The sequence below is a fragment of the Terrabacter sp. Root181 genome (assembly GCF_001428505.1).
Taxonomy (GTDB): Bacteria; Actinomycetota; Actinomycetes; order Actinomycetales; family Dermatophilaceae; genus Terrabacter.
The window spans coordinates 339,216-394,698 of sequence record NZ_LMHU01000009.1 but is presented as its reverse complement, the minus strand read 5'-3'; the positions used below and the strand labels follow the sequence as shown (position 1 = coordinate 394,698).

The 55,483-nt window shown below is 68.8% G+C and carries 47 protein-coding genes and 1 pseudogene (1 of these 48 running past the window's edge); 17 read left to right on the top strand and 31 right to left on the bottom strand.

Annotated features, from left to right (window positions below; all coding sequences use genetic code 11):
- The 6 genes and pseudogenes from ASD90_RS24570 to nhaA all read right to left on the bottom strand — a co-directional run.
- A partial coding sequence (locus ASD90_RS24570) for an MBG domain-containing protein (protein WP_255358592.1) occupies positions 1-1,856 on the bottom strand: 1,856 nt, incomplete at its 3' end.
- A gap of 52 nt (positions 1,857-1,908) precedes the next feature.
- Positions 1,909-5,265 (bottom strand): annotated as a pseudogene (locus ASD90_RS20000) (Ig-like domain-containing protein); the annotation flags it as partial.
- A 310-nt stretch (positions 5,266-5,575) separates the two neighbouring features.
- Positions 5,576-6,403: a serine hydrolase gene (locus ASD90_RS19995; RefSeq protein WP_056760251.1), complete on the bottom strand. Its 828-nt coding sequence runs from the start codon at positions 6,401-6,403 to the stop codon at positions 5,576-5,578.
- A 1-nt stretch (position 6,404) separates the two neighbouring features.
- The gene (locus ASD90_RS19990; RefSeq protein ID WP_056760249.1) at positions 6,405-7,316 is read right to left on the bottom strand and encodes an alpha/beta fold hydrolase; all 912 of its coding nucleotides are present in this window, start codon (positions 7,314-7,316) and stop codon (positions 6,405-6,407) included.
- A 22-nt stretch (positions 7,317-7,338) separates the two neighbouring features.
- Complete coding sequence (locus ASD90_RS19985; protein WP_056760247.1) at positions 7,339-7,890, bottom strand: phage holin family protein; 552 nt, start codon at positions 7,888-7,890, stop codon at positions 7,339-7,341.
- Positions 7,891-7,989: 99 nt separating this feature from the next.
- Positions 7,990-9,363, bottom strand: a complete 1,374-nt coding sequence (nhaA, locus tag ASD90_RS19980) for a Na+/H+ antiporter NhaA (RefSeq protein WP_056760245.1) — start codon at positions 9,361-9,363, stop codon at positions 7,990-7,992.
- Between the two features lie 322 nt (positions 9,364-9,685).
- Between nhaA and ASD90_RS19975 the strand changes: the two genes are divergently transcribed.
- The gene (locus tag ASD90_RS19975) at positions 9,686-9,922 is read left to right on the top strand and encodes a hypothetical protein (protein ID WP_056760243.1); all 237 of its coding nucleotides are present in this window, start codon (positions 9,686-9,688) and stop codon (positions 9,920-9,922) included.
- 31 nt (positions 9,923-9,953) lie between these two features.
- Here the strand turns inward: ASD90_RS19975 and ASD90_RS23150 are convergent, their stop codons facing one another.
- The 7 genes from ASD90_RS23150 to ASD90_RS19945 all read right to left on the bottom strand — a co-directional run bounded on the left by ASD90_RS23150 (position 9,954) and on the right by ASD90_RS19945 (position 16,463).
- Complete coding sequence (locus ASD90_RS23150) at positions 9,954-10,670, bottom strand: class I SAM-dependent methyltransferase (protein ID WP_162260230.1); 717 nt, start codon at positions 10,668-10,670, stop codon at positions 9,954-9,956.
- 27 nt (positions 10,671-10,697) lie between these two features.
- Entirely contained in the window at positions 10,698-11,801 is a 1,104-nt protein-coding gene (locus tag ASD90_RS19970; RefSeq protein ID WP_056760241.1) for a DegT/DnrJ/EryC1/StrS aminotransferase family protein, read from the bottom strand.
- A gap of 22 nt (positions 11,802-11,823) precedes the next feature.
- Complete coding sequence (locus tag ASD90_RS19965) at positions 11,824-13,185, bottom strand: oligosaccharide flippase family protein (protein ID WP_056760239.1); 1,362 nt, start codon at positions 13,183-13,185, stop codon at positions 11,824-11,826.
- 80 nt (positions 13,186-13,265) lie between these two features.
- On the bottom strand, positions 13,266-13,640 hold the full coding sequence (locus tag ASD90_RS19960) for a DUF2304 domain-containing protein (protein WP_056760238.1): 375 nt from the start codon (positions 13,638-13,640) through the stop codon (positions 13,266-13,268).
- Positions 13,637-14,353 (bottom strand): glycosyltransferase family 2 protein, encoded by a 717-nt coding sequence (locus tag ASD90_RS19955; protein WP_056760236.1) that lies wholly within the window; start codon positions 14,351-14,353, stop codon positions 13,637-13,639. The genes ASD90_RS19960 and ASD90_RS19955 overlap by 4 nt, the downstream gene beginning before the upstream one ends.
- A gap of 119 nt (positions 14,354-14,472) precedes the next feature.
- Positions 14,473-15,411: a glycosyltransferase gene (locus ASD90_RS19950; RefSeq protein WP_235506826.1), complete on the bottom strand. Its 939-nt coding sequence runs from the start codon at positions 15,409-15,411 to the stop codon at positions 14,473-14,475.
- A 26-nt stretch (positions 15,412-15,437) separates the two neighbouring features.
- Entirely contained in the window at positions 15,438-16,463 is a 1,026-nt protein-coding gene (locus tag ASD90_RS19945) for a glycosyltransferase family 2 protein (RefSeq protein WP_056760232.1), read from the bottom strand.
- Between the two features lie 104 nt (positions 16,464-16,567).
- On the opposite strand from ASD90_RS19945, the gene ASD90_RS19940 reads away from it, so the two are divergent.
- Entirely contained in the window at positions 16,568-17,791 is a 1,224-nt protein-coding gene (locus ASD90_RS19940) for a hypothetical protein (protein WP_162260229.1), read from the top strand.
- 181 nt (positions 17,792-17,972) lie between these two features.
- Positions 17,973-19,106 (top strand): acyltransferase, encoded by a 1,134-nt coding sequence (locus tag ASD90_RS19935; RefSeq protein ID WP_162260228.1) that lies wholly within the window; start codon positions 17,973-17,975, stop codon positions 19,104-19,106.
- On the opposite strand, the gene ASD90_RS19930 is transcribed toward ASD90_RS19935, so the two are convergent.
- Complete coding sequence (locus ASD90_RS19930) at positions 19,098-20,492, bottom strand: hypothetical protein (RefSeq protein ID WP_056760227.1); 1,395 nt, start codon at positions 20,490-20,492, stop codon at positions 19,098-19,100. The genes ASD90_RS19935 and ASD90_RS19930 overlap by 9 nt on opposite strands.
- On the bottom strand, positions 20,489-21,577 hold the full coding sequence (locus ASD90_RS19925; protein WP_235506817.1) for a glycosyltransferase 87 family protein: 1,089 nt from the start codon (positions 21,575-21,577) through the stop codon (positions 20,489-20,491). Before ASD90_RS19925 ends, ASD90_RS19930 begins: the two co-directional genes overlap by 4 nt.
- 326 nt (positions 21,578-21,903) lie before the next feature.
- Between ASD90_RS19925 and ASD90_RS19920 the strand changes: the two genes are divergently transcribed.
- From ASD90_RS19920 to ASD90_RS19910, 3 genes are all read left to right on the top strand, one after another.
- The gene (locus ASD90_RS19920) at positions 21,904-22,074 is read left to right on the top strand and encodes a Flp family type IVb pilin (protein ID WP_056760223.1); all 171 of its coding nucleotides are present in this window, start codon (positions 21,904-21,906) and stop codon (positions 22,072-22,074) included.
- A 124-nt stretch (positions 22,075-22,198) separates the two neighbouring features.
- The gene (locus tag ASD90_RS19915) at positions 22,199-22,369 is read left to right on the top strand and encodes a Flp family type IVb pilin (RefSeq protein ID WP_056760221.1); all 171 of its coding nucleotides are present in this window, start codon (positions 22,199-22,201) and stop codon (positions 22,367-22,369) included.
- A 69-nt stretch (positions 22,370-22,438) separates the two neighbouring features.
- Positions 22,439-22,846: a TadE/TadG family type IV pilus assembly protein gene (locus ASD90_RS19910; protein WP_056760219.1), complete on the top strand. Its 408-nt coding sequence runs from the start codon at positions 22,439-22,441 to the stop codon at positions 22,844-22,846.
- Here the strand turns inward: ASD90_RS19910 and ASD90_RS19905 are convergent.
- Complete coding sequence (locus ASD90_RS19905; protein ID WP_056760216.1) at positions 22,827-23,180, bottom strand: hypothetical protein; 354 nt, start codon at positions 23,178-23,180, stop codon at positions 22,827-22,829. The two genes, ASD90_RS19910 and ASD90_RS19905, sit on opposite strands and share 20 nt — an antisense overlap.
- A 211-nt stretch (positions 23,181-23,391) precedes the next feature.
- Here ASD90_RS19905 and ASD90_RS19900 point away from each other — a divergent pair, with 211 nt between their 5' ends.
- The 9 genes from ASD90_RS19900 (at position 23,392) to ASD90_RS19860 (ending at position 33,880) form a co-directional block, all read left to right on the top strand.
- On the top strand, positions 23,392-24,051 hold the full coding sequence (locus ASD90_RS19900) for a hypothetical protein (protein ID WP_056760214.1): 660 nt from the start codon (positions 23,392-23,394) through the stop codon (positions 24,049-24,051).
- Between the two features lie 45 nt (positions 24,052-24,096).
- Positions 24,097-24,894 (top strand): Flp pilus assembly protein CpaB, encoded by a 798-nt coding sequence (locus ASD90_RS19895; protein WP_056760212.1) that lies wholly within the window; start codon positions 24,097-24,099, stop codon positions 24,892-24,894.
- Positions 24,891-26,063, top strand: coding sequence for an AAA family ATPase (locus tag ASD90_RS19890; protein WP_056760210.1), 1,173 nt, complete (start codon positions 24,891-24,893; stop codon positions 26,061-26,063). Before ASD90_RS19895 ends, ASD90_RS19890 begins: the two co-directional genes overlap by 4 nt.
- On the top strand, positions 26,060-27,457 hold the full coding sequence (locus tag ASD90_RS19885) for a CpaF family protein (protein ID WP_056760208.1): 1,398 nt from the start codon (positions 26,060-26,062) through the stop codon (positions 27,455-27,457). The genes ASD90_RS19890 and ASD90_RS19885 overlap by 4 nt, the downstream gene beginning before the upstream one ends.
- Complete coding sequence (locus ASD90_RS19880) at positions 27,454-29,436, top strand: type II secretion system F family protein (RefSeq protein ID WP_056760206.1); 1,983 nt, start codon at positions 27,454-27,456, stop codon at positions 29,434-29,436. The genes ASD90_RS19885 and ASD90_RS19880 overlap by 4 nt, the downstream gene beginning before the upstream one ends.
- A 1-nt stretch (position 29,437) precedes the next feature.
- Positions 29,438-30,355, top strand: a complete 918-nt coding sequence (locus ASD90_RS19875; RefSeq protein WP_056760204.1) for a type II secretion system F family protein — start codon at positions 29,438-29,440, stop codon at positions 30,353-30,355.
- 8 nt (positions 30,356-30,363) lie between these two features.
- The gene (locus tag ASD90_RS23850; RefSeq protein WP_056760202.1) at positions 30,364-31,794 is read left to right on the top strand and encodes a hypothetical protein; all 1,431 of its coding nucleotides are present in this window, start codon (positions 30,364-30,366) and stop codon (positions 31,792-31,794) included.
- Positions 31,791-32,690 (top strand): glycosyltransferase 87 family protein, encoded by a 900-nt coding sequence (locus ASD90_RS19865; RefSeq protein WP_162260227.1) that lies wholly within the window; start codon positions 31,791-31,793, stop codon positions 32,688-32,690. Before ASD90_RS23850 ends, ASD90_RS19865 begins: the two co-directional genes overlap by 4 nt.
- A 101-nt stretch (positions 32,691-32,791) precedes the next feature.
- On the top strand, positions 32,792-33,880 hold the full coding sequence (locus ASD90_RS19860; protein WP_056760198.1) for an acyltransferase: 1,089 nt from the start codon (positions 32,792-32,794) through the stop codon (positions 33,878-33,880).
- 26 nt (positions 33,881-33,906) lie between these two features.
- Here the strand turns inward: ASD90_RS19860 and ASD90_RS19855 are convergent, their stop codons facing one another.
- The 12 genes from ASD90_RS19855 to acs all read right to left on the bottom strand — a co-directional run bounded on the left by ASD90_RS19855 (position 33,907) and on the right by acs (position 49,598).
- The gene (locus ASD90_RS19855) at positions 33,907-35,412 is read right to left on the bottom strand and encodes a hypothetical protein (RefSeq protein WP_056760196.1); all 1,506 of its coding nucleotides are present in this window, start codon (positions 35,410-35,412) and stop codon (positions 33,907-33,909) included.
- A gap of 107 nt (positions 35,413-35,519) precedes the next feature.
- Positions 35,520-36,323 carry a LuxR C-terminal-related transcriptional regulator gene (locus ASD90_RS19850; RefSeq protein ID WP_200958660.1) on the bottom strand — a complete coding sequence of 268 codons (804 nt, stop codon included), beginning with the start codon at positions 36,321-36,323 and terminating at the stop codon, positions 35,520-35,522.
- Positions 36,324-36,628: 305 nt separating this feature from the next.
- Positions 36,629-38,359: a DEAD/DEAH box helicase gene (locus ASD90_RS19845; protein ID WP_056760325.1), complete on the bottom strand. Its 1,731-nt coding sequence runs from the start codon at positions 38,357-38,359 to the stop codon at positions 36,629-36,631.
- Between the two features lie 193 nt (positions 38,360-38,552).
- On the bottom strand, positions 38,553-39,383 hold the full coding sequence (locus tag ASD90_RS19840) for an NYN domain-containing protein (RefSeq protein ID WP_082588886.1): 831 nt from the start codon (positions 39,381-39,383) through the stop codon (positions 38,553-38,555).
- A gap of 119 nt (positions 39,384-39,502) precedes the next feature.
- A complete protein-coding gene (locus ASD90_RS19835) occupies positions 39,503-40,129 on the bottom strand; it encodes a hypothetical protein (protein WP_056760192.1) in 627 nt (208 codons plus the stop codon).
- A gap of 24 nt (positions 40,130-40,153) precedes the next feature.
- Positions 40,154-40,282, bottom strand: coding sequence for a hypothetical protein (locus ASD90_RS24565; RefSeq protein WP_255358591.1), 129 nt, complete (start codon positions 40,280-40,282; stop codon positions 40,154-40,156).
- Between the two features lie 343 nt (positions 40,283-40,625).
- A complete protein-coding gene (locus ASD90_RS19830; RefSeq protein ID WP_235506816.1) occupies positions 40,626-41,171 on the bottom strand; it encodes an NADPH-dependent FMN reductase in 546 nt (181 codons plus the stop codon).
- Between the two features lie 118 nt (positions 41,172-41,289).
- On the bottom strand, positions 41,290-41,907 hold the full coding sequence (locus ASD90_RS19825) for a hypothetical protein (RefSeq protein ID WP_056760188.1): 618 nt from the start codon (positions 41,905-41,907) through the stop codon (positions 41,290-41,292).
- Positions 41,904-45,059, bottom strand: coding sequence for an ATP-binding protein (locus ASD90_RS19820; RefSeq protein ID WP_056760186.1), 3,156 nt, complete (start codon positions 45,057-45,059; stop codon positions 41,904-41,906). The genes ASD90_RS19825 and ASD90_RS19820 overlap by 4 nt, the downstream gene beginning before the upstream one ends.
- Positions 45,056-46,204 (bottom strand): hypothetical protein, encoded by a 1,149-nt coding sequence (locus tag ASD90_RS19815; protein ID WP_056760184.1) that lies wholly within the window; start codon positions 46,202-46,204, stop codon positions 45,056-45,058. The genes ASD90_RS19820 and ASD90_RS19815 overlap by 4 nt, the downstream gene beginning before the upstream one ends.
- A complete protein-coding gene (locus ASD90_RS19810; protein ID WP_056760182.1) occupies positions 46,192-47,244 on the bottom strand; it encodes a trypsin-like peptidase domain-containing protein in 1,053 nt (350 codons plus the stop codon). The genes ASD90_RS19815 and ASD90_RS19810 overlap by 13 nt, the downstream gene beginning before the upstream one ends.
- A 359-nt stretch (positions 47,245-47,603) precedes the next feature.
- A complete protein-coding gene (gene acs / locus ASD90_RS19805; protein WP_082588884.1) occupies positions 47,604-49,598 on the bottom strand; it encodes an acetate--CoA ligase in 1,995 nt (664 codons plus the stop codon).
- A gap of 280 nt (positions 49,599-49,878) precedes the next feature.
- Here acs and ASD90_RS19800 point away from each other — a divergent pair, with 280 nt between their 5' ends.
- Entirely contained in the window at positions 49,879-51,540 is a 1,662-nt protein-coding gene (locus ASD90_RS19800; RefSeq protein WP_056760321.1) for an alkaline phosphatase, read from the top strand.
- Positions 51,541-51,687: 147 nt separating this feature from the next.
- On the opposite strand, the gene ASD90_RS19795 is transcribed toward ASD90_RS19800, so the two are convergent.
- The gene (locus ASD90_RS19795; protein ID WP_056760179.1) at positions 51,688-52,752 is read right to left on the bottom strand and encodes a hypothetical protein; all 1,065 of its coding nucleotides are present in this window, start codon (positions 52,750-52,752) and stop codon (positions 51,688-51,690) included.
- Between the two features lie 182 nt (positions 52,753-52,934).
- On the opposite strand from ASD90_RS19795, the gene ASD90_RS19790 reads away from it, so the two are divergent.
- Positions 52,935-53,801: a 1-acyl-sn-glycerol-3-phosphate acyltransferase gene (locus tag ASD90_RS19790; protein WP_200958659.1), complete on the top strand. Its 867-nt coding sequence runs from the start codon at positions 52,935-52,937 to the stop codon at positions 53,799-53,801.
- On the opposite strand, the gene ASD90_RS24035 is transcribed toward ASD90_RS19790, so the two are convergent.
- Complete coding sequence (locus ASD90_RS24035) at positions 53,762-54,367, bottom strand: nucleotidyltransferase domain-containing protein (protein WP_056760178.1); 606 nt, start codon at positions 54,365-54,367, stop codon at positions 53,762-53,764. The genes ASD90_RS19790 and ASD90_RS24035 overlap by 40 nt on opposite strands.
- 38 nt (positions 54,368-54,405) lie before the next feature.
- Positions 54,406-55,483, bottom strand: the 3' portion of a protein-coding gene (gene trpS / locus ASD90_RS19780; protein ID WP_200958658.1) for a tryptophan--tRNA ligase. Its footprint extends 77 nt past the window's final position; the window shows 1,078 of its 1,155 coding nt (coding positions 78-1,155); the start codon falls outside the window, past its right edge; the stop codon is at positions 54,406-54,408.

Genomic DNA, 55,483 nt, shown 5'->3' with positions numbered 1-55,483 from the left:
GGGTTGGCGTCGCCGTAGGTTCTGGTCTTGTCGTCGGCGGTGATGGTCAGGGGTGCTTTGGTGATGGTGAGCGAGCCGTTGACGAGGGTCACCTGGTAGTTGGCAAGGGTGGCTGGGGTGGAGTCGACGGCGGTGGGCACGATCGTGTAGGTGCCGACGTTGCTGGCGGCGGTGGCGGTCGTGGCGTAGGTCGCGGTGATCGCGTCGCCGTTCTGGGTGCCGGTGATGGTGCCGGTGAGGGTCGGGTTGGCGGAGCCGTACACCTTGGTCTTGTCCGCGGCGGTGATGCTCAGGGGTGCCTTGGTGATGGTGAGGGTGCCGTAGGCCGGGGTGAGGTCGTAGTTGGCTAGGGTGGCTGGGCTCGAGTCGACGGCGGTGGGCACGATCGTGTAGGTGCCGACGCCGGTGGCTGCGGTTGCGGCGGTGGCGTAGGTCGCGGTGATCGCGTCGCTGTTCTTGATGCCGGTGATGGTGCCGGTCAGGGTCGGGTTGGCCTCGCCGTAGGTGCGGCTCTTGTTGTCGGCGGTGATCGTCAGGGGTGCCTTGGTGACGGTGAGGGTGGCGGTGTTCTTGGTGACGGTGTAGTTGCCGAGCTTGGTGTCGGGGTCGGCCAGGGTGGCGGTGATGGGGTAGCCGCCGACCGGGCTGGAGGTGGTGGCGGTGGTGTCGTAGGTGGCGGTGATGTCGTCAGCGTTCTTGATGCCGGTGATGGTGCCGGTCAGGGTGGGGTTGGCGTCGCCGTAGACCTTGGTCTTGTTGGCCGGGGTGATGGTGAGCGGGGCCTTGGTGATGGTGAGGGTGCCGTTGTTCACCTGGGTGGTGTAGTTGCTGGTGTCGCCGTGCAGGGTCGGGATGATGGCGTAGGTGCTGACGGGGCTGGCCGGTGTGGCGGCTGTCGCGTAGGTGGCGGTGATGTCGTCGCCGTTGCGTACGCCGGTCAGGGTTCCGCCCAGGGCGGGGTTGGCGTCGCCGTAGGGGCGCGAGGCGTTGTCGGCGGTGACGATCAGCTGCGCCTGGGAGATGACCAGGGTGCCGGCGGTGTTGGTGACGGTGTAGTTGCCGAGCTTGGTGCTCGGGTCGTTCAGGGTCGCGGTGATCGGGTAGGAGCCGATGCTGCTGGTGACGGTGGCGGTGGTGGAGTACGACGCCGTGATGGGGTCGCTGTTCTTGATGCCGGTGATGGTGCCGGTCAGGGCGGGGTTGGCGTCGCCGTAGTTCTTGTTCTGGCTGTCGACCGTGACTGTGAGCGGGGCCTTGGTGATGGTGAGGGTGCCGGTGTTCGTGGTGACGCTGTAGTTGGCCAGCTTGGTGTCGGGGTCGTTCAGGGTCGCGGTGATCAGGTAGTCCCCGACCGGGCTGGTGGCCACGGCAGTGGTGGAGTAGCTGGCGGTGATGCCGTCGCCGGCGACGACGCCGGTCAGGGTGCCGGTCAGGGCAGGGTTGGCCTCGCCGTAGAGGCGGCTCTTGTTGGCGGGGGTGACGACGAGCGCGGCCTGGGTGACGGTGAGGGTGCCGGTGTTGTTCGTGACGGTGTAGTTGCCGAGCTTGGTGTCGGGGTCGAGCGGGGTCGCGGTGATGAGGTAGCCGCCGACGGGGCTGGAGGCTGTCGCGGTCGTGGCGTACGACGCGGTGATGTCGTCACCGTTCTTGATGCCGGTGATGGTGCCGGTCAGGGTGGGCAGGGCTGCGCCGTACACCTTGGTCTCGTTGGCCGGGGTGATCGTCAGCGGGGCCTTGGTGACGGTGAGGGTGCCGGGCGCGTAGGTGATGGCGTAGTTGCTGCTCGTCTGACCGGCCGCGGTGATCGCGTAGGTGCCGACGGCGCTGGCCGGGGTCGCCGCGGTCGTGACGGTCAACGTCCCGCCCAGCACCGAGGCGGTCTGGCCGAGGACGAAACCCGGTGTAGGAGACCGTCAGGGCCGGGTTCGCGTCCCCGTACGTCCTGGACTTGTGGTCCGCCGTGACCGTCAACGCCGCCTTCGTCACGGAGAGCGAACCGTTCACCAAGGTGACGGTGTAGTTCGACAGGGTCGACGGGGTGGAGTCGACGGCCGTGGGCACGATCGCGTACGAGCCGACGCCGCTGGCCGCGGTGGCCGTCGTGGCGTAGGTCGCGGTGATCGCGTCGCCGTTCTTGATGCCGGCGATGCTGCCGGTGAGGGACGGGTTGGTGGAGCCGTACACCTTGGCCTTGTCGTCCGCGGTGATCGACAGCGCCGCCTTGGTGATCGTGAGCGTGCCACTGGTGCTGCTGTCGCTGAAGCCGCCGCTCCCGGCGTAGTCGACGAGGACGGTGTAGCTGCCGATGGCCGTGCCGGCCGGGATCGCATATGTGACCGACGCCTGGCCGCTGCCGTTCACCGCCGCCGACGTGGCGGTACCGATCGTCGTTGCGCCGGACTTCACGGTGAAGGTGACGCTTCCGGCGGTAGCGGTGCCGGCGCCGGCGCTGACCGATGCCGTCAGCAGGACGGACGGGTCGCCGTAGGTGGCCGTCGCGGGGGCGCTGCTCGTGCTCGTTCCCCGAGCCGTGACCGTGATGGAGACTGTCGCCGGTGCTGACGTCCTGACGGCGGTGCACGTGTTGGCCACGACAGTGCCGCAGTTGTCGGGGTCGCCTCGGTCCGTGACCGTGTACGTGACAGAGTCGGCACCCGAGTATCCAGCGGCGGGGGTGTAGACCATCGACGTGCCACTGCCGCTGAGGGTGCCGTGACTCGGGCCGCCCGTGATGGCGTACGCGAGGTTGCCGGTCGTCGTCTCGACGTCGGTGCCCGACAGGCCAAGGACGTTGTTGCTGCTGCCGGACACCACGGAGACACTGCCGCTCGCCGCGACGGGGTCGTCGTTCACGGGCCTGACCGAGATGCTGACCGTGGCGACATTGGAGTCCGCGCTGCCGTCGTTCGCCTTGTACGTGAAGCTGTCGGGTCCGTTGTAGTTGGCGGTTGGGGTGTACGTGAACGTGCCATTGGTGTTGACCACGACGGTGCCGTGGCTCGGGTTCGTCACCTTCACGGCGGTCAGGGTGTTGCCGTCGGCATCGGTGTCGTTGGACAGGACCCCCGTGGCGGGAGTGGAGACCGTGAGAACCGAGTCCTCGTTGGTGACGTAGCTGTCCCCTGTGGCGACGGGGGCCCGGTTGAAGGAGATCGTGGTGGTCACTGACGACGAGTTGTCGAGCGGCGTCGCGTCGTTCTCCGCGCTCAGGATCTGGGCCGTGTCGGTGTAGGTCGCCCCGAAGGCGGCGTTTGCGGGGAACGTGACCTGCAGCGTCCGCGAGCCCGTGGCGCCGGTGGCGAGGGTCCCGAGATCCCAGCTGACGACGTTGCCGATGACCGTGCACGTGCCGCTGCAGCTGTTGGGGACGTATGCCGCCCCGGCGGGGAGCGTGTCGGTGAGCTGGACCCCGGTTGCGGACGTGGTAGCGCCGACCTTGTTCGAGTAGGCAAGGGTGTAGCTGGCGGTGGCTCCGGGCAACGCCGACGTCGGGCCCGTCTTGACCACTGTCAGATCGGGGTTTCCGACCTTGGCCGCCGGCTTGGCGATCTGGAGCTGTCCGCCCACACTGTTGTCGCCGATGGCCAGGGAACTGCCGGTGAAGTTGTGGGCCCCGGCGGCGAGCTTGGCCGACAGCGTGATGTCGGCCGTCGCCACGGTCGAGCTGACGGTCAGGTTGTAGGACCACTTGGTTGCGCCGGGGGGAGCGGACAAGGTCGGCCCGGCAGTGATGGACGAGCCCGGTCCGGGGACGAAGTTGAAGAGGTCCTGAACGCCCGGGACGCCTCCAGAGCTGGTGTGGTCGAACTGGATGGTGACGGCCTGGGTGCCTCCACCGTTCGTCAGGTGCAGTCGCAGCGGAATGGTCTCCAGCTCGCTCCAGCCGGCGAGGTTGCCGTTGATCCACGGGGTTGAGCCTGATGACTGGCCCTGGAGCGCGACGTCGAACTGCGCTGCTGAGACATACGGACCCACGAACGGGCCGCCGCTCAACGCCCCATTGGTCCCCACCGGAGTGACCTCTGACGAGTCGGTATCGCCCAGTGCGCGGGCCACGTTGACGCGACCGTTGCCGGTCTCGGTCACGGTGCCGGCCGGGTCCGCGTTGCGCGCGAGTCGACCCACGATCGTGCCAGGCGTCGCGCTTGCGTCGGCGCCCTTGAGGAGGGCAGCCGCGCCGGCAACGATGGCGGCAGAGGCGGAGGTGCCCGTCACGGAGGTGGTGCCGCCCCCGACGGCGTCGGCCGTGACGCCCACGCCGGGTGCCCCTAGGAACGTGTCCTCCCCGGAGTTCGAGCGGTTCCACATCGTGTCGTCGACGTCTGTCGCGGAGACGCCGACCACCTTGGCGGCGCCGGCTGGGTAGGTCGGGGTCGTGGAGCCGTCGTTACCAGTGGCCGCAACGACCACGGCACCCTTGGACCACGCGTAGTCGACGGCGTCCTGCAAGGTCTGGGAGTATGTCGGGTTGCTGAAAGCCATGAGGATGACGTCTGCGCCGTGGTCCGCCGCGAACGTGAGTCCGGCGATGACGTCGCTGTCCTGTCCCTGTCCGTCTTCCCCGAGGACCTGCACAGGCATGACCTTGGCGCCGGAGCCGGCCACGCCGGCGATTCCCACGCCGTTGTCCGTTGCCCCGGCGGCGATGCTGGCCACCCACGTTCCGTGACCACTGGGGTCCTGTGTCGGGTCTGCCGGCGATCCATCGGTGGCGGAGAACGCCGACCAGCCCGGGACGAGCCGCGCCGAGAGATCCCCGTCGGCTCCGTCGACACCGGTGTCGAGCACGGCGATCGTCGCGGACCCGCTGACGGCCGGAGCCGTGTCCCAGCCGATCTTAGGGAGCGCCCACTGACCGGGGTATGCCGGGTCGTTCGGGACTGCGGCTGCCTTCCGAGTGGTGTCGTCCTCGACCGAGACGACACCAGGCAGGTTCTTGTACCGCGCCTTGACGGAACTCGCCGAGGCCTCGGGGACCTCGACGACGAGAGCGCGCAATGCGGGGAGCGCGCGCTTCTGCGTCCCACCGCCGCGACCGACGAGAGATGCCGCGGTCGTCGCGTTCGGGGTGGTGGCCGTCCGCACGATGAGGCGGACGGTGCTCGGCCCGCTGGACGTGGAGGCGCTTGCCGGGAGCGTCGTGGCACCCAGCACGGCCACCGTGGCAGTGGCCGCCACGGCAGCGGTCACCCGGCGCAAAACATGGAGTGGACTGGACGTCGCTCTGCCTTCGGCGGTAGCGAACAAAGTACGACGTACAGACATGGCGGGTCCCCTTTGGCTGGCGCCGACAAACTCGCCCCCGGGACTCGACGTGCGCACAAACTAAGTCGATGCGAGGGCGCGTGTATGCGGAATCCACATTTCTGGGTTCCTTTGAGGCGCATGGGAATTCGCTGTGTCTGAAATAGGCTCTTTGTTCCCGCATGGGTGTGCCCTTCGCGACAAAGTTCGCGTCTCACGGACCACCGATCATTCAAGAGTGGGTGGCGTTCGGTGACGGACAAGTGCCTCACATCGGCGCAGCCTGTTGATGGTTGCTTCGGTTTGCGCGGGGATGCCGGTTCGGCATTCCTCAGAGCTGGGTGAGGACCTGTTCGCCGATGTGGCGCATTCCGCGGAGGACCGCCCAGACCGTGAGGTGGTCGAGCGTCGTGCCGGGGGAGGGGTCCCAGTTGGCCACGGCGGCCCAGGTGACCGTCCGGTCGCCCGCGGTCACGGCGCCGACGTCGGCCCGCACCCCGGCGTCGGTCCCGGTCTTGTTCCAGAACGTCGTCGGCAGGTCCAGCGACGCATGGTGGGCGATCGGGTCGAGGCCGCCCTGCTCGACGAGGGCCGAGCCGACCATCGACTGGTCGACGTTGGCCGAGAGCCACTGGCGCACGAGGCGATCCGCGTCCGGGCCGGCGGCGGTGCCCGACGCGAGTCGGGCCATGAGCTGGCTCAGCTCGGCGGCGGTACCGGTCGACAGGGTGGCCGGGTGGTCGGCGCCACGGACGTCGCGCACCCGGTCGTGGAGGGCAGTTGCACGCAGGCCGAGGGACGTGGCGCGGGCCGCGACCTCGGCGAGCCCGACCCGCCGGAGCAGGACGTTGGTCGCGAGGTTGTCGGAGACGGCGCCGACGAGGGCCGCGACGTCGATGAGGGGCAGGGTCTCGACCGACAGGGTGTGCCACAGGCCGGAGTCGCCGACCCAGAGGTCGACCGACCGGGTCAGCGGCTCGTCGGGGGAGAGCTCGCCGGCAGCGATGAGCCGGGCGGTCTCCACGAGGAGCAGGACCTTGCCGACGGAAGCCGTGCGCAAGGGTGCGTCGGCACCCGCGGAAGCCAACGGCATACCCAATCCGTCACGGACGCACACCGACCACGTGACTCCGCCGGCGTCGGGAAGCTCGAGATCCATGTCAGGCAAGGGAACCCAGCCAGGTGAGGAGGGCGGCGTTGACCTGGTCGGGGGCCTCCTCGGTGAGGAAGTGCCCGGCACCGGGGACCTTGACGTGGCGGTAGTCGCCGGGCACGAAGGCTCCCGACCCGTGGGTGGCGGGGGCGATGACGCATCCGTCGTCGGTGCCCTGCAGCTGGAGGACCGGGACGCGGACTGCGTGCCGGATGCGACGCATGAAGATCGGGCCGTCCGGGCGCACCGACGACCGGCCGAGCCAGCGGTAGTGCTCCGCGGCCGAGTGGGCGACGAAGGGGATCATCATCGCGTCGCCGTAGCGGGAGACGTCCTCGGCCGCGGGGAACGTGCCGAAGGGCGAGGCCCACGAGCGGAGGACGTCCTCGACGTAGGCGTGCGACTTCGCCATCTCGCGCTCGGGGGAGAAGGGCTTCTGCAGCCCGGCGATCCACGACGAGGCCCGGCGCTGCTTGGGGTTGGACCACGTCGCGTGCCGCATGATCCGCGGGTGCGGCATCGACAGGGACGCGATGGCGCGCGTCACGTCGGGTCGCAGGGTCGGCATGCACCACGCGATCCAGCCGCCGAGCCCCTGGCCCATGACGACGGCGTCCTTCTCACCGAGGGCGCGGATGACGCTCGCGGTGTCGAGGGTCGCCATGTACGTGTCGTAGCCGCGCGGTGGCTTGTCGGACCCGCCGTAGCCGCGGAGGTCCATCGCGGCGACGTGGTAGCCGGCGTCGGCCAGGGCGACCATCTGGTGGCGCCACGCGTACCAGAACTGCGGGAAGCCGTGGAGCATGAGCACCAGCGGTCCGTCGCCCATCTCGGCGACGTGGAAGCGCGCCCCGTTGGCGGAGACGTAGCGGTGCTCCCAGGGGCCGTCGATGTTGACGAAGGCAGCGTCGACGGACATGGGTGCGGTCAGGAGCCCCGGGTCAGGCGTCGCGAGACGGGTCGGGCGTGCCGGGAGCGGTCCCGTTGCTCGACGACGTGGGCGCAGCGGGGGTGGCCGGTGCGTCGGCGGGCACCGCGGCCGGAAGGCCCGGGCGGTCCCACTCGGGGCGCGGGGCCGGGACAGTGGTGCCCGGGTGCTCGACCGCCGACTTGATCGCCTCGATCGTCCCCTGCGCCTCGGCGATCGTCTTCGCCGGCGTCGGGTCGACGGTCTTCATCTTCCGCACGCCGAGGTAGCCGAGGACGGCGGCGACGAGCAGCATGAAGACGGTGACGATGAGAAAGCTGGCCCAGCGCGGCACGCCCGCCGCCTGGAGGCCTTCTGCGATCGTCGTGAAGAGGAAGTAGACGGAGTAGAAGACGATGACGGCCGCTCCGGCGAGCAGGCCACCGCCCACGCCGGCCTTCTTGACCTGCACCGAGACCTCAGCCTTGGCCAGGGCGATCTCGCTGCGAACCAGTGCCGAGATGTCCTGTGTGGCGGACGCGACCAGCTGGCCGAGTGTCCGCTCCTGCCGGGGATCCGTGCTCATCGGCTCACTTCCTCGGTGATCGTCGGTGACTGCGCGGTCGCGCCTACCAGATGCAACCCTACTGCGCAGTCCCTACCCGAACGTGCAGGGCAGGCACCATCACGCCGGATCGAGTCGTCCCTCGGTCTCGTAGACGTCCGGCACGCCGTCGTTGTCACGGTCCGCGGTCTCACGGACCTCGACGAGCCGGTAGTGCCGATTGCGCACCCGCAGCACGACGCTCGAGAGCACCGCGGCGATGAGACTGCCGCAGAGAACCGCGAGCTTCACGTGGTCGTCACGCTCCGAGCCGTTGCCGAATGCGAGTTCGCCGACAAGCAGGCTGACCGTGAAACCGACCCCCGAGAGCATGGAGAGGCCCAGGACGTCGGTCCAGGCCAGGTCCTCGTCGAGCTCGGCGCGCGTGAACCGGGCGACCGCCCACGTGCCCCCGAGGACGCCGACCGTCTTGCCCACGACGAGCCCGACGACGACGCCGACTGCGGCCGCGTCGCCGAGAGCTGAGCCGAACCCGCCGCCCACGACGGTGACGCCGGCAGCGAAGAACGCGAAGACGGGCACCGCGAAGCCCGCGGAGAACGGCCGGATCTTGTGCTCGATCCGCTCGGCCAGTGAGTGCCGGTCCGGGTCGTCCTCGACCTCGCGGTTGACGGGCACGAGCAGGCCGAGCAGGACGCCGGCCACCGTGGCGTGGACGCCGCTCGAGTGGACGAAGACCCACGCGAGCAGGGCCGGGATCGCGAGGACGAGCGGGTTGGTGATCTTGCGCTTGAGGAGCAGGCGCCAGGCGGCCAGGGGGACGACCGCGGCGAGAAGCCAGAGGAAGCTGACCGTGTCGGTGTAGAAGACGGCGATGATCGTGATGGCGATGAGGTCGTCGACGACCGCGAGCGTCAGCAGGAACGAGCGCAGGGCGCTCGGCAGGTGCGTGCCGATGACGGCGAGCACCGCCAGCGCGAACGCGATGTCGGTGGCCGTCGGGATGGCCCAGCCACGGAGTATGCCGCTGAGCTCGCTCGCGCTGTCGCCTCGGCTCATCAGCGTGGCCGTGACGACGAACAGGATCGCGGGCAGCGCGACACCGCAGACCGCTGCCGCGATCGGGAGGGCGGCCTTGCGACGGTCGGACAGGTCGCCGGCGACGAACTCACGCTTGAGCTCGATGCCCGCGACGAGGAAGAACACGGCGAGCAGGCCGTCGGCCGCCCACGTCCCCAGCGACAGGTCCAGGTGCAGGGCGTGCGGGCCGATGACGGTGTCGCGCAGGGCGGCGTAGCCGTCGCGCCACGGCGAGTTCGCCCACACGAGGGCAGCGACCGCAGCGGCCAAGAGGATCGCGCCGCCGACGGTCTCGGCCCGAAGCGCGTCGGCGACAAAGCGAGCTTCGTGCCAGCTGCCGCGGCCGAGGAGCTTGTTGCCGGTGCCGCCTCCGGCCGGCGTCGGGGGAGTCGCGGTAGGGTGCGGGTCGCTCACCTTGGGGGTCCCTTCAGGGGATGGGTCATGGGTCGCCGACCAGACTTCCCGGCACACCATGGCCACTCGCATCGTCGCCGTGAGCCGCTTCGATTCTAGCGAGAGGGCGCGAGCGGCCCGGGCCGTGTCCCGGGAGCCGGATGCCACATCGCGACAGGCGACCGTCGATAGGGGCCGCCCGAGCGGCTCTCACGATCGGAACACGCTGCGCCACGGTTAATCGGACTAATTAGACATCTGTGGTTTGCGACCGGTTGAGGCCCGTAGATTGTGCTTCGGGAGGGGGTTCCCGCACGGGTGAGTGATCTTTGGGGGTTTGGCGATGAGTGACAAGCCAGCAGGTTGGTACTACGTCGGCGACGGCACGCTGCGCTACCGCGACGACTACGGGTGGACCGAGTACTACATGGACACCAAGGACCCGCGCGCACAGGACTGGCCGCCGCCCAAGCCCAAGACGATGCTGCAGCAGCTGCGCGAGGATGAAGCCCGTCGAGCGTCCACCGCGTCACCTCGCAGGTCCTCATGGCTTCACCGGCGCCATCGATCGACGCACTGATCGATGCCTCGGCACGTATGTTGCAGGCCACTCATGATGGTGCCGGCGCATGATCTTGGAGGCCATTGTTGGGCTCGAGCAGCCATACCGTGCGATAGGTCCTGCCGCGGTTGAGACGAGCGGGTGTGCTGCCCCTGGTCGCTAGTCGTTGCTCAATCGCGGCGGCGAGGGTCGACAGGCCAGGGGCCATGTCCGCCAGTACGACGGCCTTTTGCAGCGTCGTGTTGCCCACAGCAATGGTCCGGCTGATCGACCAAGTAGTTGGAAGTGCTCGCAGCAGAGTCGTCTCATCTGGATACGCGTCCTGCGCTAGATGCTCGTCCAGCCAGTCCGGCAGCGGTCTTCGAGTCGCACGAACGATCCGCGCCAGGGTCTCGTCCACGCGACGCGCTTCCTCCCCCACTGGGTACCCGATCACTACCCCACGTCTGGCGACCCGTGTGAGTTCGTGGATCGACTCTGATCGGATTGACGAGGGGAGGTGTTCTACCATGTCCAAGCTGATGGCGAAGTCGAAGGCGTCGTCCTCAAATGGTAGGCAGTCGGCGGATGCGCGTACCAGCTCAGCGACTCCGCGCCGCTGCACCTTGTGGGGGGCGCCTCCGAACTGGATATCGGTCTGCACCGCTGGGTGTGGCCACCAGCGAGTGACCCCGTGCCACCCGGCGCCGACATCCAGGACTCCATCTGCGTTGAACTCATCCAGGATATTGATCGCGGGCTGATAGCGCAGCAACCAGTTCAGCACGTGTGCTCCAGTCGATTGGTGTATCGGTCAGCTGGCTAGGGAGCCGATGCGAGCCAGGACGCTCGCGTCCATCTGCGAGTAAACCGGAAGACAGATCACCCGTGACGCGAGTTCATGAGTGACTGGCAGAGGGACGCCCGTGCGTCCCGCTGTTGCAAACGCCGGCATTTGGTGCAGTGGGTCGGAGAAGTAGGTCCTCAGTTCAACGTGCCGACTTCGTGCCCGCGAAAGCAGGGCATTCCGGGCATTTGTGCTGCTGCTCAGCGCCGGGAGAAACTGGCGTGCGGAGGAGTCGGCTCCAGCTTGAAATGCGTAGCCCTGGGTCGCGAAGTCCCGAATGAGCGTGTCGGCGTATTCCCGACGACGCTTCAGTACGTCGAGGTAGGTCTCAAGGACCACCAGCCCCAAGGCAGCATGCAGTTCATCCATCTTCGCGTTCAGCCCGGGTTCTTCCTCCACGACGCGATCGGGGCCGAACCCGAAGTTTGAAAGACGGCGAACCCGGTCCGCTAGTTCCTCGTCCTTTGTAAGAACCGCTCCTCCCTCCCCAATGGCAAAAGGCTTCGTGGCGTGGAAAGAGAAGACCTCGGCGTCGCCGTTGCGGCCCAGCCTCACTCCTTCGCTATCCACCGAGCCGAACCCGGCCGCGGAGTCGACGATGAGAGGCAGACTGAACTCCTCGGCCAATGCAGCCCACTCGCGCACGACCTCCGGGGGAGGGGCTGAACCGTATGTCGAACAGGGCATGAGTGCGGCCACCTTCTGAGTGCCTTCCAGGGCTTCCCGCATGGAGTCTGGATCCGCATGCCAGTGTTCTCGGTCAACGTCGACGAAGACCGGCTCGTAACCAGCCCATTTCACAACAGTCCCCGTCGCTGCGAAGGTATAGCTGGGCAGGACGACAGCGTGTCCCGGAGGTGCCTGCGTCGAGGCTCGCAGCGCAAGGAGGAGCCCCATCGTGGCGTTGGCGACCGGGACGGCATGGATGTCTTCGCCGACGAACTGGCCGAGTTTCGATCCGAACTGGCGCACCAGCTGGCCGTCGTTGGAGAACCACTGCTCGCGCTCTGCGGACTGCCAGTAGCCCTGCGCTTCATGGAGAGAGGGGAGAATGGGGCGCTGAAATCGCACGGGGGCTAGTCCCCTGCCGTGGTCAGCCTGTGTGCGACCTGACATCTCGTTCCTTAAAGAGGCGGACTGCAGAGTAGATAGCGGCGACACCCGCCGCGATCAGTGCCAGTGGGGAGACGGACTCCGCCTCAGAGAAGATGGCTGCCGCTCCAAGGGCGCATCCTGTCGCGAGGACGGGAACAATTAGGTGCGTACTAGGACAATAGCGAGTGCGGATCGCGAGCTGCGCGAAGAACACGATGTTGGCCATCGCGTACGCCATGCCCGCCAAGTCCACGCCCAGCGGAACCAGCAACACGACCATCACGACGAAGGTGGCGCTCCAAGCGAGCTCGCTGAGGATGTAGGCGGTCTTCAACGCCCGAGCGAGCAAGACGTATGACAGAGGCCACGCCATGACTTTGAAAAGGTCACCGATCAGGAACCATCGCAGCATTGTGCCCCCGGAGGCGAAGTCCCCTGAGTAGAGCAGGGCGAGCACCCAGGGGGCACAGGCTGAGAGCGCAAGAATGAGGGGCGTCGTGACGATGAGCAGTCTCTCGATCTCCTTTGCTGCCGCCCTTGACTGTCGGGTTGCGCTCGAGCGCAGATGGGAAAGGCGTGGCAGGAAGTCGGCGTTGAGAGCGGCGAGTACAAATGCCAGGTACAGCGCGGCGATCGCCCACGTTCCTTGGAAGATCCCCGCCTCGGTTCCTCCTACCCGGGTCGCGATCCAGGCCGTAGCAAAAAACTGGCTGGAGTTCATGAGGACGGCCGAAACAGCGACCGCAGCGCCTAGGCCCAACATGCCCCGAAGCTCAGGTAGCCAGTTCGGGCCGACCGTGTCGTGACGCTCGCGAGCGCTTTGCATCGCATGTCGGGCCGCCGTGGCGCATATGACCAACAGAGAGACCGCGGGCGCGGATATCGCCACCTGAAGTACCCTTGCAGCAGATGCGTCGCGTGCGGACCACAAAAACAAAGTGGCGACCAAGCCGGCTCCGACTTGGGCCACAGCGAGCAAAACATACGAGGATGAGCCGCTGAGGATGGCCGTAAAGCGCGAGGCCAAGATCGTCGCGGCCACTGCCACAGCGAAGGCAAAGGCTATTTCGGTCTTGGTCGCCTCCATGAAGGTCGGCCCGAATGCCATCCAGCCGAGGTATGAGAGGGCTCCCCCGGCCAACGAAAGTACCCAGGTGCTCCAGCGGAGAGCAGAAAGTACGGATTGGTGGCGGGACGCGTCAGCCGCGCTCGAGGCCAGGGGCACAACCGCACCGGTTCCCAGGCCGAGCCCGAGCGTCGTGGCAACGGCCCCGACACCAGTCACGAGAAGCCCCAACTCGCCTAAGCCGGTTGCCCCGAGGTTGACGGCGACAATCTTCATCCTGGCGGCGCCGAGCACTAGGACGAGTCCAGTTCCAACGCCCATGCTGATGAGCGCGGGTGCACGTTGGTACGCCAACCGCAGGTTATGGATACCGGTCACTTTGCCGGCCCGTCACCATCCAGTGAGTTCGGCGAAAGCTCCTTCCGCTGCGCGTCCATGAGCGCGACCTGCTCTGCCAGTGCGCGAGTACGCTGCTCAAGTCTTCCGATTGCAGCGGTCAACTGAATGATGATGAGCATTAGTCCGAGAAAGCCTACAAAGAAGAGTAGATTGAGGGGGACTCGGACGCCGACGATGCCCGCCGCCCACTCGAGGAGGCCGGGAGCCACCGCAAGAATGATCGTTGCGCCCGCTACGACGAGCCAGACAATTGCAAACCGGCCTCGAACGTAGCGTCGTCGCAACATCTCGAAGATGACGCCGACAACCACGACAGCTCCGACAAGAGCGACGCCAAAGCCTTCAATCATGACGGGAGCTGTCCGGTCACGGGCCAACGGCGGACCACTCCGAGCGCCGTCGTTAAGAGCACCCGGGCCACGTATCGGGTTGACGACACGGATCCCTGGCTTGCCCGTCCAGTGACACGAGCACGCATGGTGACACTGACCTCGCTAACGGACAGCCCGGACTTACGTGCGATAGCCAGAGACTCGACGGTGTCCCCCAAATACTCGCAGGGATAGTGTTGTGCAAAGACGTGGATGGCTCGTCGAGAGTGTGCCCTGAAGCCGGAGGTGGCATCGGTCAATGGGGTCATGGCGACGCGGCTCACGACGGTGGCTAGCAGCCGCATTGCCGCCTTCCGGTGGCGTGGAACAAGGTAATCGGAATCCGGTCCAAACCGGGAGCCGATGACAACATCAGTCACGTCCAGTTGGGCAAGGAGAGCGGCTGCCTGGCGGGGGTCGTGCTGGCCATCGGCGTCAATCTGTACCACTGCGTCGTAGCCATGGAGAGCTGCGTACTTGAAGCCGGTTCGCATAGCGCCCCCGACCCCGAGGTTGAAGGGAAGCCTCGCCACGGTCGCGTGCTCGGCGGCGACCTGGGACGTTGTGTCCGTCGACCCATCATCAACAACCACGACGTCACAGTGAGGCAAGGCCGAGCGGATCTCCTGCAGGACGCCACCGATCGCGGCCTCTTCGTTGAAGGCAGGCACCACCACAAGAGTCCGGCGCATCCGGCCGGCGTACTCATGGTCTTGACGTTGGCTGATAACCACTGGATCCCCGGAGGTGATGGGTGCGGTTTGGTCCCTTGGCGCCGCTGCTTGCATGGTGCCGTCGTGTTGCGAACCTGTCAGCGGAACGGGAAAACTCGTGTAACCCAGGCGCAGATTGGTCTCCACCTGTCTGCTGCCGCTCCCAGCAGGAGCGCAGCCGCGACGCGAATCGGTGTGTCTCGTCGCACGAGGCGGGCAGTCACGGTCCTGAGCAGCGGGAGGGATAGGCCCCCGTGTCCGATCGACAGGAGGTCAGCAGAGCTGTGGGCATCGGGGACGCGGTCGAGAAGCGTTGCCGCCATGGCGACCCGCCAGCGCCAAGTGTCGACGACGAGACTGCGGACGATGCTCGAGTCGCGCACGGCCTTGCGTGTCGTGCCAATTAGCGGTGGCAGGGACGCTTCGCCGACCAAGTTGCCGGGGTGTTGCAGGTAGTCCTGAATTACTTCGTCGCTGAAGTTGATGTGACCCCATGTCGAGGCCCAAACGGCAAGCCAGTGATCGGGCAGCGCGCGTGGTATTTCTGGCGGGAACGGAACCGCAGTCCGGGCGACTTCGCCGCGCATGATCATTAGCCCGCCGCTTACCTGATTGAGAAGGAGTAGCGATATCAGGTCTCCGGGTCGACGACGAGTAACTCCGTAAACCCTGCCGTACGAGTCCTTAACCATCGCACGGCCGACGATTGCAGGCGCACCAGTATTCTCTAGCGAGCGAAGGAGGGTCTCAAGCTTGTTTGGATACCAATAGTCGTCCTGATCGGCGATTGCAACCCAAGTCTGTTCCTTGTCGACACCACCGATCAAATGCTCGTAGTTGAGGTAGGCGCCGAGGTTCTCCTCGCGTTTCACGATCACGAACCTGGCGTCCCCAGCGACGAACTGTTCCACCAAAGCCACGCTCTCAGGCAATGTGTCATCAACAGCGATCGTGCAGGTCCAATCCCACACGGATTGGCCTGCGATCGAGATGATTTGGCGCTCTAGCAGGGCGGGGTCCGGCCGGTAGACCCCCATAAGGATGGCGCCTTGACCGTGAAGTCTCATCGGGCGCTCGTTCGGGGCCGCATCAGACGCCAGTACGCGCTCATCCCGGCGTTGGCGACCTTCAGAAGCGGTGGGTGGTCGATCATCGCAGGCTCGATCCGCGAGGCCAGCAGCGGCGTGAGGGCATCGGGGTCGCGGACCCAGGTGTGTTGGACGGCGGCCCGGCGCCGCCGCAGGTCGCGGCGGTGCTCCCACAACCAGCGGTAGGCATCCGTCTTGTTCGCAAGCCATCCCTCTCGCGCCGCGACGGCCAGCAGGCCGAGCTCGGACAAAGCCAGAGCGGGCAGAACCCGGCGGCGAAGGCCGCTCGGATAGACGGTGAGCACGGTGATCAAGCGGTTGCGCTCCAGCAGGTACATCTTGCGCGCGTTGCGTGAGAAGTCGTAGTGATGCAGGGCCACGGCATCTGGGACGAAGACAACCTGGCCGCCCATGAGCCACACGCGTGCGCTCAGCTCCGCGTCCTCGTGATAGGCGAAATAGGCCTCGTTGAACCCCTGTAAGTCATCCCACGCCGTGCGGCGGATCGCCATGAATCCGCCGCTCGCGGTCGCCACATGTCGCCGCTCGGCGTGGCTCGACGCCGGTTCGCCGTAGCCACCAGCCCAGCACACCCCGGTGAAGTGCATCGGGTTGCCCGCGGAGTTCACCAGGTCCGGGGCTTCGGCCAGACGGAGACACCCCGTTGCGATCGTCGCCGGGGTCGCATCTGAAGCCGAGAGCAGCGCGTCGATCGCGCCTGCGCGGACGATCGCGTCCGAGTTGAGCAGGACCACGAACTCGCCGAAGCTCTCCGCAACGGCGTGGTTCACGCCACCAGCAAAGCCGAGGTTGGTGCCTGGTCGCAGGACCCGGATGCGATCCGGCCAGTCGACCCGGCGCTTGTCGGCGTGGTCAATGCCGTTGTCCACGAGCAGGATCTCGTCCTCGGAGGCGGCGACGCCTTGGGCGGCGTCCAGACAGTCCTCGAGGAACTCTTCGGCGCCGAAGCCCACAATGACGATGGACGCTCGGACGTTCATTCCACCCCGGGACTACTTCGACAAAAGCACGACATAACGCATTCCTGAGTGGCAGGGTAGCCCGAGCGGTCCGCACGCGAGAGGAAACGTCGACCATGGTCCAGGTGGGGAGCCGCCTTCAGGAGGCGGCGGCAAGGCACTTGGGGCGACGGTGGTTCCTCATCCCCCTGGCGATCTTCACCGCCTCCCGACTCGTCGACACCCTCTTCATCTTCCTGTCGGCGAGCCACCAAGTCGCCTTGTCGCAGGCCCGCGACGACTACTACGTCTACGAGCCGTCACCGGCCGACCCTGGCTACCTGGGTGTCGTCTCGAACTGGGACGGGCAGTGGTACCGGCAGATCGCCACGGACGGCTATCAGCACCCGTCGCCTGGAGCCAGTCCTCAGGAGGTGTGGGACACCCTGTGGGCGTGGGCCTTTCCGCCGGCGTACCCCATGATCGTTCGCCTGGTCATGATGATCACGTCACTGTCTTTCCCGGTGGCGGCGACCATCGTCAGCTGTCTCGCCGGCGCGGCAGCCATGGTGCTCATGTATCGGCTCGTGGCCCGGACAGGCGGTCAGTTCCTGGCGTCAGTGACGGTCCTCTTCTCGTCCTTCTGGGTGGCCGCCCCGCTCCTGCAGGTGGCCTACAGCGAGTCACTGGCGCTCTTCTTCCTGATGGCGGCCCTCAACCTTCTTGTCGATCGACGTTACGGATGGGCTGCTGTCGCAGTCTTGGCTCTCTCGATGACCCGGATCGTCACGCTGCCACTTCTGCTCGCCGTGGTCGTGCATGCATGGCTGCGCTATCGACGTGAGGGCCCCTTCTGGAAGACACGTCCAAAGGACGCCCTCGGCATTGCGGTCGTAGCCTTCTGCACAGTGTTCGGCGTCGTGGCATGGATGCTCCTGGCCTCCGTGTTCATCGGGCCACAGGCTGGGATGGAGCGGAGCTCGGGGCAGCGCAGCCTCTACCTCGGATGGTTCGAGGACACCTACCACCTGGTCGGCGTCGGCGGTCCCGTGTTCATCGCAGTCGTCGTCCTGCTGCTGACGGCGTTCATGCTGAGTCCCCGGGCTCGCGTCTGGGCACCTGAGCTGCGCGCCTGGTCGGTGGCCTATCCCGCCTATCTCTTCGCGCTGACCCCGTTCCTTCCCGCGGTCTTCCGCTACCTGCTGCTCACGCCGACCCTGCCCGTGATGATGGCCGGGACCCCACGCACCATGACGCGCCACACGCTCCTGTGGGTCGCTGCTTTGCTCGTGCTGCTCCTGCTGTGCCAGCGCTGGTACGTCAGCACCATGCTCGTCGTCTGGACCGACGACTCCCGGCCCGGGCCCTGACCTCACGCCCGGATGACTCACTCCGCTCACATGCACCTTATGGGCCTCTTTGTAGGTAATTGCGCCACGAGATTCATGCGAATCCCCTCCAATGCCAAGTTCTGGGATCTCCCGCCGCAGTACCTTGCCGCGCAGGCGGCGCCGTACCGGCGCACCTGATCAGGCACCGGGGGGGTGGGTTGTGTCGGTGGTGAAGCCGGTGCAGTTGAAGGCGCTCACAGGCCTGCGTTTCGTCGCGGCGGCTGTGGTCCTCCTTCACCATCTGCCTTTGGCCTTGCCGGGACTGCTGGGGATCGTGTATGTCGCCCAGGCCGGCTACGTCGGGGTCACCTTCTTCTTCGTCCTCAGCGGCTTCGTGCTCGCCTACGGATGGACCTCGACGTCACGCATATCCGAGTTCTATGGGCGCAGAGCGGCCAGGATCTACCCCCTACATGCGCTGACGGCGCTCGCAATGCTGCTGATGCTTCTGAGGTCAGGGCTGGACTGGTCGGCCCTTCCCTTCAACCTCGCCCTCGTCCAGGCCTGGTCTCCGGATGCGGCCGTCCACCTGTCGTTCGTCGGCGCCTCGTGGTCGCTCTCCTGCGAGGTCTTCTTCTATGCCTGCTTCCCCTTGCTGTTCGCCGTCCTGCAACGGGCCATGCACCCCATCAGGTGGGCGGTCGGCATCATTGCCTGCACCCTGGGCCTTGGCGTGCTGGCGAGCGGTCTGTGGCCGTCGTTGGGGGAGTACCTCTACCACGTACCGCTGTTCCGGCTCACTGACTTCGCGGTCGGCATCCTGATCGCCCTGGCTGTCCGACAGGGGTGGCGCGTGGGTGTGCGCCCCATCGCGGCGGCCGCTCTGGTCATCTCGACCTACCTCCTGGTCCTGGTTGTCCAGACAGCCGGCCGGACTGGTGCGCAACAGATGTGGCTGTTCTCGGCGATCATGGTCCTGCCGTTCGGCCTGCTCATCGCGGCGTTTGCAGGTCACGAACTCGACGGGGGACGGTCCCTCTTTGCGTCCCGTCGTGCAGTCGCCCTGGGGCAGTGGTCCTTTGCTCTGTACCTGGTTCACGGCGTGATCCTGGCGGCGCTTCATGATCACGTCCACGGGTTGCGTGGTGCACCAGCGTTCGTCGTCGGTGTCGCGGTCGTGGCCCTCATCATTACCAGCTCATGGCTGGTCTACTCGCTCTACGAGCGCCCCGTCGAGCTGTGGGCTCGGCGGCGCCTGGTCACGAGGGTTAGGCGGCCTGCAGCCAGCACTGCCAGCACGAGTTCGCACGGAAGCCGCGTCCCCCCGCTGTCCAGCTCGACACCCCTACCCTGAGCTGCGCCTGAACAGGGCGTAGGTCCCGACCTTGGTCCCCTGGGTCAGGCCAGTAGCCTGCGCGGCAGCGGCCTGCGCGGAGCCGGGCAACGCCACGACGACCTCCGCTTGGGCGAGCGCGCGTGCGGCACCTGCCGCGTCGCCGTTCATGAACGCGAGGTATGCCGTCTGGTCGGCGTGGTCGAACGCGTCGAGCGGGTTGCTCACCCACACGGTGGTGCCGGCTGCTGCCATCGACTCGGCAAGGGGCTCGGCGACCAGCACGACCTCCCCGCGCGTGGCATCGGCGAGCCGTGCTGCTTCTGCGTCGGCCGCGCGGAACGTGGGAGCCCGGACCCCGAGCAGGCAGGCTGCGACGACGACGCAGGCAACGATGGTGGCCGCACGCGCGAGTGTGGATGGGGCCTCCGATGCGGCTGCGTCGCCACGCGACGGCATGCTCAGCGCTGCAGGGACGAGCAGGATCAGCATCAGCCAGATGCCGTGGCGGGCAGCGAGGACCGTCGCTCCGGCGAGACCCAACGCCGCGGCATACTCCCAAAGGGGTCGGCGGCGACGAAATGCCATGTAGCCCAGGCAGATCGACGCGACAAGGAGCAGGACGTCGAAGATGTTCGACAGGCTCAGCCGGCTCCACATGCCTGAGTCGTCGCTGGTCGCAGCGCCGGTGAAGACACCGATGTAGTACCGCGGCGCTCGGAGGAGACCCGGGTTGAGGCACGCGGCAGCGAGTGCGGCGAATCCCACCCCGACGGCCGTCCAGGGGTCGCGGCGCAGCCGCGAGAAGGCCAGGTAGCAGCCGAGGACGGCGACACCGACCAGCACCGCACCGTGGAGGTTGCCCCACAGGGCGATGAGCGGAACGGCCATCCAGATCAACCGCGACGGGCGATCGTGCTCGCGGCGAACGAGCACGAGCAGGGCGGCGTAGGGCACGAGGGACAGAAGCTGCGCCCGCGCGATCAGCAGGGGCGCGGCGCCACCGACCAAGACGAGCAGCAGCGCCGACACGGTCCCGAGCGCCCGCGATCCGCGCTGCCCGGCCTCGGTGACGAGGAGCCACAAGGTCCAGGTGACCGCGACAACCTGAGCGGCGACGATGCCGATGCTGCCGCCGAGGTAGAGGACGGAGAAGACGAGCTGCCCGAGTGCCGTCGTGTTGACCCACTCGCCGGACGGCGCAGCCGCGAAGGGCACGCCCACGGGGATCTGGCGATCGGCGCGGATCGTGTCACCCAGGGCACTCAGCCACAGTGAGTCGGAGCCCACCACCGAAACCCAGGCGACGACGCACGCAGCAGTGCCGAGCGCGACCAGCACGGCGATCGGGATGGGTCCGGACTCGCCTGTGCTGGTCGTGCGCTCGCGTGTCTCGGCCTTGGTCATGATGCGCCGATCTCAGTCGGGTCCGAGCGTCGCCGGAGGGCCAGGGCGCTGGCGGCGGAGGCCGTCAGCAGAGCGATGGCGACCCAAAGGTAGGCGTAGGCGAGGAGCAGCTGGATCGCGGTCAGCGGTCCGGTCTCCGGGATCGCCCACATCGGGGCCACGTAGAACACCAGCGCCATGAAGCCTGCAGCGATGAGGTGCCGTGCGTGGACGAGGGCCACGAGCGTGGGCACGACCCAGACCCAGTGATGCGTCCAGGAGATGGGAGACAGGAGCAACGTCGCCCCCGCCAGGCTCAGCCCGACGCCTGCCCAATGGTCACGGCGCGCCTGGAGGACGGCTGCGGCCAGGGCAAGCACAGCGGCGGCGGCGATCGCGGCCCACATCACCGCGGGGGCAGCTTCTGGTGCAGCGCGCGAGACGAACGACCGCACCGACTGGTTCACCGGAGAGAACGCCAGATCGCCGAAGCGGTCGAACTTGTCGAAACCGCCCAGCCAGTAGCCCTGCGAAGAGGCAGGCGCTGCAAGCCAGCCGACGGCGACGGTCGCAGCGCCGGCCGCTGGCGCGATGGCTGCGGCACGCCAGTCACGCCGGAGGAGGAAGTAGACGACGAAGAGGGCAGGCGTGAGCTTGATCCCCGCCGCGATGCCCACGAGCAGGCCGCGGAAGCGCGCCGGCATCAGGAAGCAGTCCGCCAGGACGAGCGCCATGAGGATGACGCCGATCTGGCCGAGAACCAGCGTCCGGACAACGGGCTCGAGGGCAAGGCCGGCGGCCCCGAGCAGGATCGTGATGTCCCACCGGGCGCCGACGGCCTTCCTGACGGCGATGAGACACACGCTGTAGGCGATCAGGGTGGCCGCGGTGAAGGCGATCTTTGACGCCGACAGCCCGATGGCGGCCAGGGGGACGAATGCGACAGCGGCGAAGGGCGGGTAGTTGAAGGCCAGGACTCCGGGCCGCGAGGCGTAGATGTCCACACCGTCGAGAACGGAGACGCCGCCGTAGTAGAAGTCTGTGAGATCGACGAAATTCCATGTGACAGAGGCGTTCCAGCGAACACACAGCGCGGCCAGCACCACCATCCATGCGACCACGAGCGCGATGCCTGGCTGTCGACGCAGGCCTCTCGCGGGTGCGGCCACGCTGCCGTCGGTGGGCATCCATCTCCTTCGGGTGTCGCTTCTTGTGGTCCTGTCGCCGGTGTCCTCATCCGGTCTCCGGCCCGGAAGCCGGCCTGTGGACGACCGCTCCAACCGTGCCATCTGCGGGTGTCCGAAAGGCGCATTTTCAGAAGGCGTTGTGAACTTCAAGCATTTTCAGGACAGGCTTCGAACGCCCGCCTACTCTTCCGATCAGCGGGGGGCACATTCGGGTGGCCCTGCATCACTGGGAGGAACCCTTTACCATGACCAAGATTGCTGCCAAGGTCCAGACGCTGCTCAACAAGGAGCGCGGCGCGACCGCCGTCGAGTACGGCCTGATGGTCGCCCTGATCGCTGTCGTGATCATCGCCGCTGTCTCCCTTCTCGGCAACAACCTGTCGACGACGTTCAACAACGTCGCCACCAAGGTCTGAGCATCGACCACGGGTGCGCCGCCGGGGGGACGGCGTCGCACCCGTGACTCGCTCGTGGAGGGGTCCTACGAGCTCCAACTCCGTTAGTTCGGGCGTAGCGCCTCATCACCAGGGAGAGAAAGACATGACCAAGCTTGCTGCCAAGATCCAGAGCCGACTCGCCTCCGAGCGTGGCGCCACGGCTGTCGAGTACGGCCTGATGGTCGCCCTGATCGCTGTCGTGATCATCGCCGCCGTCTCACTGCTCGGGAACAACCTGTCGACGACGTTCAACAACGTCGCCACTCAGATCTGATACTTAGTACGACGTCCACGCCGGGGGGCCACGGACGGCACCACACAACTTTGGGGAGGGGGATCTGGCATGGCCAGAACTGAGCGCGGCGCGTCCGCGGTGGAGTTCGCGATCGTCCTGCCTGTGTTGTTCCTCGTCCTCGCCGGGATCGTCGACTTCGGTCGCGCCTATTTCGCACAGATCGAGCTGTCCAATGCCGCCCGAGAAGGTGCTCGGGCCGCGGTGGTGCTGCCGTTGGGTTCAACGCCCGCGCCGACGACCGAGGTCGCAGCTCGTGTAGCCGCGGCGCTTCCCGGGATCTCTGACGCAACGGTGACGCCCGTCTACTGCCCATCCGCCAACTCCACACTGCGAGCCACGGTGGCAGTTTCGCGGCCGTTCCAGTGGATCGTCCTGGGCCCCGCCATGCGCATCATCGGCGGCTCGCTTGCGGACGGCACCATCCGAGCGACGGGAGTCATGCAATGCGGTGGTTGAAACGAGTGCGGCGATCCATGCGTCCCGATCGGGGTGCGGCCGCCATCATCGTCACGGTCCTCGTCAGCTGCGGGGTGGTGATCGGGATGCTTGCCATCACCGCTGACCTCGGCTCGGTCGCGTCCCAGCGCCGTTCCGTGCAGAACTCCTCTGACGCCGCGGTGATGTCTCTGGCCGTCGCATGTGCCAAGAAGGACGCAACCATCTGCTCGACGGCCAACGCGACGACGGCGCTCGCGAGCTTGGCCGGTGCAAACTCGACCGGAGCTACGGTCGACTCTGCCTGTGCCTCGACAGTGGCCCAGGCGTCCCCCTTGCTGGTCCCGATCTCCACGACGTGTGCAGCCGGGGTCACGAGCGACCTCGGTGCGTGTCTGCCAGCCTCTACGGCGACCGCCCTGCTGCCCTATGTGGAGGTTCGCACCTCCAACTCGGCGAGCACGCCTTTCGGTGGCGCGATAGGGGCGGGCGCTTCCCGACCGGTGCCGGCCTGTGCCCGCGCTGCGTGGGGGTCGCCCGGCGACTACACAGCCCAGGTCCCCATCGTGGTGTCCGAGTGCGAGTGGAAGAACAACACCTCCGACGGCACGGTCTACCAGACCGGACCGGCCGGGCCCGCTCCCGGATATGGCACTGCCGCGGGACAGACCCCGTGGCCCGCGGCCTCGTCCGAGATCACGATCTACCTCAAGAGCACGACGACAGTCCCCTGCGCCATCAACGGCAAGGACACGGCTGGTGGGTTCGGCTACGTGGACGACTCGACCGGCAACTGTGCCGCCGTCGTCAGCATCAACGGATGGGCCTCGATCGACACGGGTAGCTCGCCACCGCCCAACTGTTACGCGGCCATCGCTGCTCTCCAGGGAAAGGTCGTCGAGCTCCCGATCTTCGACTGCCTCGTCAAGCAGCTGACCCAGCCCACGGGTCCGATCTCCGGCTACCCCGACTGCACCGGCGCGGGTGCTGGTGGCGCGAAGTCCTGGTACCACGTCGTCGGCTGGGCCAAGTTCTACCTCTCCGGCTACAAGGTCGGTGGCTCCCAGGAGGCGGCCAGCCTCCGCAGCGGCGTCGTCCCCTGCAGCGGCGGCGACCGCTGCCTCTCCGGCTGGTACGTCACCGGCACGCTCACCGGCTCCGGAACCATCGTCCCGCCAACGCCCGGCAACTCGTTCGGCGCGGTCCTCGTGGCACCCGCCGGCTGATCATCAACGCAACACCATGAACACCTTCTCTGGGGGCATCTCCGCATGAACCGTCGTATTCTCGCCATCGTCGTTGCACTCGCACTCGCCATCGGCGGCGGCTTGCTTGTCATCAGCTACGCCCGCAACGCCGACGCGCGGGCCATCGCGGAAGCGTCACCGGCGCCGGTGTGGGTGTCCCAGCAACCCGTTCCCGCCGGCACGACCCTCAAGGACGCCCAGCGGACCGGTCTCATCGCACAGACCTCCGTCAGCTCCAAGGCCGTGCCGGCCGGAGCGCTCCAGGAGATCAACGCGGACAACAACGCGCTCCTTGCCACGTCTGACATCCCGGCCGGGGAGTACCTCCTCGCCGCTCGCTTCGGCGCGACGCCACAGGGCACCAAGGCGATCGAGGTCCCGTCCGGGATGCTCGCCGTTTCTCTGTCCCTCACGGACCCCGCCCGGGTCGGCAAGTTCGTCACTCCGGGCTCACACATCGCGCTCTACCAGTCGTACAAGATCAAGGACCTCAAGGACACGCCCGAGGCGAAGATCCTCAACGAGAACGACATCCACGGAACGAGCCTGCTGCTGCCGGACGTGCTCGTCATCGCGATGGGTGACGCGCCCCTAGCCGGGCAGGCTGCGGCGCCGCCCGCCGAGGGGCAGCCGGCCACGGCGGCAGGTGCCAGCGGCAACTACCTCGTCACCGTTGCGATCAAGCCGGCCGATGCGCCGGTCCTGATCCACGGCATCAACAACCGCCAGCTCTACGGTGCCCTACGTGGCTCCGACGTGAAGGTCGATCCGAAGCTCGAGGTCACCGACCTCCAGCTACGAGACGCGGTGGCCGGCCCATGACCATCCTGTGGGACTACGACCCGGCCGCGGTCGACACCTACCGCTTCGCGCTCGGCGGTGACGCGGTCCACCTCAACTCGGCGCCCCGCGTCAGCCGCGCCCTCGAGGAGGACCGCAACCAGTCGCTCGTCGTCATCGGTCCCGACATCGACCTCGACTCGGCGTGCGAGCTCGCCGAGCGGGAGCGCATCGACCGGCCCGAGCTCGGCGTCATCCTGCTCCGTCACCGCCTCGACGTGACCGCCCTCGCCCAGGCCCTGCGCAGCGGCGTCCGCGAGGTGGTCCAGGCCGACGACCAGACGGCGCTGGCCGACGCGGTCCGCCGCTCGGTGGCGCTGACCCAGCAGCTGACCGGCCACGGCACCAACGTAGGTGGCCGTGACGGCAAGATCATCACCGTCTTCAGCGCCAAGGGCGGCGTCGGCAAGACGACGATGTCGACGAACCTCGCGGTCTACCTCGCCTCCGTGGGGGCCAAGACCCTGCTCGTCGACCTCGACCTGATGTTCGGCGACGTCGCGATCAGCCTCCAGCTCCAGCCGCACGGCTCGGTGCGCGACGTCGTCGCGATGAGCGGGCACCTCGACGACCAGGGCGTGCAGTCCGTCGTGACTCGTCACGAGGAGAGCGGTCTCGACGTCATCGCGGCGCCTGCCGACCCGGCCGACGCCGACCGCGTCCCGTCACACGTCGTCATCGAGCTGCTCCGCGTCGCCCGCGGACAGTACGACTACGTCATCGTGGACACGCCGCCGTCCTTCACCGAGCACGTACTCGCGGCCTTCGACGTCAGCGACCTCACCATCCTCATCGCGACACTCGACATCCCGGCCGTGAAGAACCTCCGGATCGCGATCAACACGCTCGACACGCTCGGCGCGTCGAGGGAGGCCCGGACCATCGTGCTCAACCGCTCCGACGCCAAGGTGGGGCTCAAGCCCGACGACGTCGAGGCCGCCCTGAAAGCGCCCATCTCGGCCAACGTCCCCAACAGCCTCACGGTGCCGGCGTCGGTCAACCGCGGCGTCGCGCTCGTCCTCGACGACCCGCGCAACCCGGTGTCGCTCGCGATCCGCGACCTCGCCGACCACGAGATCCGACGCCGATTCGGCGAGGACCTGCAGAACGGCGCCAAGCGCAGCTTCGGGCTGTTCGGAGGAAAGAAATGAGCAACCTCGCCGACCGCCTGGAACGGGCCCGTCAGTCCAGCCACATCAACGAGCCGGCACCGACCAACGGCAGCCAGATCCGCATCACCAACGGTGCGGTGCCCGTGCGTCGCCGCGGTGTCGACCCCTTCGCCGGCGTCAAGGAGCGCGTCCACCAGGCGCTCGTGGCGTCGTTGGGCCCTCGTCTCTATGACCCCAACCTCAGCGAGGGCGAGCTCGCCACGCAGGTGCGCACCACGCTGCAGGAGGTCATCGACTCCGAGCAGACCCCGCTCTCGCACGCCGACCGCACCCGCATCGCCCAGGACGTCTCCGACGACATCCTCGGCCACGGCCCCCTCGAGCCCTACCTGCGCGACGCAGAGGTCTCCGAGATCATGGTCAACGGCGCCGAGGACATCTACATCGAGCGCGCGGGCAAGATCTACCCCGTCGACGCGCGCTTCTCCGACGAGACCCACCTGCGCCGCACCATCGACAAGATCGTGGGTCGCGTCGGTCGTCGCGTCGACGAGTCCAGCCCGATGGTCGACGCGCGCCTGCCTGACGGCTCGCGTGTCAACGCGGTCGTGCCGCCGATCGCTCTCGACGGGTCGATGTTGACGATCCGCAAGTTCTCGGCCGACCCGTTCACCGACCGCGACCTCATCTCGTTCGGCACGATGACCGAGAACGTCCGTGACTTCCTCGACGCCTGCGTCAAGGGCCGCCGCAACATCATCATCAGCGGCGGCACTGGCTCGGGCAAGACGACGACGCTCAACGTCATCAGCTCCTTCCTGCCGAACGACGAGCGGATCGTCACGATCGAGGACGCCGCCGAGCTCCAGCTCCAGCAGCAGCACGTGCTGCGCCTCGAGGCCCGACCGGCCAACATCGAGGGCCGCGGACTCGTCTCCATCCGCGAGCTCGTCAAGAACACCCTGCGCATGCGCCCCGACCGCATCATCGTCGGTGAGATCCGAGACGGCGCCGCGCTCGACATGCTCCAAGCCATGAACACCGGCCACGATGGCTCGATCACCACGGTCCACGCCAACACCGCTCGAGACAGCCTCGCGCGTCTCGAGACGATGGTCCTCATGGCCGGTGTCGACCTGCCCGTGCGCGCCATCCGCGAGCAGGTGGCAGGCGCCGTCGACCTCATCGTCCAGCAGTCACGCCTCAAGGACGGCACACGTCGCATCGTCGCGATCTCCGAGGTCGTCGGCATGGAGTCCGACGTCATCACCCTCCAGGACATCTTCACCTTCAACTACGGGGCTGGCCGCGACGAGAACGGTCGATTCCTCGGCAGCCTTGTGCCGACCGGCATCCGTCCGAAGTTCACCGCCGACCTGGCCGATGTCGGTGTCGAGCTGCCTGTCTCACTCTTCGCGCGGTCGGTTCTGTGAGCGGCACGACTCGTCGCCTCGTCACCGCCCTGACCGCCCTCGCGGTCGGACTCGTGGTCCTGCCGGCAGGCGTCGCGCAGGCGGCCGACGTGTCGGTCGGCCTGAGCAGCGTCAAGGCGACCTCGACCAGCTCAGGTTCGACGCTGACCGGCGTCATCACACTGAGCAGCAAGGTCGACGTCCAGGTCGACCCTGCGTCGCTGAAGGTGAAGGTCGACGGTCAGGAGTTCCCGGCCACGGTCAAGCAGGCCGCGAAGCTGGACCGCAAGGCGATGCTCGTCATCGACACCAGTGGCTCCATGGGATCCCAAGGCATGTCGACCGTCCGCAAGGCTGCCGCCACCTACCTCAAGACCGTGCCGGCCGACGTCAAGGTCGGCGTCGCGTCGTTCGCCAACACCGCCGGCGTCGACCTCGCCCCTACGCTCGACCGCGCGGCCGCGCAGCGCGTCATCAACGGCCTCGACTCGCGCGGCGACACCAGCCTGTATGCCGGGATGCAGAGCGCCGCTGCGGTGCTCGGGGGGAGTGGTGACCGCAGCATCGTCCTGCTCAGCGACGGAGCCGACACCACTGCCGACAACAAGGCGCTGGCCCTCAAGAACACCGTCGCCAAGCTCAAGGCCGGCGACATCCGGGTCGACGTCGTGCGCTTCAAGACCAACGACCCGGACGCCACGGGCGCGCTCAAGGCCTTCGCCGACACCAACGGCGGAACCGTCGTCGGGGCCGACAACACGGCTGGTGTCTCGGCAGCGTTCGCCGCATCGGCCCGGGCGCTCAACCGTCAGGTCCAGTTCTCGACCGCGATCCCCAAGTCGCTGTCGGGACTCCACCAGTTCGACGTGTCGGGAGTTGCCGGCACCACCGCTTTCGGGTTCAGCCGTCAGGCCACCTTCGGTGCACCGGTTGCAGCGCCCTCGCCGACACCGTCGGCCACGCCGGGACCTGCCGCCCCTGCTCCCCAGGCCGCGGGCATCGGACCGGTCACCTTCACCGACCGGACGCCCTACATCGCCGGTGGACTGCTTGCCCTTGCCCTGTTCGTCCTGCTGTCGACGTCGCTCATGCCGACGCTCCAGACCAAGCGCGAGCGTCGGATCGCCTCGATCGGCTCCTACGTCGTCGGTGACAGCGTCGCCCTCTCGCGGCAGGAGATCAAGGCAGCCCAGAGCACCATCGCGGCGCAGCTGCTCGACATGGGTGACCGGGTCATGAAGGACCGGAAGTCCACGAGCAAGACGATGGCTCTCATCGAGCGCGCCGACCTGCCCTTCCGTGCCGGTGAGTGGCTCATCCTGCGTGTCGTCGCCGTCATCGTGGGGGTGGCACTCGGAATGGTGCTCGTCGGTAACGCCAAGGTCCTCGGGCTCATCCTCGGTGGGGTCCTCGGACTGATCCTCATGCCCGTCGGTCTGCGTTTTGCTGCTTCGCGCCGGTCGCGGAAGTTCGAGGCCCAGCTGCCACAGATCCTGCTCCTCATCTCCACGAGCCTCCGCAGCGGTTTCGGTCTGCCGCAGGCACTCGATGCGGTCGCCCGTGACGCGGCGGAGCCGGCGGGCAAGGAGTTCAGCCGAGCGCTTGCCGAGACCCGGATCGGCACCGACATCTCCGATGCTCTCGAGCGAGTCGCCACGCGCATGGAGAGCACGTCGATGCACTGGACCGTCATGGCGATCCGCATCCAGCGTGAGGTCGGCGGCAACCTGGCTGAGACACTCCGCACGACGGCCGGCACGCTCCGCGAACGCGAGTCGCTCCAACGACAGGTGTCGACGCTCTCGGCCGAAGGTCGCCTCTCCGCCTACATCCTCATCGCGCTGCCCATCTTCATCTTCATCTACATGACGCGGGTGAACTACGGGTACGTCAGCCTGCTGTGGACGACGACTGTGGGCCTCGTCATGAGCGTGGGCGGGCTGGTCGCGCTCGGTGTCGGCATCCTCTGGATGCGCCAAGTCGTCAAGATCGAGGTGTGACGTGAACCTGAACCCCGTCTACGTCGCTGCAGGCCTCTTCGCCATCGGCGTGCTCGTCGCGGTGCTCAGTCTCGGCGTCAGCAGCGGCGAACCCCGCGGCGTGGCCAAGTCCCTCATGCTCATCGACCAGTCGGTCGACCGACGCGAGGTGGTCACGACCGACCTTGCGGCGAAGGACCGGCTGGTCGCACCGTTCCTCGAGCGCACCAAGGGTCTGGCCCGTGTTCTCTCGCCGGGAGGCACCGACGACCGCTACTCGAAGCTGCTCGACCAGGCCGGCAATCCTGAGGGCTGGACGGTGGAACGCATCCTCGGTCTCAAGGGCGCCGGACTGCTGCTCGGCATCCTCCTCGGCGCGCTCTACGGCAAGTTCCAGATGCCGAATGCCCTCCTCTTCGCCGTGATCGGCGGCGCGGCCCTCTTCTTCCTGCCCGACCTGCTCATCAAGAACGTCGCGCTCCGCCGACAGGAGCAGACGAGCAAGAGCCTCGCCGATGCGCTCGACATGCTCAGCGTCTGCGTCGAGGCCGGACAGGGCTTCGACGCCGCGCTGCTCCAGGTCGCGCGCAACGTCGACGGCCCGATCGCGGGTGAGTTCGCCCGAGTGCTGTCCGAGATCCAGATCGGCAAGTCGCGCGGTGAGGCGTTCTCCTCGATGGGCGAACGCGTCACGCTGCCCGAGGTGAGGAACTTCATCACGGCCCTGGTCCAGGCGGACCGCCTCGGACTTCCCATCGCCGCCGTGCTGCGTGAGCAGACCGTCAACATGCGCCTCGTCCGTCGTCAGAAGGCGGAGGAGAAGGCGCAGAAGGTCACCATCAAGATCCTCTTCCCGCTGATGTTCTGCATCCTGCCGGCCCTCTTCATCGTCATCATCGGCCCCGGTGGCATCCGCATGATGCAGGCCTTCGGGGGCTGACTCCTTCCGTGGCCGTCGTCGCGGACGCGGAGGCCAAGGCCGCGCAGACCCCGGGCACCAGCCCCCCGGCTGCGCGAATCGGTTGGATCATGCCGCCGCTCGTCCTGGCCCTCTACGCCCTGAAGCCGCTCGGTCCGATCAAGGATCCCGACGCCTTCTGGCACATCGTTGCCGGTGAACACCTGCTGGGGACAGGGCAGTTCGTTCTCGAGGACCCGCTCGGTGCAGCGACGGAGAAGATCTGGATCCTTAACCAGTGGCTGCCCGAGGTGCTCATGCACTGGGCGCACACGGCATACGGCCTCCCCGGAGTGGCGTGGCTGCTCTGCCTGACGTCGTTACTCGTCGGGCTCTCGGTGTATGCCGCCTGCCGACGCCGGTCGTCGGCGTTGGTCACGGCACTCGTGCTCGCGGTCGCCTTCGTCGCCCTGAGCGGCAGCCTGTCGCCGCGGCCCCAGCTCGTGACGTTCGCGCTCGCTGCAATCACGACCAGCACGTGGCTGCTGACGCGCGAGGACGGGCGCGCCCGCTGGTGGCTCGTGCCGCTCACGTGGCTCTGGGCGTGCAGCCACGGAATGTGGTTCGTCGGTCCGGTCATCGGTGGCGTCGTCGTCGTCGGCATGCTCCTCGAGCGACGGGTGACGCTGCGCCACGCGGCTCGTCTGGCCGTGGTGCCTGCGCTCTCCGTTGCCGTCGCGGCTCTGACACCCGTGGGGCCGCGACTGTTCAGCTCGCCCTTCCAGGTGAGCGGCGTGACCGCGATGATCAGCGAGTGGCAGCCGCCGGGCCTGACGGATCCGGGCCTGGTCGCGGCGCTCCTGCTCGTCGCTGTGGTGGTCGTCGACCAGGTGGTGCGTGGCCGTGGTGAGTGGACCGTCGCGCTCCTCACGGTCCTAGCCCTCGCGCTCGCCGTCACGTGGTCGCGGACGACGGGGCTCGCCGCGGTCGTGCTGGCGCCGCTGGCGGCCCTGGCGATTCAGCGACTGACCCGGCAGCAGGTCTCAGGCGTGCCACGGCGCGAGCGGGTGGCGGTCCTGGTGTCGGGGGCCGTCAGCCTCGTGCTGGCCGGTGCGCTCGCCCCCGCGGCCGCGGCATCTCCCGGGATCGGGCCGAACGGGCTCGACGCCGCGCTCGCCCGACTGCCGGCCGGCACCGTCGTGTGCAACGACCAGGCGGACGGTGGATGGCTCATGCTCCAGCACCCCGGCTTGCGCGCGACGATGGACACGCGCGTCGAGCTCTACAGCGTGGAGCGCATCAGGGCCTACCTCGGATTCATCGCAGCCGAGCCCGGGTGGCAGTCCTATCCCGAGCAGGTTGGATGCACGTATGCCGCCCTCCCGGCCGACGCCGCGGTCGTCTCCGCGATGCGCGCCACCGGTGTCTGGCAGCTGGTCGAGCAGGCCGGCGGCTACGCGTTGCTGAGGTCTCGGGGATGATGGGCGACGGTCGGGCTGACCTCCACGGAGACGAGGACGTCGTCCCTGCGGCGGAGGAGGCGGATCCGAGCCGCGGTGCCGGTGCCGGGGAGCGACCGCTCGCGGACGTGGGCCGGACGGCCCTGTGGATCGCCCTCCTGCCGACCTTGTGGATCCTCTTCGGCAGTCGTCTGGCGTCGTTCGGCACGGACTCGGCCCACGCGTACTGGAACGTCTGGAGGGTCGGCCCCTACACGCTGCCTCCAGGGTCTCCGGACGCCTTCAACTACACCCCGGCCTTCGCACAGGTCATCTACCCGTTGACGCTCGTGCCGTGGCCCGTATTCCTCACGGTGTGGTCGGTGCTGCTCGGATCGGCCCTGGTCTGGCTCCTGTGGCCGCTGTCGCCACGGTGGCGCTGGCTCGTGCTGGCCTACGTCGCGCCGCCTGCCCTGCTCATCGGCAACATCGAGGCGTTCCTCGCCCTAGCCGCTGTGATCGGCATGCGGCATCCGGCTGCCTGGGCGTTCCCTTTGCTGACGAAGGTGACCCCGGGGCTGGGGCCGGTGTGGTTCGCCGCCCGGCGCGAGTGGCGCCAGGCAGCAGCTGCCGTGCTCGGTACCGCTGCCGTGGTCGCGGTGTCCTTCGCCATCTCGCCCGAGCTCTGGCGGCAGTGGTGGGACTTCATCGTCGACGCGCCGACGCCCCCCACGCAGGCGGGCTACCCGCCACTCGCCCTGCGGCTGGGTGTCGCGGTCGTCGTGGTCGTGTGGGCAGCCCTGAGAGGTCGGCGAGGGGCCATCGCGGTGGCGATGGTGCTCGCCATGCCGCTGTGGTCGAGCGGCATCCTGGTCCTGCTGACGGCTCTCCCGAGACTGCGATCCGGCGATTCGACGGCCGGCCGTCGGAAGGACTGACAGTCCGTTTTGACATGGCTTGTCTGCATTTGAATTGGCTTTGACCCCAGTCGTTTTCGCGTTTCCGTGAGGGCTCGGTGGCGGTCGGGCACTCTTGCCCCATGGCACCGAGGGGGAGCGTCGAGACGGCTCCCGTCGGCTTGCGTCTGGACGACCGCGACAACGCGCTCAACGCCATCCGCCTGCTGCTCGCGGTCTTCGTCGTCGTCGACCACTCCTACAAGGCCGCCACCGGTGTGCCCGGTCCCTGGGCCCACATGGGCGACTTCGCGGTCGAGGGCTTCTTTGCGATCTCCGGCTACCTCATCGCCGGCAGCCGGGGTCGGATGGCGATGCGGCCCTTCCTCTGGCGCAGGGGCCTGAGGCTCATGCCCGCCTACTGGGCCCTCCTGCTCTTCACCGCGTTCGTCGTCGCGCCGCTGTCGACCTTGCTGACGCGCAGCACCTATGACTGGGCGAGTGGCGCCGGCTACGTGGTGCACAACTCGTTGCTCTTCACGACGCAGATGGGCATCGGCGGCACGCCCAGTGGAGTCCCCTACTCCGGCCTCTGGAACGCTTCGACGTGGAGCCTCCCCTTCGAGGCGGCCGCCTACGTCATGTTCGGGCTGCTTCTCGCCATGCCGGGCTTCGGCCGGCGCGCGGCAGCAGCCGTGTGCGCAGCGCTGACGGTCGCCTCCGTCGTTGTGAGCGCGGCCGGTGGTGGACCTGGTGTCTCCCTCGATCTGACCCGCCTCTGGACGTTCTTCGCGGCGGGGGTGTTGCTCTGGTTCCTCCGTGAGCGGCTACCAATGTCCAAGGTGGCCGGTGCAGCAGCCGGGGGCGTCGTGGTAGCGACACTCCTCCTCGACCGATCCCTCTACCTCGCGATCGCCCCGGTGCCGGTGACGTTCCTCCTACTGTGGCTCGGCGCCCGACTGCCCGTCAGGATCGGCGCACGGAACGACATCTCGTACGGCGTCTACCTCTTCGCGTTCCCGCTCCAGCAGCTGATGGCCGTCGGCAGGGTGCCGGAGGCCGTCGGACTTGAATGGTTCGCCGTGATCTCGGTCGCCGTGACGGTACCCGTCGCCTGGGCGTCCTGGCTGATCGTCGAACGGCCGTCGATGGGCCTTCGACGACTGGTGCCCGTCACCCCGACCATCGTGCAGCCTCCCGTCGGTCGGGCGCCTCGAGCCGCGGCCCTCTAGCTGTCGCCGGGCGCGATCGTGTCGCGTCAGCACGTGCCCCGAACGTAGATCTGACTGACCCCAACGGTGTCGACGAGGCAGAAGTTCGCCTTCACGATCTCGTTGGCGTCCTGCACGCCCGGCGTGACGTTGGGATACTCCGAGTCGGTGGCCTCGCGGGGCGTGTCACGAAGCACGAGTGCGTCGGCCGACAGGATGTCCTGAACCAGCGGCGAGCCCGCACGCTCCGAGGCGCCGGGCGCCAGCTCGAGATAGAAGAACGGTGACCGGTACTCGGGCAAGAGGTAGTAGAGCTCGTTGTCGTTCACGCCCGGGCGGCTCATGTCCTGCGATCCCATGAACACCTTGCTGCCCGGTTTCACGTGGCTGCGAAGGGTGGCCATGACCTGGCTCAGGCGTTGCCGGCTGTCAGGCGTGACGGGAAGGGCTCGGCCGGCCGACTCCAGTGTGCTCCACGGCAGCTGGTAGATCAAGAGTGAGCCGACAGCTACTGAGACGCCCACGGCGGTGGCCGCGGCTACGAGTCTCAGGGGCGTGAGGGTCCTGGCGACGAGGCCGGCGTCAAGCCTGCTGATCAGGGTCGCCGCCGTCATGGGCAGGATCACGCAGGCCGCATAGATGGTGTGGTAGACATCCGTCCGCTGGAGAGCCTGAGGCATCAAGAGGGTTCCGAGGATCGCAGTCGAGAGGAACAGCGGTCGCTGCGTCGCTGACGAATGGGAGCACCAGAACTGCACGCCGATCCCCAAGACGCTCAAGCCGAGCAGGATCCAGACCTTCGCGTCGACGTTGGTCAGTGACGTCTGTCCGTTGACCGAGAGGCGACTGGCGATGGCGTTGGCGAAGACGCTGATACCGGCCGTGGCAAGGTGTGCAGCCACCGGGATCGCCCCGACGGCGAGGCCGACGACGTAGGCCAGCTTGCGATGAGTGGCAACGCACAAAGGAACAGCGGCAAGCCAGAGGATGGCCATCTCGGGACGCCAGAACGGGATCAGTCCGGCAAGCGCTCCCGCGATGACAGCGACTGCGGGACGTCTGGAGTTCGCAAGCAGGGCCAGTGAACCAACGGCGAGAGCCAAGCCTCCGAACCACGCATACGCGGCCGGAGCGAACCACAAGAAGCAGACGGCACACGTCAGACCAGCCGCTGTAGCGGGTACTCGACCCAAGGGCCGAGCCAGCACGAAGAGGCCCAGGGCGATGAGCAGGTGGTAGGCAATGCCGACACATCGCTCGACCGTGATCGAGGGTCCGAAGACGGCGAAGACGCCCTGAACGACGCGGTTGCCGCCCGGCCCGTAGGGGCTGAAGAAGTCCCGATGGATCACCAGTCCCTCGGACAACTTCAGCGGATACAGGACGAGACCCACCTCGTCAGGCCCCAACGGGAGTCGGAGCGTGGCGAGTGCAGGAAGGATGACGAATGCGGCGACCGCGGATGCGGCAAGGGCCGTACGTTTCGTCACGACGTGGAAGCCACTCGCCTGGGCTGCGACGAGATTCCCGACTTCACGCTCCCGAAGGTACACCGCACTTGCGCACACGTAGGGAGGGCTGACCAGAGGTTCCTCGTGTCGCGGACGGTCTCTCCAAGCCGCGTTCTGTGGCCATGCACGTCGCCACGCTCTCGGTCAGCTCAGCTGTCGTCCTGTTGCGCCGCCCACCACGCCGCCGCCGCGGCCCGGCCGCGACGGCCTGACTGCTCGTAGACGGAGCTGAGGTGCTTGCGCACCGTGCGCTCGGTGATCCCGAGGCGACGGGCGATGCGCTGGTTGGTCCAGCCCGCGGCGGCAAGGGTCAGCACCTCGGCCTCGCGGCAGGTGGGCCGGTAGTCGGCGCACAGTGCGGCAGCGGTGGCGAGCCTCGGTGCCGCGGACGGGAGCGCCGGTGGCTCCTCGCCCCGGAGCACTGCCACGGTGTCATCGAGGGTGGCCCTGAAGGTCAACGCTGCCACGAGAGGGCGCTGGATCATCTCCAGCAGGTGCAGGTCCTCCGTGCCGAAGTCGTCGTGGCCGCGATGCGCGCCCAGGAACACGACGTCCGTCGCCGAGCTGTGCAGCATGACCGCCACCGGATACCGCCCGCCGACGTGGCCGTGCATCCGCTCGTAGACCTCCGTGTGCCAGAAGTCCCGGATGGGGACGAGATCGCTCACCCGAACCGCCCCGGAGGTCGACAGCACGGGGATCGCCGGGTGCTGGTCGGCCACCTCGGCCGCGAGGCGGCCCATCTCGGCCGTGATCGGGGCTGAACCAGCCACCGCGACCGACACCTCGACGCCCTGTCCGGTCCGGCGCAGGCGCGTGACTCCCACACCAGCGTCGGCCCTGAGCACGTCGACGACCTCGGGCAGCCATGGTGCCAAAGGCTCTCCGCGCGCTGCGGCGACGGCAACGTCGCGCGCCGTACGGGCCGCCGCGAGCTGTCTTGTTTCCGGCACGGTCCCTCCTCCAAGGAGCCGGGTCCCCTGGCCGCCTCCGTCCGAAGCCTTGCGAAGAGTCGACCGCTGTGACCGTCAAGGTGTCCGAAGAGACACCTCGACCCATGATCGCGTCGGCCCTCAGAATGGCACGAACAGGGATGACTGGGGACGAGTTCGTGGCGATCTCGGTCGGTACGACTCCGTGGGGGTGTCGCCCTGGGTCGCTGCGGCCGACGGAACGGCAGGGTGCGCTGTGGGGCAGGGGGATGGCGCACCGTGCGCCGTCGGTCTGCGGCTTCGGCGGGGGAGGCGGGCCCGCGACGTCAGTCGCGCGGGCTCTTCCCATATGGCTTGGACGGCGCCGAGCGGCTGCCCCGCTCCTGCGACTCGCTCAGCTCGATGAGCTGGCCCGAGATGCGGGTGGAGCGCAGCTTGTCCCACGTGCCCGGCGGCAGGGTCGCCGGCAGCTCGACGAGGGAGTGGTCGGCGCGGATGTCGATGTGCCCGAAGTCCTGCCGCCCGAGGCCGCCCTCGTTGGCGAGGGCGCCGACGATCTGTCGCGGCTCGACCTTGTGGCGGCGTCCCACGGCGATCCGGTACGTCGCCATCGGGCCCGACGCGCCACGCCGCGGTCCACGGTCGGCCCGGTCGTTGCGGTCGTTGCGAACCGGCCGGCCGCCGCGGTCACCGCGGTCGTCACGCCGGTCACGCGGGCCGCGGTCGTCGAACGTCCGGGCGGGGCGGACCGGCTCCGGGTCGAGGAGCATCGGCTCGTCGCCCTGGAGCACGACGGCCAGGGCCGCCGCCACGTCGGCCTCTGGCACGTTGTGCTCGTTGACGTAGTGGGCGATGACGTCGCGGAAGAAGTCGACCTTGTCGGTCGAGAGCGCCTCGGTGATGGCATCGTCGAAACGGGTCAGGCGCGTCGCGTTGATGTCGTCGACCGTCGGCAGGTTCATCGGGACGAGCGACTGGCGCGTCGCCTTCTCGATGGCCTTGAGCAGGTGGCGCTCGCGGGGCGTGACGAACGAGATCGCGTCTCCGCTGCGGCCCGCGCGCCCGGTGCGGCCGATGCGGTGGACGTAGGACTCCGTGTCGGTGGGGATGTCGTAGTTGACGACGTGGCTGATGCGGTCGACGTCGAGGCCACGGGCCGCGACGTCGGTCGCGACGAGGATGTCGAGCTTGCCCGACTTCAGCTGGTCGACGGTGCGCTCGCGCTGGTTCTGCGCGATGTCGCCGTTGATGGCCATCGCCGAGAAGCCGCGCGCCCGAAGCTTCTCCGCGAGCGTCTCGGTCTCGTTCTTGGTGCGGACGAAGACGATCATCCCCTCGAAGTTCTCCACCTCGAGGATGCGGGTCAGGGCGTCGACCTTCTGCGGATAGCTCACGGTCAGGTAGCGCTGCGTGATGTTCGGTGCCGTCGACGTCGTCGACTTCACCGTGATCTCGACGGGGTCGTGGAGGTACTTCTTTGAGATGCGACGGATCTGCGCGGGCATCGTCGCCGAGAAGAGCGCCACGTGCTTGTCGTCGGGGGTGTCGGCAAGGATCGTCTCGACGTCCTCGGCGAAGCCCATCTTGAGCATCTCGTCGGCCTCGTCGAGGACGAGGAAGCGCAACTCGCTCAGGTCCAGCGTGCCCTTCTCGAGGTGGTCCATGATGCGGCCCGGTGTGCCGACGACGATGTGCACGCCACGGCGCAGCGCGCTCAGCTGCACGCCGTAGGCCTGCCCGCCGTAGACGGGCAGCACGTGAACGCCCTTGAGGTGGGCGGCATACCGCTCGAACGCCTCGCAGACCTGGAGCGCGAGCTCACGCGTCGGCGCGAGGACCAGCGCCTGCGGCTTCTTCTGCCTGAGGTCGAGCCGGCTGAGGATCGGCAGTGCGAAGGCCGCCGTCTTGCCGGTGCCCGTCTGGGCCAGGCCCACGACGTGGCGTCCGTCGAGCAGGGCCGGGATCGTCGCCTCCTGGATCGGCGACGGGAACTCGTAGCCCACGTCACGCAGCGCCTTGAGCACCTTGTCGTCGAGACCCAGGTCGGCGAACGAGATCCTGTCGGGTTCCGGCTGGACGTCCGAGGTGACCTCGGGCGCGGCCTCCGCGACCTGCGGCCCGTCCTCGGACGACTCGTTGACGGGGGACTCCACACTCAGCTCGCTCACCACTCGACGGTAGTGCGTCCGAGCGCTCGCGGAAACCAGCACGCGCAGGGCAGGCACCGCCAGCGGTGATCGGGCTCTGCTGTCAGGCACGACTCGGCGGCGCGACCTTCCTCGTCGAGGCCTTCTTGGCCGGCGCCTTCTTCGATGCGGCCTGCGTGACTGCGCCACCACCGGTGGAAGGAGTCTCCCGCTTGGGCAGCGGCGCAAGACTCACCCGTCCACCGGTCCGCGTCACCGCGAAGAGTCCGATGGCCTCCGCGAGGTCGCTGAGCTTCGCGTATCCGTAGCGACGAGAGTCGAAGTCCGGTGTCTGCTTGACCAGGAGGGAACCGACGAGCGCGAGGTCGGCCACACCGCTCTCACCCCCCGCAGCCTGCACCGCTGCCCGGAGCTGGCGCACGAGCGTCGTGTCCTGTCGGAGCTCGGCGCCAGTCCGGCGGCTGGGCGGAAGGGCCTCCGGATCCGACGGGGTGCGGAAGACGCTCACGTGGATGAACTGGTCGCAGGCGGTCACGAACGCCCGAGGGGTCTTCTCCTCGCCGAAGCCGATGACACGCTTGCCGGCCTCACGGATTCGAGACGCGAGGCGGGTGAAGTCGCTGTCGCTGGAGACGAGGCAGAACCCGTCGAAGGTCCCGGTGTGCAGGAGGTCCATCGCGTCGATGATCATCGCGCTGTCTGTGGCGTTCTTTCCCGTCGTGTAGGCGAACTGCTGCATCGGCTGGATGGAGTGCGCCAGCAGCGTGTCCTTCCACTTGCCGAGTTGCGGTGTCGTCCAGTCGCCGTAGATCCGCTTCACACTGGCCACGCCGAACGTCGACACCTCCGCCAGCAGCTGCTCGATGATGGAGGCGTCGGCGTTGTCCGCATCGATCAGGACGGCGAAGTGGGCATTGCCCTCGGCAGTCGTCATGGACCCATCCTGTCGGCGTGTCCGTGGTCGTGGTGGGTTCCGGCTTCGGTCGGTCGCCGGTCAACGGCATACGCAATGACAGGACAGGCGTTCGGGCCCCCTGCTCGCGGTGCCCTCCGTCAGTCCGACGGGAAGAGCTCGTCGGCGATGCTCCGGAGCGCCTGGGTCGACCCGGTCGCCGGGGCCTCGAGGCCACGGGTCCGCCCACCCGCCGGTGAGCTCTCGTCGCCCCCGCCGCCGGAGTCCGCCTCGGTGAGGGAGTGCACGGCTCTCGCGAGGATGTGGCCCTTGGTCTGGGCAGCTTCGGCACGCGAACGCTCTTGTGCCGCAGTGTCCTTCGCCGAGTCGGCACGGTTCTTCTCCAGCGTGGCGACCTGCTTGGCCTCGTCGGCGTGCTTCTGGGCCTCCTTGGCCTCCCCGCGGTGGACCTCTCGGCCGAAGAGCCAGCCGACGGCGGTGAATGCGAGGGCCTCCACACCGAGCAGCACGTAGACCGACCTGCTCCAGTCGGTCTCGGGCAGTGCGTCATCAGCGCGGACGAAGGCGAGCAGCACGAAGCCGATGTAGGCCGCGACGATCGCCATGGCGGCGAAGAAGAGCCAGCGCCAGCTCGCGCCGCTCCCCGAGGCACTTTCCGGAGGCGTGGGCGCCGGGGTGGTCGGAGGCGTCGGGCTCGGCTCGTCGGGCGGCTGTCCCGGGTCGGGCGCCGGGTCGGGCTTGGGCTCGGGCCTGGGCTTCGTGGGCATGTCGTCCCCCTCGTGTCGTGGCGGTCAGCCGTCGGCGTTGTCGTCGAACGACGGGCGGTCGGCCTCGCCCTGCCAGGACGTCGTCAGCGACTCACGCAGGTCGACGTCGTCGGGCGGGGCCTTGACGGGCATCGCGTCGAGGAAATGCGTCATGGCGCATCCTCATCCGGCCCGCGCAGCTGTGTGCCCATCACAACCGCCTTCCCATACGTGGCGCCCAACCAGTCAAGCACCGGGCGCAGCTCCCTTCAGGGCGAATGCCCGAAACCGCTGGGCCGTCAGGGAAGTCCGCGCTCTCCCGTGACGGTGGCGGACGGCATGCGGCCGGGTGGTTCGGTGCCCTTGTGAGACGGAGCGCACCGCGTCGCGTCTGATACAGCGGCGGACGCCTGGGGTGTCACCCGGGACCGACGGCGAGACGGCATACGCCCTCGATGCCTGACGACGGGGGCCGCCCGTGGTGGGCGGCCCCCGTCGGGGAGTGCGGGTGCTGGGATCAGGCGGAGGCGGCCACGGGCTCGTCGACCCTGGCGGCCAGCGCGTCGAGGAGCGCACCGAGCTCGGTGCGGCGCTCGTCGGTGACGTCGAGCTCACCGGCGGGGGAGACGTCCTGGGTGAAGACGAGTCCCGTCGAGCCGACGACGTCGGCCTTGACGTGGCCGAGCACCTTGGTGAGGTCGGCGGTGGCGTCGCTCGCGCCGCTCCAGCCGTAGCCGACGAGCGCGATGGGCTTGGCGTCCCACTCGGCGAAGAGGTAGTCGATGGCGTTCTTGATCGGGGCCGGGAAGCTGCGGTTGTACTGCGGCGTCACGACGACGATGGCGTCGGACTCGAAGACCTTGGAGGCCCAGTCCTTCGTGTGCGGCTTGGCGTAGTTGCCGTTGCGCGGCATGTCCTCCTCGTCGAAGAACGGCAGCGACGACAGGTCGATCAGCTCGACCTCCCACTCGCTCGCGGGCGCCTGGGCGGCGACCCACTCGGCGACCTTCGGGCCGATACGGCCGGGGCGGGTGGAGGACACGACGATACGAAGTTGCTTCACGGTTCAACCAACTATCACAGTGGGCTGGGCATTCCGTGAGGGCCCGTGCTCGGCCTGTGGCTCGGGTCACACCCAGATGGCGTATGCCGGTCCGTCCGTCCGTCCGTCCATCCGTGGGTCAGCGAGGCGGGAAGAGGCGGTCGGCGAGCGCGACGAGGTGGTCGGGAACCGCGTCCACGGCCGGTCCGGCGCTTGTCGAGCCGGCCGGAGGCAGCGAGCGCGTCCCGTCGTCGGCCGGCGACAGCTCGTCGCCGCCTTCCGCATCCCGGCCGGTAGGAGCGCCGGCGCCGCTGGGACCGGCCTGTGCCCGTGCGAGGTTCGCCACGCGTATGCCTTCGGCGAGCTCGCGGCCGCGTGACTCCGCGTCCTGCCCGCGCAGCAGGGCGGCCGTCTTCTCCTCGCGCACCTGCTCGGTGGTCGCCTGCGCCGACGTGGCGGTCTCCTGCGCCTGCTCCTTGTCCTTCTTCGCACTCTCGGCCTCGCTGCGGTGCACCTCACGGCCGAAGAGCCACCCGATGGCGGTGAACGCGATCGCCTCGACACCGTGGAGCACGAACGTCAGCCGCGTCCACGCGTCGGCGGTCAGGTCGCTGTCATCGGCCCGCACCCACGCCGCGACGGACAGCGACACGTAGACGACGGTGACGAGGGCCGCCACGACGAAGAGCGCCAGCCACGGCACGCCGTTGCCCTTGGCGGTTTGGGGGTTCTTCCCGGTGGTGTCGGTGGTGCTCATGGCGCGCTCCCCTCGCTGGAGCCCTCGTCGTAGTCGTACGAGGGCTGGTCGGCCTCACGCTGCCAGTACGTCGAAAGCGACTCCTTGAGCTCATCATCGCCAGGGCTGGTGCGCAGCGCGTCGGCGATGGTCGATCCGTAGGAGTTGGACGTGCCGGGCGGCTCGCTGTTGACGAGGTCCGCGGGTGTCGGTGGGGCCGGGTCGGGTTCGGCAGTTGGATCCGCGGACACCGCCTGGGCGGGAGGCTGGCCTTCGGCGCCGGGCTCTTCGGTGAAGGGCTCTTCGGCAACGGGATCGGCGGGTGAAGGCCCGGTCCCAAGAGGGATCGACCGCGTGCCTGTCGCTGTCTCGGCCAGGACCGACCTCGTGGTGCTCGGCAGGTCGCGTGCGGTCGCGCCGAGCGCGTCCACACCCAAGGTGTCGGCGGCCGCGATGAGCAGTGAGGGCAGTTGCGAGCCGAGCTCGGCAGCCAGCTCGCGCAGCAGTCCCGGATGCCGCGTGACCTCTTGTGTGGTGAGCGCCGTGATCTCCTTGACGAGCATCGATCGCAGTTCCGCGTCCCGCTCGGGGTCGGGCCAGGGAGGCAGCGCGGCGACGGCCTCCCGGGTCAGCGTGCGGCGCAGCCCTTCGAACCGGCGCGTCACACGCAGTGCCCCCGCGGCTGCCGTCAGCGCCTCCGCCGGCGCTCCGAAGTCGACGGCCGCATCGCGAGCGTCGAGATAGTGCCGGCGCGCGATGGCAAACCCCGAGCCAGGATCATCGGTGTCGGCGCCGTCCTCCGCCACGCGGGCGGCCAGGATGCCGAGGTGCACTGCCTCGAGGCTGAGCCCGTGGCCGGCATCGACGATGCCCTGCTCTGCCACGGCGAGGGCCTCGGCATCGTCGCCCTGAGCGGCGAGGGCTTCGACGACAAGACGGGTGATCGTCGGATCGGACGGCTCGAGCCTGCGGCCGCGCAGGATCTCCAGCGCGAGGGCCGGCTGTCCGGCGTCGAGCTGCGCCTGCGCTTGGTACGTCGCCTGCCGGACCCACGCGATCCGATCGGCCGCGGCCAGGTCCGCGGGGTCCGCGTCGACCATGAGCTTCCCGGCGAGGTAGACGCGTCCGTCCGGCGGGTACTCGGTCCACGCGTCCGACAGGAACGGCGCCGCGGAGTCCACCCAGTACCGGTCGAGGGTCGTCGACGGCTCACCGAGCATGAGTCGGTGGTAGAGGTGCTCGACCTTGTCGTCGAACTCCGGCCGTGTCGCGTAGTACGCGACGGCGCGCTCATGGATCTCGCGCACCCGGGCTGGAGCCTCCGTCTCGAGCAGCGGCAGCATCTCGCGGCGTACGTCGGCGCGGTGGACGAGCACCCCGGGCCGGGCCTCGGTGACCAGCGAGACCTCGCGGCGCAGGGTGTCGAAGAGCCGCTCGGCCTTCTTCGGCGTCAGGCGCGCCAGCCCGCACGGCTCGGCCAGGACCTCGAGGATGACATCGCTCGTGATCTTGCGGACGACGAGGCCCGGGTTGGCGAGTGGCCGCACCGAACGGTCGACGCGGTCGAGGATGCGACGGTAGAGCACACCCTGCACCTGCTCATCGCGCAGGTCGAACAGGAGCCGATTGCGCCCGCGGCTCGTCGAGAGGCTCGCCGCACCTTCCCTTCGGGTGAGGTCCGCGGCGAGGCGCAGGCTCAGCGGGTTGCCCGACACGTTCGAGGCCACCGTGTCGACGAGGTCGTCCGGCACTGCCATGCCGCGCAGCGCGTTGCGAAGCAGCGCCCGCGCCTGGGCGGGGTCGAGCCCCTCGAGCGGGACGTTGTGCGCCTTCATCCCGGCAACGGGGGCCCGCCCGGCGATGACGAAGCGCAGGGACGGCATCCGCGACTGCATGCGCCCCAGGGCGGCGCCCAGCTGGCCGAGGAACGAGCCCCGGCGGCGCTGTGCCATCTCGAAGGTGTCGAGCAGCACGAGGATCGGCGCGCCACCGGTCGTTTCGTTGACGACCTTGGCGAACTGCTCGGCGAGCACGGCCTGGTCGGCCCGGTTGCGCGCGGCGTCACGGCTCGACCGCCCGCGGGCCAAGGAGTGCTCGTGCGCCAACCTCAGCTGCGCCGTCAGCACCTCGTCGATCGCGGCCCGCACCGGAGTCAGCGGCTGGACGAGCATCGGTGCCTGGAGCGAGAGCTGTCGGCACGCCTCCGCGACGAGCGTCAGCGGGAACTGCGCGTCGAGCTCACCCCGGTCGAACGTGAGGTATGTGAAGAGCAAGGGGTCGCCGGTGCGCTCGACGTGCTCGAGCACGAAGTGCGCGAGCAGCGTCGACTTGCCCACGCCGCCAGGGCCGTGAAGCGCGAGAGGCCTCGTCGGCGGGGGCCCGTGCAGGTACGTCTGGAGCAGCTTCAGCTCGCGCTCGCGCCCGACGAAGTCGTCGGTCGACACGGCCCGTAATGGGGCGAGGACGTTGGCGAGGTCGAGCTCGCACCCCACGTCGTGCTCGCTCGGCAGGGAGATCCCCATCCCGGAGAGCCAGTCCAGGGCCCGGAGTGTGCCGGCCAGCTCAGTGGGCGAGAGACCGCGCAGCGCGGTCGAGCCCTCGAGCAGGCGGTGAGCCATGCGGTGAGCGACGTCGTCGCGAGCCGGCTTGACGGCATACGGGCTCGACAGGAGGGCGAGCGCCCCTGTTCGCCCCAAGGACTCAAGCGTCATCCGTCGCACGTCGAGGCGCAGCTGCCACGCCGACCCGCGTCGGGTGGCCACCACGTCGCAGTCCTCACGGACGAACGCGTCGAGCTCGTCGTGGTTGGCGCCATGGCTGGTCCGGATCGGTGCGTTCGAGCCGGACGGGAGGTCGTCGGGGTGAAACATGCCCCGCACCGCGCGCACGGCCGAGTCCCACAGGGAGCTCGTAGGCGCCCTCTGGGTCGGGGGCGGAGAGGCCTCGCGGCCGTCGCCGTCGAGGTCCTCGAGAGAGAAGTAGTCGAGCAGGCACACGTGCTCACGCCAGTGCCGGCGCTGTGGGCTGAGCGGCCGAACGACATCCGGTGTCTCTGTCGCCGCCGCCTCATGGGCTGCCTGCGCCTCGCGTGACTCGAGGGCGTCCAGCCGTGCCGCCATGTCCTCGGCGGTGATGATCGGCGGTTGCCTGCGCTCGGCTTCGTCGCTGGTCACGGCTCGTCCCGGAAGAGCGTCAGCGCGCGCTGTCGGGCCAGGGGGCCGAGCCGGCTGATCGGGGTCGTGGCGAGAGGCCCGTGCCTCGCGTCGAAACGGTCGACGAGCTGATCGAGAGCCGCGTCTGCAGGCTGAGTTCCCTGCAGTGCCAAGGCTGCCCGCGCGAAGAACTCCTTGACCTCATCGCGCGTCGGGGCGGCCAGCGCCTCGCACAGTGCCGCTGCGGTCAGCGCCGGGTTGCCGTTGTAGCCGAGCACGATGACATGCACCGGGCCGAGCTCACCGTTGGCGGCGGCCTGGGCGAGCTCGTTGACGAGCTGGATCGCGCCGGCTGTGGCGGTCTTCGGCGTGAAGCCGTCGAGCACGAGCCAGATCGGACGGGTCGACTCCTCGAGCTCCCCGCTCAGCCACGTGCGCATCCGGCTCACGACAGCCTCGGGCTGGGCCGTCGGGTCGAATGTCGGTGGCTCCTTGCCGAGCAGGGCGTCGGCAACGAGCGTGGCCAGCTCGCGTTCGTCGACAGGCAGGCCGGCGCGCAGCGACATGTCGATCGGGCGCAGCTGCATCGAGCCGCCGTTCTCCTTGAGGTACCGAAGGAACTGGCGCGTCCACGTCTTGCCGGAGCCCTCGTTGCCGATGACGAGCAGCGAGCGGTGCGGGGCCGGGGGCACCATGAGCTTGAGGCTCTCCCGGAGGGAGTCACGACCGATGAACGGCATGTCCTTCCACAGCAGGCCCTCGTCGTAGACGTCGGCAGCCACGGCGTTGACGGCTGCGGCCACGGCGGCGACCGCTGCTGCGGCGGTGGGCCCAGTGCCGGGTGGGGGTGCCTCCGCGGGGATGACGTCCTCGGGCTCTGCGAGGAGCTCGAGCATGAGCGCCTGCGCCTCCGGGTCGGCGCTGTTCGGGTCGGCCTGGATGGCTGCGATGAGCTTGCGCAGCAGCCGCTGCTTGCCCGCCGCGCGGAGCACGTCGAGCCACAGCGGGTCGATGGGGCCACCGACGTCGATCATGCCCGTGGCCACGCCGGCGGTCTGGGTGAAGACCTTGACCGAGTCGGGGCTGTCGAAGGTCACCCGGACGAAGTCGTAGAGCGCCTTCGCGTTCGGGTTGGTGACGTGGAACTCGCCGTCTAGCTGACCCATGGCGTGCCCACCCCCTCCGCCTCGAGACCGGCCACCACCCGGTCGACCCGCCGACCCTGGTTGTAGTACTCGGTGCGACCGGCTCGGGTCGTGCTGACCCAGCGGTGGTGCAGGCCGACGACCCGCCATGACTCGTCGAAGACGGGTGAGCCCGAGGAGCCCCCGGCGGTGTCGGTGCGGTACTGCAGCACGTCGTCCGTGACCGCGGTGACGACGTTGTGCGCCATGCCGATCTTCTTCACCTCACCGTTGGGGTGCTGCACGATGTAGACCCGGTCGAGCACGTCGGGCAGGGGACCCGTTGGGGGCAGGGGGCGTGCGTCGTCGGGGAGCGCGTCGCTCGCGCGTACCACAGCCCAGTCGTGGTCGGCCCGCCCGACGATCGACGCGGGGTCGCACGGCACGACGGTGTGGACGCGCTCGCCGCCGTCGAAGGACTCCTCGTAGCCGAACCACGCCTCGACCGACGAGGCAGGCGCCCCCTTGGCATAGAGGACGTGGTGGTTCGTCAGCAGCATGCCCTTGCCGATGTGGAAGCCAGTGCCGTGGAAACGCCTGCCGCCGTGGACGACGACGAGCTTGCACACCGAGGCTGCCACCTCGAGGCCACGCTCGAGGAACGAGATGTCGAGCAGCGTCGACTCGCTCTCGATGACCCGCTCGAGTCCGCTCTCGTCGGCCGGGTCGACCTTCCAGGCGAGCGCGTCGGAGCCGGCCGCATCGCTCGTGTCGGTCGAGTCGGTCGGTGTGTCGGCGACCAACGAGTCGAGCAGCGGCCGGATCGCCGCGGCGTTCGGGTCGCGCGCAGCCGTCGAGAGCAGCACGCGCAGCTTGTCCTGCTTGCGGGCGACGGCCAGGGCGTCGGTCCAGACGTAGTCCACTGCCCGGGCCAGGTTGATGCTGCCGGTGCGGACGCCCGCCTGACGGAGCAGGTCCTTCAGGGCGTCGGGGCTGTCGAATGCGTTGATCAGCGCCGTTCGCACGTCCTGGACGTCGGACTGCGAGAAGTCGAGGGGATAGGTGTCGAGGGGGTGCGTCATCAGAGCCCTCCGAGGTCGGTCGGAGCACCCCGCGCTCCAGGTCCCCGTCGCGGGGTCACCGTCAGTCATTCCAGTGAAGCACCACGGCGTCGGCGGCACGTCCCGTTTGCGACAACGCGGGACATGCGCCGCGCAACCGGTGCGGGTCGGCCCACGCCGGGCCATACCGGACAGAGGTTGCGCGTCGCGTCCGTGATACGTCGTACGCGTCCGTTCCGGAGGTGATCACGACACCCGCGCGCTGGGGAAGGCGAGGCCGGACGCATGCGCTGCGGGCGTACTGGACCGCCGACGCACAGCGCCCGCCTCACCACGAAGGTGAGGCGGGCGGCATACGTGCTCGGAGCTGTGAGGGGACGTCAGCCCTTCGTCATGCCCGTCTTGATGAGGTCCATGACCGAGCTGTCGGCGAGGGTCGTCACGTCGCCGACCTCGCGGCCCTCGGCCACGTCGCGCAGCAGGCGGCGCATGATCTTGCCGGAGCGGGTCTTGGGCAGCTCGCTGACGATCATGATCGAGCGCGGCTTCGCGATCGGCCCGATCTCCTTGGCCACGTGGTTGCGCAGCTCCTGGACGAGGTCCTTGCCCTCACCGACCTCGTCGGCCTCCTCGACGAACTCCTGGCGCAGGATGACGAACGCGCACACGGCCTGGCCGGTCGTCTCGTCGTTGGCGCCGACGACCGCGGCCTCGGCGACCTTCGGGTGCGACACGAGCGCCGACTCGATCTCGGCCGTCGACAGGCGGTGGCCCGAGACGTTCATGACGTCGTCGACGCGGCCGAGCAGCCAGATGTTGCCGTCGGCGTCGTACTTCGCGCCGTCGCCGGCGAAGTAGTACTTCTCGCCGAACCGCGACCAGTAGGTCTCCTTGTAGCGCTCCGGGTCGCCCCAGATGCCGCGCAGCATCGACGGCCACGGCTTCGTCAGCACGAGGTAGCCGACCTGCTCCGCGGTGGTGAAGGGCTTGCCCTCGTCGTCGAGGATCTCGGCGCTGATGCCGGGGATCGGCTTCTGAGCCGATCCGGGCTCGAGCGTCGTGACGCCGGGCAGCGGGCTGATCATGATCGCGCCCGTCTCGGTCTGCCACCACGTGTCGACGACCGGGGCGCGGCCGCCGCCGATGTGCTTGTGGTACCAGAGCCACGCCTCGGGGTTGATCGGCTCGCCGACCGAGCCGAGCAGGCGCAGCGAGCTCATGTCGAACTTCGCCGGGATGTCGGCGCCCCACTTCATGAAGGTGCGCACCGCGGTCGGGGCGGTGTAGAGGATCGTCACCTTGTAGTCCTGCACGATCTCCCACCAGCGACCCTGGTGCGGGGTGTCGGGCGTGCCTTCGTACATCACCTGCGTGACGCCGTTGGTGAGCGGCCCGTAGACGATGTAGGAGTGGCCGGTGACCCAGCCGATGTCGGCGGTGCACCAGTAGACGTCGGTGTCGCGGTGGACGTCGTGGACGACGGCGTTGGTGTAGGCCGCCTGGGTCAGGTAGCCGCCGGTCGTGTGGAAGATGCCCTTCGGCTTCCCGGTCGTGCCCGAGGTGTAGAGGATGAAGAGCGGGTGCTCGGCCTCGAAGGGCTGTGCCTCGTGCGTCGGGGCGGCCTTCTCGAGAGCCTCGTGCCACCAGACGTCGCGGTCGTTCCACGCGATGTCCTGGCCGGTGCGCCTGACCACGAGCACGTGCTCGACCGACGTGTCGCCGTGGTCGAGGGCGGCGTCGACGGCCGGCTTGAGGGCCGATGGCGCGCCACGGCGGTAGCCACCGTCGGACGTGATGACGACCTTGGCCTTGGCGTCGTCGATGCGCGAGTGGAGCGCCTCGGCGGAGAAGCCGCCGAAGACGACCGAGTGCGGCGCGCCGAGGCGGGCGCAGGCGAGCATCGCGACCGCGGCCTCGGGGATCATCGGCAGGTAGATCGCGACCGTGTCGCCCTTGCCGACACCGAGGTCGGCGAGGGCGTTGGCCGCGCGCTGCACCTCGGCGTACAGGTCGCCGTAGGTGATGTCGCGGGTGTCGCCCGCGGGCTCACCGACGAAGTGGATCGCGACCTTGTCGCCGCGGCCGGCCTCGACGTGGCGGTCGACGGCGTTGACGCACGCGTTGAGCTCGCCGTCGGCGAACCACTTCGCGAAAGGTGGGTTGCTCCAGTCGAGCGACTGCGTGAACGGCGTGCTCCACGTCAGGTAGGTGCGCGCCTGCTCGGCCCAGAAGCCGTCGTGGTCGTCGGCCGCCTGGTCGTAGAGGTCGGCCGTGCCGTTCGCCTGCGCGGCGAACTCGGGCGGCGGTGGGAAGGTCAGTCCCTCATGGACGAGGTTCTCGAGCGGCTCTTCGCTCACGGTGTCACCCTTTCGCATCGACGATGGTGCGGTCGCGCCGCCCGCGCACGTGTCGGCGGGGCGTCGTGGTTGATGCACAACTCAAACGCAGGCTAGTTCGCGCATCAAGGGGCGAGTGAGGCGGGTCTCATCGCTACCGGCGAGTAGCCCGCCGAGCGGTCCCGCTCCGAGGACGAGCGGTCGGAACCCGTGGGCACCCGACGCGAGCGGACGGCATATGCCATCTCACCCCAACGCTTCACCTGAGGTTCTCCGATTGGTGGGCCGGGCCGGCTGCGGAGTGACGAATGTGGACGACATGGACACGACTCACCAGCTCCCCTCTCGCCGAACCCTGCTCCGCGGTGGCCTCGCAACCGGGACCGTCGCCCTCGCCGGAGCGGGCGTCGTCGTCGACAGCCGCCCGAGCGCGGCCGCCGTCGTCCCCGCCGCCAACCCCTTCACCCTCGGCGTCGCGAGCGGCGACCCCGAGCCCGACGGCTTCGTCATCTGGACCCGCCTCGCCCTCGAGCCGCTCGCCGCCGACGGGCTGGGCGGTATGCCGTCCGCCACCTACCAGCTGAACTGGCAGGTCGCGTCGGACGAGCGCTTCGCCGACGTCGTCAAGGCGGGATCCGTTGAGGCACAACCCGGTTGGGCCCACTCGGTGCACGTCGAGGTGCATGGCCTGCAGCCCGGACGCGAGTACTTCTACCGCTTCCGTCTCGGCAGGCACCTCTCCGAGCCCGGTCGCGCGGTCACGTCGCCGAACGCCTGGGAGACGCCGTCGGCGCTCGCCATGGCGTTCGTGTCGTGCTCCAACCTCCCCGCCGGCTGGTTCACGGCCTACGGACGACTCGCGGAAGAGCGGCCCGACGTGATCCTGCACCTCGGCGACTACCAGTACGAGGGTGGCGGCAACGGCATCGGCCGCAACCACGCCGGCCCCGAGACGACGACGCTCGCCGGCTACCGCCAGCGCTACGCGCAGTACAAGACCGACGTCGACCTGCAGGCCGCGCACGCCGCCGCGCCGTGGGTCGCCGTCTGGGACGACCACGAGGTCGACAACAACTACGCGGGCGACATCCCCGAGAAGGTCGCCGAGACGCCGACCTTCCTCCAGCGCCGGGCCGCCGCCTACCGCGCGTACTACGAGAACATGCCGCTCCGGCGCTCGTCCGTGCCGGACGGCCTGAACCTCGACCTCTACCGTCGCGTCCGGTGGGGCCGGCTCGCGAGCTTCCACATGCTCGACACGCGCCAGTACCGCTCCGACCAGGCCTGCGGCGACGGCTACAAGGACTGCCCCGCCGCCGACGACCCGACGCGATCGCTGCCCGGGATGGCGCAGGAGCAGTGGCTGCTCGACGGGTTCCGCCAGTCGGAGGCTCGGTGGGACCTGCTCGGCCAGCAGGTGTTCTTCGGCCAGCGCGACAACAACCCGACCGCTGCCACGACCGTGTCGATGGACGCCTGGGACGGCTACCGCGCGTCCCGGCGACGCGTCACCCAGGGCTGGGTCGACGCGGGCGTGCGCAACCCCGTCGTGCTGACCGGCGACGTCCACGCCCACTGGGCCTCGGACCTCTACCTCGACTACGCGAACCCCACGGATCCGGTCGGCTCGGAGCTCATCACCAGCTGGATCACGTCGGGCGGCAACGGCTACGACAGCCCGACCGGCCAGCACCCGTGGGCCGCGTGGAACCCGAACCTGCGCTTCTGGACCAACCTGCGCGGCTACGTCTCGACGACGGTCACGCCGACCGAGCTCACCGCGCGGTTCCGGTGCGTCCCGGTGGTGACGACGCCCGGTGCCGAGGCGTTCACGCGGGCCGAGTTCGTCATCGACGACGGGGTGCGCGGGCTGCGCCAGACCGCCGACAACCCGCTGCCGACGACGCTGCGCCGGTCGACCCCGAGCGACGAGCAGATCGTCGCCGACACGATCCGCGAGGAGACCCACGGCTCCGCCTGACCGCGCACCGCCATGCCCAACCGGCGTCGAGTGGCCGCGTCGTCACACTCGCCGCACCCACCCCGGCGTCGAGTGGGCCGCGTCGTCACACACGAAGCCACACACAGGTCGGGTGCGGTCCCGGCGCCCTGCCGGGGCTGCACCCGCTCAGGACTTGTTCCGTGGCACGTAGACGACGAGCCGCTCGGCGAAGCCGGACCCGAAGGCGCCGAGCACGATGAGCAGGTCGGCGTGCGGGCCGGGGACGGTGATGATGCCGCCGGCCGTGGCGAAGTAGAAGGTCAAGGCCGCCACCGACCCGATGAGCGCGTGCACGATGGCGGTCGTCAACGACCCGAGGTGAGCCGGTGGCTGGGCCCGCGGATGTGCGCAGAGGCGCTGCAACGCGCTCGTCACCGCGCCGATGGTCCCGGCCACGGCCGCCGAGGAGGCGAGCCAGGGCGTGTCGAGGGCGTGCGACCGGGTGCCCAGATGGGCCCAGATGAGCCAGCCGGCGACGGCGAGCAACCCGACGAGGATGAGCGAGAGCCAGATCCGCTGGGCCGTGTTGGCCTCCATCGCGGCATACCGACTGCTGTTGAGGTCGTTGCGGATGCGTCGGGCCTCGCGCAGGTACTCGCGGTCGGCGCGCAGGTCCGATGCCGTCGCCCTGCGGGTGGGGACGGGGTCGCCGTCGGAGGCCGGGTCGGCAGGGTCGGCTGGGTCGGCTGGGTCGGCCGGATCCCTCGGGTCGGTCGAGCGGCTCACCGCGATGGCGCCCGGCGACATCCGACGGAGCAGGTCGAGGGCCGCCTCGCGCCACCACCCGGCCTCGTCGTCGAGGGCGATCTCGCAGCGAAGGCTGTGCCGGGCGGCGTCGAGCTGGTGGCGTCCGAGGAAGGAGACCTCGAGCTCCTCGGCCCGGCTGACCAGCGCCCAGCCCTTGCCGGCGTCGTGCTCCTCGCACGCGGCCCTGGCCTTGTCGAGGAGGCGGAGGACGTCGTCCATGGGGTCCGGATGGTCCTTCCCGTCGCCCCTGCCCTCCCAGGCCTCCGTGGACCGCGACGGTTGGCCCGACAGGCGTGCGCGGACGCTCTCGATCTGCCAGTCCAGGCGGGCGAGCTCCCGGTCACGCCCCGTCACGTGGTCCTGTGCCCAGTGCACCACCGTGCGCCACGAGGCGGTGTCACGCACCACCGGCGCCACGGTCAGTCCCACCGAAGCCTGTGCCATGACCGCCCTCCTGACGGGTCCACCCGGGTCGTTCTGAGCCCGCCGGGGTCCTCCGGGGCGAGCGGCGAGGAGGGTGGACCGCCTCGCACCAGACAGACGTGCGACCCGGAACGCCTGATACCGCTGGGGGCGCCCACGTGTCGCTCCCCGTCCGGGTGGAGGTCAGGTGACGAAGATGAGGTGTGACCGACCGGACCTATCGCCTCGTCATCCGTGCTGCTCTCGGCCTGTTCCGGGTGCTCGGGCTGCGCCTCGACGTGCGCGGGGCCGAGCACCTGCCGCGAGACGGCGGTGCCGTGCTCGCCGGCAACCACGTCGGCTTCCTCGACTTCCTCTTCGTCGGCCTCGTCGGTCGCAGGCGGGGCCGGTTCGTCCGGTTCCTCGCCAAGCAGGGCATCTTCCTCCCGCCCCTCGTCGGCGCCGCGATGCGGGCGATGGGCCACATGGCCGTCGACCGCGCACACGGCGAGATGGCGCTGCGCCACGCCGTCGCCAAGGCCAGCCAGGGTGAGGTGGTCGGGCTCTTCCCCGAGGCGACGATCTCCCACTCGTGGGAGCTGCGGCCGTTGCGCCCCGGCGCGGCCGCCGTCGCGACGTGGTGCCAGGTGCCGCTCGTCCCGGTCGCCGTCTGGGGCAGCCAGCGGATCCACACCGTCGGCGGCCGCCTCAGCCTCCGCCGCGGGACGCCCGTCACGATCCGCGTCGGGGAGCCGTTGGTGCCCGCTCCCGACGCCGACCCGTATGCCGTCTCAGAGCAGCTCCGGTCGCGCCTGGACGCGCTGCTCGCCGACGCGATGGACGCCTATCCCGAGCAGCCCCGGGACGACGCCGACCGCTGGTGGCTCCCTGCCTCACGCGGAGGCAGCGCGCCCGGTCCCGAGGAGGGGATACGCCTCGACGAGGAGGGGATGCGCCAGGCAGACCTGGCAGCAGAGGCGCGAATCCGACGCTCTCGCAAGGTCGCCCCCGTCGGCCGCCCCCGACGTCGGCGGGTGGCGACCGGTCGCTCTCAGGTCGTGCCTCCGTCGACCCGCGAGAGCGCCTCGTAGTCCGCCCGGTCCTTCGCGGCGTCGTCCGCATCGTCCGTGCGCGGGTGGCTCTTGTCGCGAAGCATGATCTCGAGCGCGGGCACTCGTGCCGTGACCCCGTCGAGAGTCCTCCGGGCGTCACCCAACGCCTGCTCGGACCACACCGCGGCCTCCGGCTCGAACGGGATCAGGACCCGTCCGCCGTCGTCGAGGACGAATGTCAGCTCGAGAAGCACTCTGCCGCGCCGGTAGCGCGTCCCGACGACCTCGTCCTCGAACGGCGTGTGCTGCCAGCGTTCCTGGAGGAGGGCGCGGTGCATCGCAGGGCGGTCGTCCCGGCGGACGGCGAGGTCGACGTCGTGGTGCGGACGCGTGACCCGACCGACCCAGAAGTCGACGCCCCAGCCCCCGAAGAGCCAGTGGTCGACGCCGGCGCCGTCCAGTGCGGCACCCACCCCAGCGATCGCGGCCAGCTGCTGCTCGGGGGTCGCCTCAGCGAGGCTGCCTGCGTTGTCGTCTGTGGTGTCGGCTGTGGTGTCGTCGCTGGTGTCGTCGCTGGTGCCGTCTGCCGTGTCGTCCGCCGCCATGGTTCAGGTTAGGCCCGGGCCGCCGCGCGCGGGCTGTGTCAGTAGCTCATCCCCATCACCGCCCGCACCGTCGCCAGCGTCCGCTCGGCCACCTCGTTGGCCCGCGCGTTCCCCTCGTGGAGCACCGACGTGAGGTATGCCGGGTCGCGGGCCAGGTCGGCCCGCCGTGCCCGGTGCCCGGCGAGGGCCTCGTTGACCGCGTCCGTGACGACGCGCTTCAGGGCCTGGGCGCCGCCGTCGCGGACGCGCTCGGCCACCGACTCCGGTGCCGCACCGAGGAAGAGGCCGGCGATCGTCAACAGGTTGGCGACGGCCGGACGGCCCTTGGGGTCGAACGTGATCCGTCGGTCCGAGTCGGTCCGTGCCGCGCGGATCTGGGCCGCCGTCTCGTCGGCGGTGTCGCGCAGGTTGATGACGTTGCCCTTGCTCTTGCTCATCTTCGTGCCGTCCGTGCCGAGGAGCAGCGGGACCTCGCTGAGCAGGGCCTCAGGCTCGGCGAACACGCTGTGCCCCGCGGCATACCTCTGGTTGAAGCGGCGCGCGATGGCGCGGGTCTGCTCGAGGTGCGGCAGCTGGTCGCGCCCGACCGGCACGATCCGGCTGTGGCAGAAGAGGATGTCGGCGGCCTGGTGCACCGGGTAGGTGAGCAGCAGGCCCGACAGCGGCCGACCGTCGGACAGCGCGAGCTCGTCCTTGACCGTCGGGTTGCGGCGCAGCTCGGCGTCGGTGACGAGCGACAGGAACGGCAGCATGAGCTGGTTGAGCGCCGGCACCGCGCTGTGCGTGAAGATCGTCGTCCGTGCCGGGTCGAGGCCGGCGGCGAGGTAGTCGAGCACGAGGCCCTGCACGTTGGCGCCCATCTCACCGACCGAGTCGCGGTCGGTGATGACCTGGTAGTCGGCGATGACGACGAAGGTCTCGACCCCCTTGTCCTGCAGTCGGACCCGGTTGCGGAGGCTCGCGAGGTAGTGGCCGATGTGGAGCGGGCCGGTGGGTCGGTCGCCGGTGAGCATCCGGAAGCGGGCGCCGTCCCCGGTGTCGTCAACATCGGAACCCGAGGCGCGCTCGTCGATGAGCGCGTCGAGGACGGCGCTGCGATCCAGCGCCGCGGCATAC

Bases quoted from the DNA above. Each gene is read 5' to 3' on its own strand.
- ASD90_RS19840 (WP_082588886.1), bottom strand. From the start codon at position 39,383: ATGACGACTGCCGAGGGCAATGCCCACTTCGCCGTCCTGATCGATGCG.
- ASD90_RS19985 (WP_056760247.1), bottom strand. From the start codon at position 7,890: ATGAGCACGGATCCCCGGCAGGAGCGGACACTCGGCCAGCTGGTCGCG.
- ASD90_RS19865 (WP_162260227.1), top strand. From the start codon at position 31,791: ATGATGGGCGACGGTCGGGCTGACCTCCACGGAGACGAGGACGTCGTC.
- ASD90_RS19915 (WP_056760221.1), top strand. From the start codon at position 22,199: ATGACCAAGCTTGCTGCCAAGATCCAGAGCCGACTCGCCTCCGAGCGT.
- ASD90_RS19975 (WP_056760243.1), top strand. From the start codon at position 9,686: ATGAGTGACAAGCCAGCAGGTTGGTACTACGTCGGCGACGGCACGCTG.
- ASD90_RS19885 (WP_056760208.1), top strand. From the start codon at position 26,060: ATGAGCAACCTCGCCGACCGCCTGGAACGGGCCCGTCAGTCCAGCCAC.
- acs (WP_082588884.1), bottom strand. From the start codon at position 49,598: ATGCGAAAGGGTGACACCGTGAGCGAAGAGCCGCTCGAGAACCTCGTC.
- ASD90_RS19945 (WP_056760232.1), bottom strand. From the start codon at position 16,463: ATGAACGTCCGAGCGTCCATCGTCATTGTGGGCTTCGGCGCCGAAGAG.
- ASD90_RS19795 (WP_056760179.1), bottom strand. From the start codon at position 52,752: ATGGCACAGGCTTCGGTGGGACTGACCGTGGCGCCGGTGGTGCGTGAC.
- ASD90_RS19810 (WP_056760182.1), bottom strand. From the start codon at position 47,244: ATGACGCACCCCCTCGACACCTATCCCCTCGACTTCTCGCAGTCCGAC.
- ASD90_RS19990 (WP_056760249.1), bottom strand. From the start codon at position 7,316: ATGTCCGTCGACGCTGCCTTCGTCAACATCGACGGCCCCTGGGAGCAC.
- ASD90_RS19955 (WP_056760236.1), bottom strand. From the start codon at position 14,353: ATGCGCCGGACTCTTGTGGTGGTGCCTGCCTTCAACGAAGAGGCCGCG.
- ASD90_RS24035 (WP_056760178.1), bottom strand. From the start codon at position 54,367: ATGGCGGCGGACGACACGGCAGACGGCACCAGCGACGACACCAGCGAC.
- ASD90_RS19815 (WP_056760184.1), bottom strand. From the start codon at position 46,204: ATGGGTCAGCTAGACGGCGAGTTCCACGTCACCAACCCGAACGCGAAG.
- ASD90_RS24565 (WP_255358591.1), bottom strand. From the start codon at position 40,282: ATGACGCATTTCCTCGACGCGATGCCCGTCAAGGCCCCGCCCGACGAC.
- ASD90_RS19835 (WP_056760192.1), bottom strand. From the start codon at position 40,129: ATGCCCACGAAGCCCAGGCCCGAGCCCAAGCCCGACCCGGCGCCCGAC.
- ASD90_RS19860 (WP_056760198.1), top strand. From the start codon at position 32,792: ATGGCACCGAGGGGGAGCGTCGAGACGGCTCCCGTCGGCTTGCGTCTG.
- ASD90_RS19995 (WP_056760251.1), bottom strand. From the start codon at position 6,403: ATGGATCTCGAGCTTCCCGACGCCGGCGGAGTCACGTGGTCGGTGTGC.
- ASD90_RS19895 (WP_056760212.1), top strand. From the start codon at position 24,097: ATGAACCGTCGTATTCTCGCCATCGTCGTTGCACTCGCACTCGCCATC.
- ASD90_RS19920 (WP_056760223.1), top strand. From the start codon at position 21,904: ATGACCAAGATTGCTGCCAAGGTCCAGACGCTGCTCAACAAGGAGCGC.
- ASD90_RS19910 (WP_056760219.1), top strand. From the start codon at position 22,439: ATGGCCAGAACTGAGCGCGGCGCGTCCGCGGTGGAGTTCGCGATCGTC.
- ASD90_RS19890 (WP_056760210.1), top strand. From the start codon at position 24,891: ATGACCATCCTGTGGGACTACGACCCGGCCGCGGTCGACACCTACCGC.
- ASD90_RS19930 (WP_056760227.1), bottom strand. From the start codon at position 20,492: ATGACCAAGGCCGAGACACGCGAGCGCACGACCAGCACAGGCGAGTCC.
- ASD90_RS19950 (WP_235506826.1), bottom strand. From the start codon at position 15,411: ATGGGGGTCTACCGGCCGGACCCCGCCCTGCTAGAGCGCCAAATCATC.
- ASD90_RS19800 (WP_056760321.1), top strand. From the start codon at position 49,879: ATGGACACGACTCACCAGCTCCCCTCTCGCCGAACCCTGCTCCGCGGT.
- ASD90_RS19825 (WP_056760188.1), bottom strand. From the start codon at position 41,907: ATGAGCACCACCGACACCACCGGGAAGAACCCCCAAACCGCCAAGGGC.
- ASD90_RS19960 (WP_056760238.1), bottom strand. From the start codon at position 13,640: ATGATTGAAGGCTTTGGCGTCGCTCTTGTCGGAGCTGTCGTGGTTGTC.